The following is a 56284-nucleotide window of genomic DNA, read 5'->3' as shown; positions in this document are numbered from 1 at the left end:
CGCCCTTCACCTTCACGACCATGATGTCGTGACCGTTGAATTTCGAGACGGTCTTCGGCGACCAGTGTTCGCTGAATTTGGAGAGTTTCTCAGCGAGATTGACGGCTTCAGGCATCGCTTTTTCCACTTCCTTGGCTTTCGTCATCCCGACGCACGTCGGGATCCACTGTCTGCCACCTGGTTGGGGCAGTGGATCCCGTTTTTCAACGGGATCACGGGGCGGTTGGCCGTCTGGCCGCGGACTAAAGGTTCTGCGCGCCGTCGACCGCGACGGTTTGGCCGGTGACCCAGCTCGCGGCGGGCGAGAGCAGAAAGGCTGCGACGGTGCCGATCTCCTCCGGCTTGCCGAAGCGGCCGAAGGGGATACGGGCGAGGGTGCTGTTGTAGAGGTCCGGATTCTCCGTCTCGCGCCGCTCCCAGCTGCCGCCGGGAAACAGGATCGAGCCTGGGGCGATGCAGTTCACCCGCACCCCGTCGGCGGCAAATTTCTTGGCGTGACTCTGAGTCAGCTGGATCACTGCGGCCTTCACCGCGCCGTACGGCAGATTGGTGGTTGCGCCGATGCCGGAGACCGAGGAGATCGTCAGGATCGCGCCCTGGCTCTTCGTCAGGTACGGGTAGGCCGCCCAGGTGGCGCGGACGACGCCCATCAGGTCCACGTCGACGCTCTTCTTCCAGCCGTCCTCGTCGTCGGTCGCGCCGAAGCCGGAGGGATTGTTCACCAGCCCGTCGATCCCGCCGAGCGCGTCCGCCGCCGCTTCGATATAGGCCTTCAGCGCGTCGGCATCGGCGACGTCGCAAATCGCGGTATGGACCGTACCACCGTATGTCGCAAGCTTCTCCGCCGCCGAAGCGACGCTGGTTTCGGTGCGGCTGCAGACCGAGATGGCCGCGCCTTCGGCGGCGCAGGCCTCTGCGATCGCGAGGCCGATGCCGCGGGTGCCGCCGGTGACGATGATGTTCTTGCCCTTGAGACCGAGATCCATGTGTGTGCTCCCCAACTGATGAATGAACGTCACCCCGGCGCAGGCCGGGGCCCAAGGGAACACGGGACTGTGAACTCGATCCCTGGGTACCGGCCTTCGCCGGTATGACGGTTATTGAGTGGCGCCGAGAAATCAGCCGCCGGAATTGAGGCCGAGCGCGTGCCCGGCGAGGTAGAGCGAGCCGCAGATCAGGAAGCGCACGGGCGTGCCCTTCTTCTGGCTGTCGCGGAGTGCCTGCTTCACGGTCCGGACCGGGACGGCCGGCATGGCGGCGCGCTTGGCGCCGTCCATCAGCTCGTCCTCGGTCAGGGTGTTAGGTTCGCCCGGGATGGGCATGACGTAGAGCCGTTTCGCCCGGCCCTTCAGATGCTTCAGGAAGGCCGCCGGATCGCGCGTGTTGAGCGAGCTGAAGAGCATATGCACGGGTAATGCGCCCTTTTCCTTCGCCCAGCCGTCGAGGATGGATGCGACCGCCGCCCCGGCGCTTTCATTGTGTCCGCCATCGACCCAGAGCGTCGATCCGGGTGCGAGATACTCGGTCAGCGCGCCTGTTTCCAGGTGCTGCATGCGGGCGGGCCAGCGCGCCTCGGCGATGCCCTTTGCGCGCGCGCCCTCCGTCGTCGGGACCAGCTTTTCCGCGAGATCGGCCGCCATCAGCGCCTGTCCGGCGTTGGTTATCTGGTGCGCGCCGAGCAGGCCCGGTTTCGGATAGCGCCGGGTGGTGCCGCCGGTGCTGAAGAGCATGCCGTCGCCGCCCTCCGCGATGGTCCATTCCCGGCCGTGCCGGTGGAGCGGTGCGCCGACCTCCGACGCCCGCGCCTCGATCACGGCGAGCGCCGCCGGATCCTGCGGGCCGATCACTGCCGGAACGCCCGGCTTCAGGATCCCGGCCTTCTCGAAGGCGATCTTCTCGATCGTGTCGCCGAGGAAGCTCATATGGTCCATGGAGACCGGCGTGATCACGGAGACGGCGGGTTTCTCGACGACGTTGGTCGCGTCGAACCGTCCGCCGAGCCCGACCTCCAGCAGCAGCACGTCGGCCGGGGTGCGGGAGAAGGCGAGAAAGGCCGCCGCCGTGGTGATCTCGAAGAGGGTGATCGGCACGCCTCCGTTCTCGCGTTCGCATTCCTCGAGGATGCCGACCAGCGCCGCATCGTCGATCTCGTGGCCCGCGATGTAGAAACGCTCGTTGTAGCGCACAAGGTGCGGTGAGGTGTCGGCATGGACCCTGCGCCCCGCGGCCTCGTAGATGCCGCGCAGCATGGCGATCGTCGAGCCCTTGCCGTTGGTGCCGGCGACGTGGATCACCGGCGGCAGCTTGCGTTCCGGTTGGCCGAGCTTTTCAAGCAGGCGCTCGAGCCGGTCGAGCGTCAGATCGATCAGTTTCGGGTGCAGGCGCTGCAGCCTCTCCAGGATCGGCTGCGGCGAAGGCTTGGATGCGGAAATCTCGGGATCCTCCGGCGGACGAGCCTCAGCTCTCCTCGTCCTCGTCCACGCTTTCGGCAGATGTCGCCTTTGTTTTCGGCAGCTTCACCACCTCCGCCTCCGGCAGAGGGGAGCGGATCATGGCGAAGACCCGGATCAGGGTGTTCCGGAGATCCTTGCGATGCACGACCATGTCGACCATGCCGTGCTCGAGCAGGTATTCCGAGCGCTGGAAGCCGTCCGGCAGCTGCTCGCGGATGGTCTCCTGGATCACCCGCTGGCCGGCGAAGCCGATGATGGCGCCCGGCTCGGCGATATGGATGTCGCCCAGCATGGCGAAGGAGGCGGTGACGCCGCCCGTGGTCGGGTCGGTCAGCACGACGACGAAGGGCAGGCCCGCTTCCTTGACGATCTCGCGCGCGATCACCGTGCGCGGCATCTGCATCAGCGAGAGGATGCCTTCCTGCATGCGGGCACCGCCCGAGGCCGGAAAGACCACAAGCGGGGCCTTCTGCGCCTTGGCGAGTTCGGCCGCACGGACCAGCGCGTCGCCGACCGCGATGCCCATGGAGCCGCCCATGAAATCGAAGCGGAACAGCGCGAGCACGACCGGCGCGCCGCCCATCTTGCCGTGGGCAACGATGATCGCATCCTCGGCGTCGGTCTTCGACTGGGCTTCCTTCAGCCGGTCGGTGTAGCGCTTGCGGTCGCGGAATTTCAGCGGGTCGAGCACCGGTTTCGGCAGTTCGATCCGGTCGTGCTTCTCGCCGTCGAACAGCATCTCCAGACGCTTTTCCGCGCCGAGACGCATGTGGTGCTCGCAGTTCGGGCAGACCTGCTGATTCTCCTCGAGATTGCGGTGGAAAATCATCTCTCCGCAGCCGCCGCACTTTATCCAGAGATTTTCCGGCACGTCGTGCGGCTGCACGAGCGCCTTGATCTTCGGCAGGACAGAGTTGGTGATCCAGTTCATCTCATCTCACTCCGCAATCCGCGGGTTCAAATCTCAGCCGCGCGCCTCGCGCACGCCCTTGGCAAGCTCCGATACCAGATCGGTCACGGCCTTGACGGTATCCGGTCCGGCCTTGTCGTTCCCGTCGAGCGAGCCGGCGAGGGCATTCACCACCGCCGTGCCGACGATGCAGGCATCGGCGACGGAGCCGATCGCCGCCGCGTGGTCGCGGGTCTTGATCCCGAAACCGACGCCGATCGGCAGGTCGGTGTGGTTCCGCAGCCGGCTGATCGCCGCGCGGACCATGTCGATCGGCACGTCCGCGGTGCCGGTGATCCCGGTGATGGAGACATAATAGATGAAGCCGCTGGTATTGGTCAGCACCTTCGGCAGGCGGGCATCGTCGGTGGTCGGCGTTGCCAGCCGGACGAAGGGCAGGCCGCGTTTCACCGCCGGGACGCAGAGCTCGTCATCCTCTTCAGGCGGCAGGTCGACCACGATCAGCCCGTCCGCGCCGGCGGAAATGGCATCGGTCAGGAAGCGCTCCACCCCGTAGATATAGATCGGGTTGTAGTAGCCCATGAGCACGACCGGCGTGCTCTGGTCCCCTTCGCGGAACTTGCGCACCAGATCGATGGTCTTGGCGAGCGAGGCGCCGGCCTTGAGCGCGCGCTGGCTCGAGGCCTGGATCGACGGGCCGTCGGCCATCGGGTCGGAGAACGGCATGCCGAACTCGATCATGTCGGCGCCGGCGCCGGGCAGGGCCTTCAGGATCGCGAGCGAAGTCTCCTGGTCCGGGTCGCCGGCGGTCACGAAGATACCGAGGCCGGGCCGGTTCTCAGCCTTCAGGGCGGCGAAGCACTTGTCGAGGCGCGAAGCGGTATAGTCCATCAGAGTTTGCCCATCTTTTCGAGCCGCGGAATCACCGCATCCAGATCCTTGTCGCCGCGGCCGCAGAGGTTCATGACCACGATCTTGTCCTTGTCCATGTCGCCGATCATCGTCGAGACGTAGGCCAGCGCATGGCTCGGCTCGAGCGCCGGGATGATCCCCTCAAGCTTCGAGCAAAGGGCGAAGGCTTCAAGGGCTTCGGTGTCGGTGGCGCTGACATAGTTCACCCGGCCGCTCTCGTGCAGCCATGAATGCTCCGGACCGATACCCGGATAGTCGAGACCGGCCGAGATCGAGTGTGCCTCGGTGATCTGCCCGTCGTCGTCCTGCAGCAGGTAGGTTCGGTTGCCATGCAGCACGCCCGGCGCGCCGCCCGTCAGCGAGGCCGCGTGCTCGCCGCTCGGAATGCCGTGCCCGGCCGCCTCGACGCCGAAGATCTGGACGCTCGGATCGTCGAGGAAGGGATGGAACAGGCCGATGGCGTTGGAGCCGCCGCCGATGCAGGCGACCAGCGCGTCGGGCAGCTTGCCCTCGGCTTCCTCGAGCTGCCAGCGCACCTCCTCGCCAATAATGCACTGGAAGTCGCGCACCATGGCCGGGTACGGGTGCGGGCCGGCGGCCGTGCCGATGATGTAGAAATGCGTCTCCGCCTTGGAGACCCAGTAGCGCAGGGCCTCGTTCATGGCGTCTTTCAGGGTCGAGGAGCCGGAGGTGACCGGGACGACCTTGGCGCCGAGCAGGCGCATACGGTCGACGTTCGGCTTCTGCCGCTTCACGTCCTCGGCGCCCATGAAGACCTCGCACTCCATGCCGAAAAGCGCGCAGGCGGTGGCGGTCGCGACGCCGTGCTGGCCGGCGCCGGTCTCGGCAATGATCTTGGTCTTGCCCATGCGCTTGGCGAGCAGGGCCTGGCCCATCACGTTGTTGATCTTGTGTGCGCCGGTATGGTTCAGCTCGTCACGCTTGAAGTAGAGCTTGGCGCCGCCGAAGTGCTCCGTCAGCCGGGGCGCGAAATAGAGCGCGCTCGGGCGGCCGATATAGTGCTTGCGGTAATATTCCATCTCCGCCCAGAAGTCCGGGTCGCCCTTGGCCGTGAGATAGGCTTTCTCGACTTCGAGAATCAGCGGCATCAGGGTTTCGGCGACATAACGGCCGCCGAAGATTCCGAAATGCCCGTCTTCGTCGGGTCCGCTTCGGAACGAGTTCGGGGCTGGCGTGGCGCTGGCCATGGTCAGACTTCCTCATCTTGCGGGGAGGCTTGCGAAAGGCGGCATAATGCGCGGGGCGCCCGGCCAAAGCAAGGCTCCGGGCGGGCAAAAATTGTCACCCTGCGTGGAGTGCCGCAGCGACGAATCTCGCGATCTTTTCCGGGTTCTTGACGCCCGGCGCATCCTCGGCGCCGGAGGCGGTGTCGACGGCCGCGGTACCGGTCACCCGGATCGCCTCGGCGACATTCTCCGCGTCGAGGCCGCCCGCGAGCATCCAGGGCGTGTTGCCGCGATAGGCCTTGAGCGCGCGCCAGTCGAAGGTGAGCCCGTTGCCGCCGGGCAGCTTGTCCTTGTCCTTCGGCGGTTTGGCGTCGAACAGGATGAAGTCCGCCACGCCATCATAGGCTTCGGCCGCCCGCGCGTCCTCCGACTCGGCGACACGCAGCACCTTCATGACCGCAGCGCCGAAGCGCGCCTTGATTTCGCGGACCCGGTCCGGGGTTTCCTTGCCATGCAGCTGGAAGATGTCCGGACGGAGGTTTTCCCAGATCGCGTCGAGTAGCGCGTCGTCGGCATCGACCACGAGGGCGACGGTCTTCACGCCCTTGGGAACATGGCGCGCCAGCTCCTTCGCCTGCTCCGGCGTCACGGAACGCGGAGAGGGCGCGAAGAAATTGAAACCGAGATGGGTGGCGCCCGCCGCCGCCGCCGCCTCGACGGTGGCCGGCGTCTTCAGGCCGCAGATCTTGACGAGCATGTTTCTACCGTGTGTTCGGAGCCGGCAGGGCCTTGCGCAGGTCCTCGACCTCGTGCTTGCGGTCCTCGAGATCATGTTCGAGGCGCCGCGCCTTGCCTTCCGCCATGCGGGCCCGGCGCCGGGAGCTGCCGCCACTGAACCAGGCAGCGACGGTGCCGAGGACGAATCCGAACAGCATGGTGCAGAGGCCGAGAATATAGGCCGGAACCTCGACCGTGATCGGCAGCGGCCAGAAGCCGACCTCGACAGCGTGCCGGTTCGAGACGGCGAAAAGAACGATCACGACTGCGACCGGCAATCCGATCAGCATGCCGAAGGTCTTAGCGATGAATGATCTGCGGGCCATGGCGTTTCCGTTTTGCTAGCGCTCCTAATCTAGTGCGCCGTGCGGAAAATCGAAATGCCCGATGTGATTGATTTTCCGCATTGTCACCCCGGCGAAGGCCGGGCCCCAGAAGATCGAAGGGTTGCGGCCAGTTCCCTGGGTACCGGCCTTTGCCGGTATGACGGTCCATGGAGCTTTGGAAGAGAGATGGAACGCCTTCAGGCGTCTAGCCTTCGTTGATCCGGTCGCGCAGCTGCTTGCCGGTCTTGAAGAAGGGAACGAATTTCTCCTGCACCGGGACGGAGTCACCGGTACGCGGGTTGCGGCCCACGCGGGCATCGCGCTTCTTCACGGAGAACGCGCCGAATCCGCGCAGCTCGACCCGGTCTCCGCGCGCGAGGGCGTCGGAGATTTCGTCGAAGATGGCGGAGACAATCCGCTCCACATCGCGCTGATAGAGGTGGGGGTTCGCCTCGGCAAGACGCATGATCAACTCTGATTTGGTCATGTTTGCCACGCTCCCCCCAATCAACCCGTCGGCCCGTCCAATCGGTAGCCGGTTAGGTCACGGCGACAATAAAACCGAATTTTGACGCCTCTCGTCAAGTTTAAGTCTCTCTATTGCATAATAAAAACGCACTTCACCAAATTGGAAGTGCGTCATAGGCGCCCTGAAATGAGAACGGCGCCGCCCGATGGGGGGCGGCGCCGCTGCTCGCGAGACGGTCGGGTAAGGCGTCAGCCTCAGCCCTGGTTCTCTTCTTCTTTCTGCTTCAGGGCCGCGCCGAGGATGTCGCCCAGGCTGGCGCCGCTGTCGGAGGAACCGTAGTCGGCCATGGCCTTCTTCTCTTCCTCGATTTCGCGGGCCTTGATCGACAGGGTCAGCTTGCGCGTCTTGTTGTCGATCTGGGTGATCTTGGCATCGACCTTCTCGCCCACGGCGAAACGGTCCGGGCGCTGCTCGGAACGGTCGCGGGAAAGATCGGACTTGCGGATGAAGCCGTTCAGGCCGTCGCCGACGGAGACCTCGAGGCCGTTGTCGGTGAGCGTGGTGACCGTGCAGGTGACAACCGCACCCTTGCGCAGGTCGGACGCACCGGACTCGAACGGATCCTCGGAGAGCTGCTTGATGCCGAGGGAGATGCGCTCCTTCTCGGTATCGACGTCAAGGACCTTCGCCTTGACCATGTCGCCCTTCTTGAACTCCTTGATGGCCTCTTCGCCCGACTGCTCCCAGGAGAGGTCGGAGAGGTGCACCATGCCGTCGATCTCGCCGGAAAGGCCGACGAACAGACCGAATTCGGTGATGTTCTTGACCTCGCCTTCGATCTCGGTGCCGACCGGGTAGCTGGTGACGAAATCGTCCCACGGATTGGCCATGCACTGCTTGAGGCCAAGGGAGATACGCCGCTTGCTCGGATCGACGTCGAGGACCATGACCTCGACTTCCTGGCTGGTGGAGACGATCTTGCCCGGATGCACGTTCTTCTTGGTCCAGCTCATTTCGGAGACGTGGACCAGACCTTCGATGCCCGGCTCCAGCTCGACGAACGCACCGTAGTCGGTGATGTTCGTGACGCGGCCGGTGAACTTGGTGCCGACCGGATACTTCAGCTCGACGCCTTCCCACGGATCCGCCTCAAGCTGCTTCATGCCGAGGGAGATGCGCTGGGTTTCCGGGTTGAAGCGGATGACCTGCACCTTGACGGTGGAGCCGATCTGCAGCGCTTCGCTCGGGTGGTTGATGCGGCGCCACGCGATGTCGGTGACGTGCAGCAGGCCGTCGACACCGCCGAGATCCACGAACGCGCCGTAGTCGGTGATGTTCTTGACCACACCCTGCAGGACCTGGCCTTCCTGGAGGTTCGCGACCAGCTCGGAACGGGCTTCGGCGCGGGACTCTTCAAGAACGGCGCGGCGGGAAACGACGATGTTGCCCCGGCGGCGGTCCATTTTCAGGATCTGGAACGGCTGCGGCGTGCCCAGGAGCGGGCCGATGTCGCGCACCGGACGGATGTCGACCTGGCTGCCCGGCAGGAAGGCCACGGCGCCGGACAGGTCGACGGTGAAGCCGCCCTTGACCCGGCCGAAGATGGTGCCGGTGACGCGTTCGGCCTTCTCGAAGGCGCCTTCGAGAACCGCCCAGGCTTCCTCGCGGCGGGCCTTCTCGCGGCTCAGCATGGCTTCGCCGTTACGGTCTTCCATGCGCTCGACATACACTTCGACAATGTCGCCGGGCTTCAGGTCGGCCTTCTGGCCGGGGCCGCCGAATTCCTTCAGCGCCACACGGCCTTCGGACTTGAGGCCGACGTCGATCAGGGCGCTGTCGCCTTCGATCGAGACGACCGTGCCCTTGACAACGCTGCCTTCGATGCTCGTGACGTCGCCGAACGACTCGTCGAGCAGGGCAGCAAAATTCTCAGAAAAATCCGGTTCCTGAACCGCAGCGGCTGAATTAGCCATGTAAGCTCCTCAAAGGGTCTTGCCGGAGAACCGCGGTTCACCGGCAGCAGTGTCTTGGTGGCTGTGCAAATTGAGTATCTGCACCCCGCTCCGCGGGGCCGTTCCACCCGGTCCGTGGGTTGGAACGCGGCTGAGCCTGTCAGCCACCGTTGGGTTGCAAAGCCGGTCAGCGGACCTGATGACCGGCATCTCTCAGTTCGTTTTCCAGGACGCGGCGATCAGTCCGTGCCTTTGATCACCTCGAGGGCGGCCGCGAAGGCCTCATCCGGGGTCATCGACGATGTGTCGATCAGAACCGCGTCGTCCGCCTGCACCATCGGAGCGTCGCTCCGGCCGGCGTCACGGGCATCGCGTTCCCGCATGTCCTGCAAAACGCGCGCATATATAGCGGCCTCGCCCCGCTCCTGCAACTCTTTGAATCGCCGCTCGGCCCGGGCTTCGACGGATGCAGTGACGAAGAGCTTGCGATCGGCGTCCGGGCAGATGACGGTTCCGATGTCCCGCCCGTCCAGGATCGAGCCTTTCGCGCCGCCCGGCGGATTGGTCGCGAAACTGCGCTGGAAGTCCTTCAGCGCGGCGCGGACTTGCGGGACGGCGGCCACTTTCGAGGCGGCCGCACCGGCCTCGCCGGTCCGGAGATCGGGGCTGCCGAGAATGCTCCGGTCGAGATTGCGTGCCGCGGCGGCCGCGGCGGCCTTGTCTTCGGGATCGCCGCCCGCGCGCAGCACCATCACGCCGACCGCGCGGTAGAGCGAACCGGTATCGAGATAGGCGAAACCGAGCTCGTCGGCGAGACGGCGCGCGAGGGTTCCCTTGCCCGCCGCAGCGGGCCCGTCGATGGCGATGATCATGGGTTACGCCCTGTCCTGGATCTTCGCGCCGGCGCCGCGCATCAGATCTGCGAAGCCGGGGAAGCTGGTGTCGATGGTGCGGGCATCGTCGATCGCGACCGGGTTTTCCGCGCCCATGCCGAGGACCAGGAACGACATCGCGATGCGGTGGTCGAGATCGGCCTCGATCAGCGCGTTTCCGGCGACGCCGTTCGAGGAACCGGTGACGGCGAGCGTGTCCTCGCCCTCCTCGACCCGGACGCCGGCCTTGGTGAGGCCGCGTGCCATGGCGCCGAGACGATCGCTTTCCTTGACCCGGAGTTCGCCGACACCGCGCATGACGGTCGCGCCCTCGGCGAAGGCGGCGGCGACGGAAAGGATCGGATATTCGTCGATCATGCTCGGCGCGCGTTCGGCCGGCACTTCGATGCCCTTCAGTTCGCTATGGCGCACCCTGATATCTCCGACCGGTTCGCCCGCCTCGATGCGCCGGTTGGTGATCTCGATATCGGCACCCATCTCGAGCAGCGTCTCGAAGACACCGAAACGCAGCGGGTTGAGGCCGACCGCGGGCAGGGTGATATCGGAGCCCGGCGTGATCAGGGCGGCAACCGCGGGAAAGGCGGCAGAGGAGGGATCGGAGGGGACGACGATGTCGCGGCCATGGAATTCGGGCTGGCCGGTGAGGGTGATGACGCGGCCCTCGGGCACGTCCTCGACGCGGACCTCGGCGCCGAAATGCCGGAACATGGTCTCGGTGTGATCGCGGGTCTTTTCCGGTTCGATCACCGTGGTCTCGCCCGGCGTGTTGAGGCCGGCGAGCAGGATCGCGGACTTCACCTGGGCGGACGCGACAGGCAGCGTATAGCGGATCGGCAGCGGATCGCGCGCGCCTTCGACGCAAAGCGGCAACTTCCCTCCGGCGCGGCCGTGGAAGGCGGCGCCGATCCGGCTCAGCGGCGTGATCACCCGGCCCATGGGACGGCGGCGCAGGGAGGCGTCGCCGGTGAAGATGGCCGAGATCGGGTGTCCGGCCACGAGCCCCATCAGCAGCCGTGCCGCGGTGCCGGAATTGCCGAGATCGAGCACGTCGTCGGGCTCGTCGAGCGTGCCGATGCCGCGTCCGTGGATTTCCCAAGTCGCGTCCTCGTGCCGTTTCACCGTGGCGCCGAGCGCGCGCATGGCGGCGGCGGTCGCGAGCACGTCCTCGCCCTCCAGCAGGCCGGAAACCGTCGTGCGTCCGACCGCGAGGCCGCCAAGGATCAGGGAGCGATGGGAAATCGACTTGTCGCCGGGCACTTTCAGGGTGCCGGTCAGGGCGGTGCTCTTGGATGCGCTAAGGGACGTCATGGGCCTTCTCTGAAGGGCGAATTCGCGTTGACCGCAGGCTCTCTATCACAGAGGCTTGCACACTGTCTGGAGGAAATCCGCGGCGCCCGCCGGAAACCGGCTTCCGCGATACGCATTTTCGCTTTGACAGACGGAAATATGATCGCTATTCGGCGCCGAGTTGGATTGCGATCCGAAGTGAGCTGTTCTCGGAGGAATGACGTGGCAAAGCCGGAATGGGGCATCAAGCGTACCTGCCAATCTTGTGGCACGCGCTTCTACGACCTGATGAAGTCTCCAATCGTTTGTCCGAAGTGCGAGACCGAATTTGATCCGGAAGCTGTGCTGAAGAGCCGGCGCGCTCGGGCTGTGCCTCTGGCGGACGAAAAGAAGAAAAAGCCGAAGGAAGCCGAGGACGCGGACAACGAGATCGAGGACGAGGAAGACGAACTCGACGAGCTCGAGTCCGATGATGATGTCCTCGAAGACGACGACGATGACGACGACGACGCTGACGACGACAGCGACGACGACGATGAGCTGATCCCAGATCTCGACACGGATGACGACGACAGCGACGATGACGACGCGCTGCTCGAGGATGCGTCCGATCTGGATGACGACGACGATGTCGGCGTGATCGGAGACGCTGACGACGAGGATGATCGTTAAGCCGGGAGCGGCATCGTAAAGATGACAAAAAGCTCTTGATCCGCGGCGCTGGGGTCGCTACATAGGCGGCCCACCGCGCCGGAACCCAACCGGTCGGGAGCGTTAAGGGGCCATAGCTCAGCTGGGAGAGCGCTACAATGGCATTGTAGAGGTCAGGAGTTCGATCCTCCTTGGCTCCACCATCGAAGCCCGCAGGGAAACCTGCGGGCTTCGTCCATTTCTGGATGTTTTTCCCAGTTGTTCCACACGGCCGTCTGTCGTCTCGGCGTTATGCGGATGATCTCAGCGTCGCTACATCGATCTTTGGGAAGAAGCCCGCTGCGGGGACCTGCTTCAGGTCGTTCCCATGATCTTGTCGATGCAAGCCAGGGCGAGCGGCCGCGAGGGATTGTCTTCTCCGGGCATCGTGGCCCAGCCGGCGTCCATTACGACATCGTCGCGCCGGTAGGTCGCCGCTTCCTTCAGTGCGGCCATCGTGCTGGCCGCATTCGGATCTGCCACGGACCGGGCAACGCAGACCGGGACGAGAGCCTGCACCACTTCGGCGCGTGCACGCTCGGAAGCGATTACCTCCGCTTTGCTGCCGGTGACCCAGCCCCCCCAGGTGAAGCCGATGATCGTGATCGCGATCGCTCCAAATCCGCAGCCGAGGAGAGCGGGTTTGATCCATTCAGGTAAAGCCATGACAGTCTTGCTCCGTTTGGCGACACGTTGGCCGCGGGTTCGAATTCAGACAGGCCGCTATTGATGTGCGGGTCGTTGCCTGGTGCCGCCTACGCGCGGCGGCGAAGTATTTTTCTGATCCATGATAGTCAAAACCGCACAAGGCGCTTTTAATGCCGGATAAAAGTCAAAATAATCCGAGTTCATGTTCAGTATTTTTTACCAATTTCACGCAAAAAATCTTGTTTACAGTGACGTAATTTTTGATTTTTTGATATAAAAATATTGAAAAGATTTGAGTAATTAGCATTTGAGGGTGCTTTTTATTTTTTTAACCTGTTGAAATAGAGAGCGTAAATCTGATCGTGGAAAAGCAAATTCTCGCTTTGGGGCGGCGGTGTGTCGGGAGTGTTGAGGGGCCCGAATCCAGCGGGTGACTCATGGATCGATTTTTTTTTGATCTTCAACTCGATGATCCTTGGCACCATCATCGAAACCGGCAGGGGACCATGCGAGCTTTGTCCATTTTAGGGCCCCAATCTAACCCTTGAGAACCGCGTCCCGGGATGTCCTGCAGACCCGCCACAGCTTCCGATTGGCGGAAGTTTGGCCTTTGCAACCATAAAAAATTGATTTCAGTCAAAATGACTGTCTACACTCGTGGTGAACAAGGTCGTGTTGGCGCGGTTGTCACCGATACCGCAAGGGTGGAGATAGTCTTCGCATGCCGCCGTTGTCGGAAAACCTGGAGCTGTTTCTCGAGTCGGTCCCCGATGCGATGCTGATCGTGGATTCCGAAGGCCGGATCGTTCTCGCCAACGCCAGGATGGAAGAGCTTTTCGGATATACGCGGGCCGAACTCATGGGCCAGCCGGTCGAGATGCTCATGCCGAACGCGCACCGCAAGCGGCATATCGCGTTTCGCGAAGGATATCTCCGGGCGCCGCGTGCACGCGACATGGCTGCAAATCTGGAACTCAAGGGCGTACGCCGTTCGGGAGAACAGTTTCCCGTCGAGATCAGCCTGAGTCCCATACCGTCCTCGAACGGCATCCTCATATCGAGCGCGATCCGTGACGTGACGGATCGTCTAGAGCGCGAACGCAAGGCCAGGGCCCGGGAAGTCGAGCTGGAAAAGCTGGCGAACATGAACCGGTTCCTGTTCAGTCTGTCGCACGAATTGAGGACGCCCCTGAATGCGATCTGCGGGTTTACCACCGCGCTTCTCATGGAGTTGGCCGGACCGATCAACGAGAAGCAGCGGACCCAGCTCTCGACCGTCGAGGAAAGTGCGGCCCATCTCCTTGCATTGATCAATCAACTCCTCTCCCTGCAGAATCCGGATTTCGGAACCGACAGCGCGAATCTCGAGCGGCTGGACTGTGGCGAGGTTGCGTCTTCCGTCTGCAAGATGATCGAGCCCGAGGCGGCGGCGAAGGGCCTGTCTCTCACTCTCCAGCACATGGAGAGTGCGCCGGTCCTGCGGACCAATCGTCGTATCCTGACCCAGATCCTGATCAATCTGGTCGGCAACGCGGTGAAATATACGGACAAAGGCGGTGTCACGGTTTCTGTGCGACGGGAGGAGTCGCATCAGGGCCCGAAGATCGAGTTCATGGTGAAAGATACGGGCATCGGCATTCCGCAGGGGGCCCAGGCGCACCTTTTCGAGATGTTCTATCGCTCGAACCGGGAACGCGAGGGAACGGGGCTCGGGTTGTTCATAAGCCAGCAGTTGGCCGGGCGTCTCGGCGGAAGAATCACCTTTGTGTCAGAGCCCGGAAAGGGAAGCGTTTTCACTTTCTCTCTGCACCAGAAAGGAGCGGAAAATGTCGGCGCAAATTCTGGTTATCGAGGATCTTCCGGCGAACCTGGAGTTGCTCAGAGCCCTTCTTGAGGCGTTCGGGCACAAGGTCGACGGAGCGCCCGACGGGCTGACCGGGCTAGAGGCGATTCGTCAAAAACGGCCGGACATGGTCCTTTGCGATCTGCAGATGGACGGGCTTGACGGTTTCGGCGTCGCCGAGGCCATCCGTCGGGACGAATCCCTGAGGGACTTGCCGCTCGTCGCAGTCACCGCCCTGGTCGCGGACGGTGTCGCGGAGCGCGTGGAAAACTCGGGATTTGACGGCTATATCACGAAGCCGATCGAGGCACGTCGTTTCGTTCCTCAAATCGAACAGTATCTGCCCGAGAGCCTCAGACTGCTGCCGCCTGATGGCTTGTCGATCTAGGCCGCGCGGAAGCGGTTGTAGCGGCCGCCGGTGCGGAAGCGGTCGAGATAGGTCGGCAGGATCGCTTCGCAGGCCGTCGGCGTGACGCCGAGATCCGCCAGGGTCAACGCGCCTTCGGAGACCACATTGTCGCTCTTCAGCAGGATGACCTGATCGCGGGTGAGCGGCGGCGTCGGCAGCCACTCCAGGAACGCCGCCTCGATCGAGGCGGCCCAGAACGGGATATCTACCAGCCGGCGCGCCCGTCCGGTTTGCGCCACGACAAGTTCCATCAGCTCCTTGAAGGTATAGATCTTCGGGCCACCGAGTTCATAGGTCTTGCCCGCCGCTTCGTCCGAAGCGAGGGCCTTGAGGGCGGCATTGGCGACATCGTCGACATAGACCGGCTGGAACCTGGTGGTGCCGCCGCCGATCAGCGGCAGGAACGGGAAGCTCTCCGCCATCGCGCCGAAACGGTTGAAGAAATCGTCGTCGGGTCCGAACACGATGCTCGGGCGCAGGATGGTCGCGGCAGGAAAAGCGCCACGCACCGCGTCCTCGCCGGCGGCCTTGCTGCGGGCATAGCGCGAGGCCGAACCGGCGTCGGCGCCGATCGCCGACACGTGCAGGAGTCTCGAGGCACCCGCTTTCGCCGCCGCGCCCGCGATGAGTCCGGGCGCCGTGCCCTGCACCGCGTCGAAGCGGTTGCGGCCGCTCTCGTAAAGGATACCGCAGAGATTGATCACCATGTCGGCGCCTTCGACGGCGGGCGCGATCGCGCTCAAGCCCTCGGTGACATCGATATGGACCGGGGTCACCTGGCCGACGACGCCCTGGACCTTGAGAAACTTCGCGGCTTCCACATCCCGGCACGCCACCCGGATACGGGCACCTTTCTGCGCCAGCTCGCGCACGATGTTCCGGCCGATGAAGCCGGAGCCTCCGAAAATGGTGATCTGCTTGCCTTGGAACATGGATATCGTCCTTCCCCAGCGCGCCTTTCCGGGCCCAGAAAACCGGGGGCGCAGTCCTTTGCCTCACGGGCGCTTATAATATAGCGGCGCGGCCGCGGCGATCAAAAATCCCGGGCGGCGGCACGGGAGCGCATATGAACTTCGCGCGGCCGCAAAAAGCCTTTGACAGACGCGTCGCGTGCTGGCATTTACGGCGGCCTCAGCGGCGGACTGGTGCTGCCCGCTGTGCCCAGGTGGCGGAATTGGTAGACGCGCTGGCTTCAGGTGCCAGTGGCCGCAAGGCCGTGGAAGTTCGAGTCTTCTCCTGGGCACCAACCTCCTTTAAAAGAGACCGGAAGTGTTTGTCCGCCCTTGCGAATTCGCGACGGGTCGGCGACGAGGTGCGGCCGTCCGGCTGCCAGAGCAGACGGGGCAGGAGGCTCAGATGACCATTACCTTGCACAAGGGCGATCTGCCCGACGGACTCGATCTCGGACCGGTGGTCGCGATTGACAGCGAGACCATGGGGTTGCGCCCCGAGCGCGACCGGCTTTGCGTGGTGCAGCTCTCTTCCGGCGACGGAACCGCGCATCTCGTGCAGTTTGCCAAGGGAATTCACAACGCGCCGAACCTCGTCCGGCTGCTGACCGATCCGAAAGTGCTGAAGCTGTTCCACTTCGCCCGCTTCGATGTGGCGATCATGCAGGCCTATCTCGGCGTGGTCACGTCCCCGGTCTATTGCACGAAGATCGCCTCGAAGCTGGTACGCACCTATACCGACAAGCATGGTCTGAAGGATCTGTGCCGTGAATTGCTCGGGGTCGAGCTTTCAAAGCAGCAGCAATCCTCGGATTGGGGCGCCGAGACGCTGACCGAGGAGCAGATGCATTACGCGGCATCCGATGTGCTCTACCTGCACCGCCTGAAGGAAGAGCTGGACCGGCGGCTCGTGCGCGAGGGCCGCGACGGCTATGCCGCGGCGAGCTTCGCCTATCTGCCCGTCAGGGCATCGCTCGATCTGATCGGCTATGGCGACCAGGATATTTTTGCCCATTAAGGCCGGAAATATCGGGATTTATTGACCCTTTGGCGCTCCTTCGCCATACTCCGGACAAGATGACAAGCAATTGTCGGGCCAGATTTGGTTCGCAGAACGAGGCCCGCTCCGGATCGAAGCGGTCTGTTTCGTGATTCCGCGTTGATGGCGGACCTTAAGAGGAACGGATGTCCGAACAGACAGCGTCAAACATCGGAGGTGATTTCGGCGGACGCCGGTTCCTGCCGGAGGCTCCCCGCAGGCGCGAGGCGGCGCATTTCCGCGCCAGCCGCATGGTCGTGCTGATGAAGCTGATCCTGCCGGCCCTCGCGCTTGCCATTGTCGCTCTGATCGTGAGCTGGCCGCAGCTTATCCCGGATCACACCAAGTTCCGTCTCGGAGACAAGGCGAAGAACCTGCTTGCCGTTGCGACCGACGGGTTGAGCATGGACCAGCCGCGCTATGTCGGGGTGGACGACGCCCAGCGTCCCTATGAGATCACCGCGCAGCGCGCGAGCCAGGACAGCCATGAGTCGGACCGTCTCGATCTCGTCGCGCCGCAGGCCGACCTTGCGGTCAACGAGGAGGAATGGCTCGCGCTTTCCGCCGCGGCCGGCATCTATGACAGGAAACAGAAGACGATCGACCTCAGCGGCGGCGTCACGGTGTTTCACGATCGCGGCTACACGGTGACCTCGGAAAGCGCTCGCGTCCTGCTCGACGAGGGTATGGCGACCAGCGACGATCCGGTCAGCGCCCACGGCCAGAGCGGCATCGCGACCGGCGAGGGTTTCCGGATCTATGACCGGGGCGAGCGCATCGTTTTCGTTGGCAAAAGCAAGGTGGTGCTTTATCCGGCTCAGCTCGGTGGGCTCGAGACCCGGAGAGCGAAGTGATGCGTATAGACCGACCCGGCCGTCGGACCGTTTGCGGTTGGGCCATTCTGATCGCGGCCCTCTGCTGGACGATGGCGATTCCGGAGACGCGGGCCCAGAGCGTTCCGGGGCAGGCCGGAGACGAAGGTCCGGTGACGGTCGAAGCCGATGACGGTATCGAATGGATCCGCGACCAGCGCATGTATGTGGCGCGCGGAAACGCGAGGGCGGAGCGTGGCGGCGTGACGGTGCGGGCGGACACTCTGACGGCTCTTTACCGAGAGGCCAACGGGGCGACCGACATCTACCGGCTGGAAGCGGTCGGGAAGGTCGTGATTTCCTCCGACAAGCAGACCGGCTATGGCGAACGCGCCGTCTACGATCTGGACGAAGCGGTCGCGGTGCTGCTCGGCAAGCAAGCGCCGCCCCGGCTCGAGACCGGAACCGAGACGATCACCGCCCGGGACAGCCTTGAATACTGGGAGCAGCGCAAGATCGCCGTGGCCCGCGGGAACGCGGTGGCGAAGAAGGACGACCGGACGATCCGCGCCGATACCCTGATCGCCCGCTTCGAGGAGGATCGCGCCGGCAAGCTGGTCGCCACCCGGATGGACGCGGTCGGCAATGTCGTCATCACCACGGCCGAGGATGTCGCGCGCGGCGATGAAGGCATCTACAATGTCGATTCGGAGACCGCGATCCTGCAGGGCAACGTGCGGATCACGCGGGGTGAGAACCAGTTGAACGGCGAGCGCGCCGAAGTGAATCTCAAGACCGGCATCAGCAAGCTGCTGTCGGGACCGGATGGAGCGAAACAACGGGTCAGAGGATTGTTCAATCCGAAGTCGGACAAGAAATGAACCGGCACGGAAACGGCAAACCGCAAAGCGGGGCAAAGGCTAAGGGATGAGCGATACTAGTCTTGGTGCGGCGGGCGCCCCGGTAGCAGGCGCGGAAGGGCCGCGTCTGGTCGCCAGCAATCGCGGGCTGGTCGCGCGCAATCTCGGCAAGCGCTACAAGTCGCGGCCGGTTCTGCGCGACGTCAGCATCTCGGTCCAGCGCGGCGAGGCCGTCGGTCTGCTCGGCCCCAACGGCGCCGGCAAGACGACCTGCTTCTATGTCATCACCGGACTGATCTCGGCCGATTACGGCTCGATCCATCTGGACGGGGCGGACATCACGGAATTGCCGATGTACCGCCGGGCCCGCCTCGGGATCGGCTACCTGCCGCAGGAGGCGTCGATCTTCCGCGGCCTGACGGTCGAGCAGAACATCCGCGCGGTGCTGGAGGTGGTCGAGGACAATCCGGCGCGGCGCGACGCGCTGCTGGAGGACCTGCTGGCGGAATTCTCCATAAGTCATCTGCGCCGCACGCCCTCCATCGCGCTTTCGGGCGGCGAGCGGCGCCGGGTCGAGATCGCCCGGGCGCTGGCCTCGCATCCTGCCTTCATTCTGCTCGACGAACCGCTTGCGGGGATCGATCCGATCGCGGTCGGGGAAATCCGCGATCTGATCTCGCATCTGAAGGACCGCGGCATCGGCGTGCTGATCACGGACCATAATGTTCGCGAGACGCTCGATATCGTCGACCGAGCCTTCATCCTGCATGACGGCATGGTTCTCATGGACGGTGCGCCGGACGAGATCGTCGCCAATACCGATGTGCGGCGGGTTTATCTCGGCGACCGCTTCAGGCTCTAGGGAGACCGGCCTTGGCGCTTTCGGCCAGACTGGACCTCAGACAGTCCCAGAACCTGGTAATGACGCCGCAGCTGCAGCAGGCGATCAAGCTGCTGCAGTTCAATAATCTTGAGCTGACGGAATTCGTCGAGGCCGAACTCGAGCAGAATCCGCTGCTGGAGCGGGACGACGGCGACGGGCCAGCTACCCTGGAGGCGCTCGAGGCGGACAATCTCGCCGCCTATGACAAGGCCGTCGAGGGAGAGGGCGCCGCGCCGGAGGGGGCGGGCGACAGCGGTTGGGACGATGCGCCGGACGGCCCCGATATCGTCGACCGGACGACGTCCGAATCGCTCCCCGCCGGCGGCGAGGATCCGGGCGATTCCGATTACGAGAACAATTGGGGCAGTGCGGGCGTCGAGGAAACCGATCCGTCCGTCACGCCCACTCTCGGAAGCTGGGAGGCGGCTGCGGGTTCCGGTTCCGGCCGCGGCGGCGACGACCTTCCGGGCATCGAGGAGAGCGTCGGCGGGCTGAAGACGCTGCGCGAGCATCTTCTGGAACAGATCACCCTCGATATTAGCCGGCCCGACGAGCGGATCATCGCCGCGGACCTGCTCGACCAGCTGGACGATGCCGGATACCTGACCGGCGACCTGGAAGAGGTTGCCGACCGGCTCGGGGCGGAACTCGAGGCCGTGGAGACGGTCCTGGGCAAGCTCCAGGCTCTCGACCCGCCGGGGATCTTCGCCCGCAGTCTCTCCGAATGCCTTGCCCTGCAACTGAAGGACCGAAACCGGCTCGATCCGGCGATCCAGGCCCTGCTCGACAATCTGCCGCTGCTCGCGAAGCGCGACATGCCGGCGCTGCTGAAGGTCTGCGGCGTGGATGCCGAGGACCTTACCGAGATGGTGGAGGAGATCCGGTCGCTGAACCCGAAGCCGGGACTCACCTTCGAGCCCGACAACAGCGAACCGGTTGTGCCGGACGTCCTCGTACGCGCCGCGCCGGACGGCAGCTGGGTGGTCGAACTCAATCCGGACACCTTGCCGCGTGTGCTGGTGAACAACGCCTATCTCTCGCAGATCAGCCGGACCCCGAAGAACAAGGCGGACCGGGAATATCTCAGCGAATGTCACCAGTCGGCCAACTGGCTGGTCCGCTCGCTGCATCAGCGCGCGACGACGATCCTCAAGGTCTCGGGCGAGATCGTCCGCCAGCAGGACGCGTTTTTCCAGCATGGTATCCAGTATCTGCGCCCGCTCGTGCTGCGCGATATCGCCGAGGCGATCGAGATGCACGAAAGCACGGTCAGCCGCGTCACCTCGAACAAGTTCATGGCGACGCCGCGCGGTATTTACGAGCTTAAATACTTCTTCACGAGTGCCATCGCATCATCGGCGGGTGGTGACGCCCTCTCCGCCGAGGCGGTCCGGTTCAAGATCAAGAAGCTGATCGACGAGGAACCGCCGAACAAGGTGCTGTCGGACGATCGCATCGTTGAAATCCTCCGGGGCGAGGGCGTCGATATTGCACGGCGGACCATCGCGAAATACCGCGAAGCGATGAGAATTCCGTCGTCCGTTCAGAGGAGACGCGAAAAATCGATGGGAATTTGACCTTTATGCCGGGTACTTAGAAAACTCGTAACCGCAGCGCTTGACTCTCCCAAGTGGCGCGCATAAGTTCCGCGCCTTCGTCGCCAAGGCGACGTTGCGGGCAGACTTTCTCCGGATGGTTCAAAGCCGGGTCCCGACGCCGAATGGCCAAATGTCATCGACCGCGAAAGAAGCATGCAGCTAGCAATCAACGGTAAGCAGGTCCAGATCAGCGACGCGCTCAAGGAGCATGTCGAGCGACTCGTGACGGATATTTCCGAGAAGTACTTTGGCGATCCGCTCGAGGGGACCGTGACGGTCTCCAAAGAGGGCAATGATTTTCGCACTGACATCGCGGTTCATGTCGGACGTGACATGTTCGTCCGTGGCCAGGGCAGCGACGGCGATGCCTACAAGTCCGCCGACAAGGCCGGCGAGCATATCGACAAGCGCCTGCGCCGGTTCAAGCGCCGGGTTCGCGACCATCATCGCGGCAACGGTGGCGTGAATATTGCTGCCCAGCAGTACGTGCTCGCGGCCGATCACGCCGAAGCCCAGCCTTCCCCGGAGGAAGAGTGGCAGGCCGTGGTCGTCGCGGAGATGACCACCAACATCGAGGATCTCTCGGTGGAGGAGGCCGTCATGCGTCTCGAGTTGGGCGACCTTCCGGTGGTGATGTTCCGGAACCGGTCGCATGGTGAACTGAATGTGATCTACCGCCGCGGCGACGGGAACATCGGTTGGATCGATCCAAAGGGCCTGGCTCAAGGCTGAGCCGGCCGCAACGGGACCGGCATCGTGAATGGGCTGCTCGCTTGACAGAGATGGCCCGCACGGTGCCTATTTGAAGCGAGAGCAGGGTAGACACGATGGAAATCGCGGAAATCCTAATTCCCGAGGGCGTCATTCCTCATCTGAAAGTCACGTCGAAGAAACAGGCGCTGCAGGAGCTTTCCCGCCGTGCCGCCGACGTGACCGGTCTCGGGCAAAGAGAGATCTTCGACGTGTTGCTGGAGCGGGAGCGTCTCGGTACGACCGGAATGGGCGAAGGCATTGCGATTCCGCATGGCAAACTGCCTGAACTCGACCGGCTGTACGGTATTTTCGCGCGTGCCGACAGGGCCGTCGAGTTCGACGCGATCGACGACAAGCCGGTCGATATCATTTTCCTGCTGCTTGCACCCGAATCCGCCGGAGCGGACCATCTGAAGGCGCTTGCCCGTGTCTCGCGTCTGCTGCGTGACAAGGGGAACTGCGACAAGATCCGCGGCGCCGACAGCGTCGACGCGATCTATGCGCTGCTGACAGAGGCAACGGCCAGCAACGCGGCCTGATTCCCCTGCCGCGCCGACGGCATTCCAGCCTGCGGAGCAGCTGCCCGTTTCAGTGAATCCGGGCAGCCTCCATCTCGTTTTCCCGGATCAGCGAAACGGCCGCGTCCCAACTCGGCGCGTCGGCGACGAGTTGTCCGTCCGCGGTGTGAATTTCGTAGTTCGCCTCTCCGCCGCTCGTCACCGGTTTCACGAAGGCGATGTCAAACAGCCCTAGGGCGGCGAAATCCTTGGCGCTCATGCGGCGCACATCGATTGGCTCTGGCATATCCGTATCCATACGCATCTCCTTTCCGGCTGATGCGTCCGTCTGGTTGAGAGAGTTTTTCCGGCGGTATCAGTCGGCGTGCTCGATATCGAGTTTCTCGGACGTGACCCTTGGGGTCTTCCGGCTGCCGTTGATCTCGATCGTCTGCACCTTCACTTCGGGCAACGGCCTGCGAAGCTCGATGTGAAGCAGGCCGTTATCGAGATCCGCTGAAACGACTTCGATCCCCTCCGCGAGGACAAAGGTCCGCTGGAACTGGCGCGCGGCGATACCGCGGTGGAGATAGATCCGGTCGTCGTCGTCGCTCTGGCGGCCGCGGATCACCAGCTGATTGTCCTCGATCTGAACGCTGAGGTCTTCGGAGGCGAAGCCGGCCACGGCAAGCGTGATCTGCAAGCCGTCTTTGCCGGTCTGCTCGATGTTATACGGCGGATAACCGTCGGAGGTGGTTTTCGAGATCCGGTCCAGCGCCCGTTCGAAATGATCGAATCCGAGCAGGAGCGGAGAGTTGAAAACGGACATGCGTGACATGGGACCAACCCCTCATACATGAGCGAGACGATCTTCGAGCCCGCCTATGCGGCACTCAATACGCGCATCCTCATTGATCGCGCGCCCACTTCATGTAGGTGATCGTGCGCCTCGGATCAAGTCACCGGCGGCGCGCTTCGCAAGTCGACCCGCCGGGGGGGCTTGCCGTGGTATCAGTCGAACAGGGCGTCGATATCGTCCTGGCTGAGCCCGGCGCTGCCGAGCGCGGGGCCGTTCAGCAGATCCTCCTCCTCGGAGACGCCTTCATCGCTCTCGTCTTTCGGGATCGGCAGGTCCTTGAAGGCCTCGAGGCCGCCCCAGATATCGATCATCGCGAGGATGCGGCTCTCGATGAAGCGGAGCGTCTTGACCACCTGGTTGATCCGCTGGCCGGTGAGGTCCTGGAAGCTGCAGGCCTCTATAATGGAGATCAGCTGGTTGGACGCCTGATCGATGAGTTGCTGGACCTCGGGATCGTCGAGCGTAAAGCCGTGAATTTGCTTCAGGGTCCCCTCGATGGAATCGACGGAGGACATGATCTCGTTGGTCGCGGTCTCGGTCGTTTGCACGATCGTGTCGAGCTGCAGGGACGCGGTCTGCATCTGGTCTTCGGCCGACATCGGATGCTTGATCGCCGCGATCTGGCTCTTCGCGCGGCCGATCGAGCGGACCATCTGGGCGATCTCGATCCTGAGATCGTGGTCAATGTCATGTTCGCTGACGTCGACTTCTTCCGGAACCTCGGCCACCGGCGCCGTTACGCCGGTCATTCCAACAGCCTTGCGAATCTCGGAAAGCTCCGTCCTGAGGCTTGAGATTTCCGCCAGCAGCGCTTCCTCGAAGGCGCCGGAGGAGAGGCCGGGAGCAATGGCTTTCGGGGGCGTCGCCCCGCCGGACCCGCTGCGCTGCTGCGCACGGCGCTCGACCGAGAAAATTCTTCCCTTTACATCACCCACGACGCGACCTCGGCAATAGTTACGCTTGCGAGCGGACACGGGCATTGCACCCGGGTCTTGAACACCCGCATATCTCCACTATAAAGCCGCCGTCCTAATTTTCCGTTAATCAATTTTCTCTACAAAGAGTGGCGTGAAGGGGTACCCTCGGATTTCAGGCCGGCGTTAGCTATTCATTCAGTCTCTTGAAGTAAGAAAGCTTGAGACGTTGGGGAGGCAGGTTTTCGAACCTGCGAATGTGGAGCGAGAATGACCGCTGCTGAACAAGAAAAAGACGAGACTCTGGATCCGTCGACGCATTTCGCTTTTGAACACAAGATCTTCAAGGTGAACGGCGCGCATTTCCGGCTGTCCGGGCAGGACCGGACTCCCGCGCTGCGCGTGCGCGTCGGCGATCTTGAAGCCTCGATCCCGCTTGATTCGCTATGCACCGAGTTCGGCATCGATGAAGATTCCCAGGACGGCAAGCTTCTCGACACCGTTCGCAAGGGTCTGAACTACGTCAAGGATATCCGCCCGGGCGACACCATCCCCCGGGAGCTTCTGGACGGCTCTGCAAGCTGGTCGATCGAGGAAAAGCACATGGAGCGGGCGAAGAACCGCCTGATGGTGCAGATCGCCCAGTGGGTGGCGGGCACGTCGATTGCCAATCCGGACGAATCCGAGATCCATGCGGAACTGGCCAAGCCTGAGACCAAGGAACGCATTCAGAAGGGCATATCGGAAATCGCCGAGAAGCTGGGGCTGGGCGAGGAACGCAAGCAGGAAGTGCTCGATCTGGTCGACCGCGTCGCGCGGGAGCTGGCCTATATCGAGGCGCTTCGCGACCGGTTCACTTATGCGAGCGCGATCCAGACCAAACTCGTCCAGGTGATCGCCCTGCATCGTGGCGACCGTCAGTTCACGGCCGAAGTTCAGCGGGTGCGGACCCTCATGGAGCCGCCGATTCGCGATTTCAGCTTCATCTTCGATCAGGTCGACGCGCAGACCGGCGAGATCCTCACGGTCCTGAAGAGCTACGACAAACAGATCAACTTCATTCGCGAGATGCGCGACGAACTGCACAAGAAGATCATGATCTGGGACGAGGTCATCGAGACCTGGAACATCGATCTTTCAACCCGGTCCAAGGGGATTCGCGAGGCGGTGCAGTCAACCTACAGGTTCGTTGCCTACAATTTCCCGCAAGCCCAGGACTGGATGTGAATCCGGCTTCCCCCGAATATTTTTTTGCATTCCGGCGCGGGAACACGATCTACTTAAACGATGGCGGGGTGCACAAAGCGTCCCCGCGCAGAGTTTGGGAAGCAGGCCTAGGACTTGTCCGGACGTAAAGACGACACTGACACTGTCCCCGGCATCCCGGCAGAAGTCGCCTGGGCATCGTCGGAAGCCAGACTGGATCTCGGCACTCCCGCTGCCGACGATATCCCGCTAAGGCAGATTTCGCTCGCCGAGCTCGAGGAAGTCGTCGAGCGGCACGGGATGTTTCTGCGTGGGCAGACCGGTGGCGCCAGAGCCAATCTTCAGGGTTACGACCTCAAGTTCAAGGATCTGAGCGGTCGCGAGCTCGCCGGCGCCGAGCTCTCGGGATCCTCGCTCCGCAATGCCAATCTCGAGAACTGCAATCTGAAGACGGCAAATCTTTTCGCCTGCGATATGCGCGAGGTACGCCTGAAGGGCGCCAATCTTTCCCGCTCCGACCTCCGCGGAGCCTGCATGCGCGGCGCGGATCTCTGCGACGTGACCATGCAGGAGGCCGATCTGCGGGACGGCGTGCTGCTAAAACCGGATGCGCGGGGCAATCTCGTTGCCGTCACTTACAACACGGTCGATGCCGATCTTGCGGTGGCCAACGCGACCCGGGCCGATATGAGCGGCGCCAGGTTGTCCAATGCTTTCATCGTCCAGACCGACCTGACCGATGCGAAGCTCCGCAATACCCGCTTCGTGCGCGCCGATCTCAGCCACTCGAACCTGACCGGCGCCGATCTCGAAGGCGCGGACCTGACCGAGGCCACGCTGACCGGCGCGATCCTGCACGGTACGATCCTCTACAACGTGATCTTCAGCGGCACGGATCTGACCGGCGCCGATCTCGCCGGGGCCGTGTTCTCGAACATGAACCCGGACGATCCGCAATTCCGCCTGGCGCGGATGCCGCGCGCGCTGGACGCGCTCGGGCCGGAGATGCGGGAGATCATGATCCAGCACGACCTCTGGATCAAAAGTAACGGCAAGCAGGGCGTTCGGGCGCCGCTCGCGCGCCGGGACATCAGCAAGCAGAGTCTCAGCCGGCTGAATCTGGCCGCCGCCAACATGGAATGCAGCGTTCTGACCAGTTGCGATCTGTCGGGCATCAACCTGCTGATGGCGGACCTGGCGCTGGCCGACATGCGCTCGGCGGATCTTTCGAACGCCGATTTGCGCGGCGTGACGATGCGGCGCGCCAACCTCATGGAAGCGCGGCTGACGGGGGTCCAGGCGGGACCGGTACAGATCGTCGGGGCCAAGACGCAGCGCTGGCCGGCTCATTTCGACCGGGCGAGATTCGATCGCGCGATCTTGCGCGGTGGCGATTTTCATCAGGCGGAGATGAGCGGCGCGGTCTTCGCCGGCGCCGACCTTCGGGACTGCAACCTCCGCGGCGCGGTCTTGCGCGACGCCGATTTCGCCGGCGCCGACCTGCGCGGAGCGGACCTGTCCGGTGCCGATACGCGGGGCGCAACGAATATGGTCCTCGACGATTAGGGGGGGACCATGGCGGCGCGTCCGGAAATCACGCAGCAGGTGACCCGCGGCGTTTCGCGGCTCTTTACCGAACTGAACTGGAGCCACGTCACCGAGATGCCGCTGCGCTCGGGACGGCGGGTCGATGTCATGGCGCTCGATCCCTCGGGGGGGATCGTCGTGGTTGAGGTGAAGTCCGATATGGCGGACTATCTCGCGGACCGGAAATGGCATGAATATCTGGATTTCTGCGACCGCTTCTATTTTGCGGTGACACCGGATTTTCCGCGCGAGCTTCTGCCCGAAGACCCGCTCTGCGGTCTGATCCTGGCCGACCAGTATGAGGCGGTGGTCGCGCGGGAGGCGTCAGAGTCGCGGCTCAACGCGGCACGCCGGAAATCACTGACTCTGTCACTCGCCCGCACCGCGGCGCGCCGTCTGACCATGGTTCTGGATGAGTCCGGCGGCCTACACGGTTTCCGCGATTAGTATCGAATCGTCAGCAATGGCTCTCTGATTTGGCGTCTCATGACGTTCTTGCAATTGTGCATTGCACTATCTGTGCATGTTGCGCTGCCGTTCGTCCCCTATATGGACGAGTGTAAAGTCGTTACATGCCCTGGAAGGAGCACCGACATGAACCGTATCAGCATCCCGCAGACCATTCTCGCCTGCGCCGGCGTTCTCGGTCTGATCGCCTACGTCGCCTACTACGGTGCGATGAACAACATCTAAGGCGTAAGCCTGCCCGAGGGGGCGCGATCAAGCTTGGAGGATTGCCTCCAACCGTCCTAGACTGGGTGGATCATTTTCCGCCAAGTCTTTGAGAAACCATGAGACGCGCCCCGCCGAATACCCTGCCCGGACTGGTCGAGCCCGGGCAAAAGCCTGTCCGCCCGAAAGATTCCGCGAGCCTGATCGTCCTGCGCCGCAACGGTGACGGGCTGGATGTGCTGATGGGGCGGCGCGGCAAGAAAGCCGTCTTCGGCGGCGTCTATGTCTTCCCCGGCGGAAAAGTCGATGCCGCGGACCGCAAGGTCGGCTTCGCGAGCGATCTCCAGCCACACGATCTCAAACGCATTTCCAAGGACGAAAGCCGTGCCCGCGGGTTCCCGATGGCGGCCGTGCGCGAGGCCTTCGAGGAAACCGGACTGCTGCTGGCCGGCCAGGGCGAGCTCGGTCCGACGACCCATCCCTCATGGTCCGAGATCGGCGGCAAGGGGCTTGCCCCGGAACTCGGTAAGCTCGGCTATGTCGGGCATGCCATCACGCCGTCCAAGCGCAAGTTCCGCTTCAATGCCCGTTTCTTCTTCGCCTGGGAGGAACACATGTCCGGCTCGCTCGGCGGCAGCGGCGAACTCTCCGATCTGGATTTCTTCCCGTTGGACGAAGCCCTCAAGCTGCCGCTCGTCGACGTGACGGAGTTCATGCTGCTCGAAGTGAAGCGCCGGGCGGAGGAAAATCTCGCGCCGCGCGAGACCTATCCGTTCTTCAGCTACCGGACCGAGTCGCCGTATATCCGTTATAGCTGACCGCACAGGAAGGCTATCGGCCTCTTAGTCTGATTTGGGCGCAACGAGAACGTTGACAACGGCCTGCCGCTCGACTTGAGCCAAAGGAGTGAGGCCCAGGAAGGCGAGCTCTTCCAGATCGGCTTCCACGGTGGCTTTGTAGCATTCAAGCAGCACGCGCGTGTTGTCGCGGTGCACGAGGTCAATGACGGATTCGAGAATGCTGACCTCAAGTCCTTCCACATCGATCTTTATGAAGTCGACCCGTTCCGGCCAAAGGCCGCGAAGCGCGCGCATCGGGACAAGAGTGCCGATCTCATTTTCCGTCGACTTGCTGCTCGCGAGGTTGATGCGCTCTAAGATCCGCACCTCTCCGTCTTCCGGGCCGATTGCGCTCCCCAGTCCGGAGATCTCTATATTTGTCAGGCTGTTCAAGGCAACGTTCTGGCGCAGAAATTCGCAACATTTCTGGACCGGTTCGAAAGCGTGAATTCTCGCGCCTGGTACTGCCGCCGCACAGGCGATAGCGTGATTTCCCACGTTGGCGCCGATGTCTAGCAGGGTGTCGCCGTCTCTCAGGAAACGAAGGATCAGGTCAACTTCCTCGGTCTCGTAAAGCAATCCCCGAACATGAAAATGCTCGATTTCGCTATTCTGCCCTGAGACGAGGAAATTGAGCTTGTGTCCGCGAAATGGGACCTCGGCGATCATTTCGCCACTGCGCAGAAAGGCGGCAATTTCGCGGCAGGCTTCCAGGTTGCGATGGAGAAGTGGGAAGCCGTGTATCAGGTCGGGCGAGCCGCTCCGCAGGTTCTGGACCAGCTCAAGTGCCTGGTCATATCGTCCCTGCGCAAGCGTGATCAGCGCCAGCTCACCAAGATAATGAGCGACATGTCCCGCGCTGGTTTGTTGCCGTATGGCCGTGCTCAGAACCGCTTCGGCCCGGTCGAAATCACGCGCGCATTCTGCCGCGTATACGTCTTCCAGAATTTTCTGGTGACGATCAACATCGCGATCGTCGATGTCAGCCGGGCCTTCTGCCTTCGGCAAATCGAACTCCTAAAAGAGGAAGCATGCGCGAATGATCGGCACGCATATTTTGTGAATTCTAGCATTCCTGAGGCGGCAGGGGGCCAAAAGTTCTTATAAGAAATAAGCGCTTTCTTCGTCGGGGAGCCCGTCGGTCTGCACCTGCCCCGTTTCGACCAGATAGATCAGCGCTGCCAGGAGAGAGCGCGCGGCCGCGCCGTGTACCGCCGGCGGCACGTCTGCATAGATCACCGGCACCATGTCCGAAATCGTCTCGATCCCGTCCCGGAGGCAGGCGAGGATTTCCTCCTCGCGGTCCCTCCGGTGGGCGATGAATGCCTCGACGAAGGGCTTCGGATCGCGGATGGGACCGCCATGGGTCGGCCAGTAGGTCTCTTCGTCCCGCCCCAGCACTTTCCGCAGGCTCTCCAGGTAATCCCCCATGTGCCCGTCCGGAGGGGAGATCACGCTGGTCGACCAGCCCATCACCAGGTCGCCCGGAAACAGGATCGAGCGCTCCGGCCAGGCGAAAGCGAGATGGTTCGAGGTATGGCCGGGCGTGTGGAGCGCTTCCAGGCGCCAGTCCTTACCCTCAATCGCGTCACCGTGACCGATCCGCACGTCCGGGATGAAATCCGGATCTCCCCCGGTCTCGATTCCGCCCGGACCGCTGCCATGCGGACCATAGCCGTAGGTTGGCGCTCCGGTCCTCGCCTTCAGTTCCGCGGCGGCCGGGGAATGGTCGAGATGGGTGTGCGTCACCAGGATGTGGCTGACCTTCTCATTCCCTAGGCCGTCCAGCAGCGCCGGGATGTGACCGGCAAGATCCGGTCCCGGATCGATCACCGCGACATCGCCTTCGCCGACGATGAAGGTCGCCGTGCCCCGGAAGGTGAAGGGGCCGGGATTGCGCGCCACGATCCGCCGCAGCCCCGGACCGAGCCGTTCGACCACGCCATAGGGCGGATCGAAGGTCCGGTCGAAGGGGATGACGGTGGCCAAGGCTCAGCTCTCCGCGACCACCGGGTTGACGAGCTTGCCGATCTTGTCGATCTCGACGACGATTTCGTCGCCCGGCTTCATCCAGAGCGGCGGCTGGCGCCGTCCGCCGACGCCGCCCGGCGTGCCGGTGACGATCACGTCGCCCGGAACCAGCTCGGTGAAGGTGCTGATGTAGTTGATCAGGCGCGGGATCGGGAAGATCAGATCGTCGAACTTGGTGTGCTGCACGACCTCGCCGTTGAGGCGGGCTTCCATGACCAGCTCGCCGAGATTGTCGATCTCGTCCGGCGTGACGAGGCAGGGGCCGAAGGCGCCGGTGCCGAGGAAGTTCTTGCCCGGCGTGAACTGCTGGGTGTGGCGCTGCCATTCGCGGACGCTGCCCTCGTTGTAACAGGCATATCCGGCGACATGGGCCATCGCGTCCGCTTCGGAAATGTAGCGTCCGCCCTTGCCGATCACGACCGCGAGCTCGGCCTCGAAATCCAGCGTTTCGGAGACTTTTGGACGGATCATCGGCTGGTTGTGGCCGATCTGCGAGTTGGGCAGGCGGAGGAAGATGGTCGGATGCTCGACCACGGGCCAGCCGCCCTCGATCCGGTGCGCTTCGTAATTGAGGCCGATGCAAAGGATCTTGTCGGGATCGGGAATGAGGGGAAGGTAATCCGCATCGTCGATCGAGACCGCGGCCGAGGTGCCCGCGAGTGCGTTACCCACTTCCGCAAGGGCGTCGGCGGCGATCGCCGACCTCAGGGTCGGAAACCGCGCGGCGAGATCGGCCGTCACCGGGTGCAGCCCCTTTTCGCTTGCCAGACCCCAGGTCGCCTTGCCGTTCAGGGTGAATGATGCGAACCGCATGCGGCCTCTCCTTCGGAATTACACATGATAGGTGGCGGAACTTTAAGAACCCGAATGCTCTCAGTCGATGGCCGATCCGGCACGAGAGCCGTCCGTCAGGCGGCATAAACCAGATAGAGCAGAACTCCGCCGAGCAGAATGCGGTAGACGACGAAAGGCATGAAACCGGCACGGCGCAACCAGGCCATCATCAGTACGATCGCGACCAGCGCCGAGACGAAGGCGAGGCCGGCCGCGGTGAAGGCGTCGCGGGTAAGCTGGACGTCGCCGCTCTGCCAGAGCTCGATACCCGAAAGCGTCCCCGCGCCGGCGATGGCCGGGATCGCGAGCAGCAGCGAGAAGCGCGCTGCATCTGCCCGCTCGAAGCCGAGAAAGCGCGCCATGGTCATGGTGATGCCGGAACGGCTGGTGCCCGGGATGAGCGCGAGCACCTGGGCGAACCCGATGGCGAGCGCGCTGGCATAGCCCATATGTTCGAGCCGGCGGACTGTCATGCCCGCCCGGTCGGCTAGGCCGAGAAGGATGCCGAACCCGAGCGTTGTCCAGCCGATGATCTCGACGCTGCGGAGCATGCCGCCCGCATATTTGGCGATCACGTAGCCGGCGACCACCACGGGGATCGAGCCGAGAATGACCTGCAGCATCAGCCGAGTGCCCTGGTCGATCCGGCCGCGCAGGAGGCGCCAGAGTCCGCCGAGCATCATGACGATCTCGCGCCAGGCGTAGAGCATGACCGCGAGCAGGGTGCCGACATGAACCGCCACGTCGAGCATCAGCCCCTGATCCGTCCAGTTCATGACATAGGGCACGAGAACAAGGTGCCCGCTTGAGGAAATCGGCAGGAATTCGGTGATCCCCTGCACGAGAGCGAGGATGGCCAGATGGAGGATCGGCACGCTTGGACTCCGGTCAGATCTTGTCGGCGGGAATCTGTCTGGGGGCCGCGGCGGGAGCCCCCCGACCTCCCCGACATGGCCGTCGGGACTATAACATCGGCGGTGCGGGGAAAGAATAAGCGTTAAAGGTCCGATATGAGACTATTTATTCATCTCGCATCGTGCGGACTGTTGTGCGGCGCAATGTGAACTGGGTCTCGATAAAAAATTAGTCCTAACTATTGACCTTTTCGCTTCCTTTCCGTAGATAAGCGCTCCCCGATGAGGTAAAGTGCCGTCATAACGAGAAGCCGGGCGGCGACGAAACCCGAAGCGGAACAGGTCCAGAGAGGCCGAGGGAGAGAGTGGAATGACCACCGATCGCATGCTGAAATTCGTCCATACTGCGAAGCGGATGCCCGCGAAACGCAAGGCGGAGGAGCGGCGCCAGGACTTTGGCGAGATCTACAGCGAGTTCGCGACCGAACAGGCTCAGGAGCAGGCCGGGCGGTGCTCGCAGTGCGGTGTGCCCTATTGCCAGGTGCATTGTCCGCTCTCCAACAACATTCCCGACTGGCTCATGCTGACGGCCGAGGGACGCCTGGAGGAGGCTTACGAGATCTCCAGCGCGACCAACAATTTCCCGGAAATCTGTGGCCGTATCTGCCCGCAGGACCGTCTCTGCGAGGGCAATTGCGTGATCGAGAAGGGTTTCGACTCGGTCACCATCGGCTCCGTCGAGAAGTACATCACCGAGACCGCCTTCGAGAACGGCTGGGTCAAGCCGGTCAAGCCGGTGCAGGAGCGCAAGGAAAGCGTCGGCATCATCGGCGGCGGCCCGGGCGGCCTCGCGGCGGCGGAACAGCTCCGCAAGCGCGGCTACCAGGTGCATGTCTACGACCGTTACGACCGCATCGGCGGCCTGATGATCTACGGCATTCCGAACTTCAAGCTGGAGAAGGACGTCGTGCAGCGCCGCTCGAAGGTTTTGGAGGAGAGCGGCATCACTTTCCATACCGGCGTCGATGTCGGCAATGACGTCACCGTTGCCGAGCTCCGCGAGAAGCACGATGCGGTGCTGATCGCGACCGGCGTCTACAAGGCGCGCGACATGAAGTGCCCGGGCATCGGCCTCGGCAACGTCAACGCGGCGCTCGACTATCTGACCGCCTCCAACCGCGTCGGGCTCGGCGACAAGGTTCCCGCCTTCGAGGACGGCAGCCTCGACGCCAAGGACAAGGACGTCGTCGTGATCGGCGGCGGCGATACCGCGATGGACTGCGTGCGGACCGCGATCCGCCAGGGCGCGAAGTCGGTGAAATGCGTCTATCGCCGCGACAAGGCGAACATGCCGGGCTCGCAGCGCGAGGTGCAGAACGCCGAGGAAGAGGGCGTCGAGTTCATCTGGCTGGCCGCCCCCGAGGCCTTCACCGGCGACGGGGTGATCGACGGCGTGCGCTGCCACCGCATCCATCTCGGCGTGCCGGACGCGACCGGACGGCAGGCACCGCAGGTGGTCGAGGACAGCAGCTTCACGATCCCGGCCGACATGGCGATCCTGGCGCTCGGTTTCGATCCGGAGGACCTGCCGGAGATGTTCGGTGAGAAGGACCTCAAGGTCTCCCGCTGGGGCACGCTCTCGGTCGACTTCACCACCATGATGACCAGCATCGACGGCGTCTTCGCCGCCGGCGACATCGTCCGCGGCGCCTCGCTCGTCGTCTGGGCGGTGCGCGACGGCCGCGACGTTGCCGACCAGATCCACGCCTTTATCGAGCGGAAGGCCACGGCCGCGCTCGATCTCGCCTCCTGAAGCCGGGGATGACCGACATGACGCAGGACAAGAGCCTTCCGATGAATGACGGCGAACGTTTCGTTGCCGAGTATCAGGCCAACCTCTCCCGGCTGACCGAGGCGCATGCCTACAACCCGGCGGACGAGCACGAGAATTGCGGCGTTGGCTTCGTCGCCTCGATCGACGGCACGCCGCGGCGCGATGTCGTCGAGGCCGGCATTCAGGCGCTGCAGGCGATCTGGCACCGCGGCGCGGTCGATGCCGACGGCAAGACCGGCGATGGCGCGGGCATCCATCTGCAGATTCCGCAGGACTTCTTCCGCGAACATGTCGAGCGCGCCGGCCAGCCGGTGAATGACGGCCTGATCGCGGTCGGCATGGTGTTCCTGCCGCGTACCGACCTCGCGGCGCAGGAGCGCTGCCGCTGCATCGTCGAGGAGGAGATCCTCTCGCGCGGCTACAAGATCTTCGGCTGGCGCCAGGTGCCGGTGAATGTCGAGGTAATCGGCGAGAAGGCGAACGCGACCCGTCCGGAAATCGAGCAGATCATGGTCTCCGGCGAGCCCGGGGCGGACGAGATCCTGTTCGAGCGCGATCTCTACCTGATCCGCCGCCGGATCGAGCGCGCGGCACTGGCGGAAAACATCACCGACTTCTATATCTGCTCGCTGTCCTGCCGCTCCATCATCTACAAGGGCATGTTCCTTGCCGAGCAGGTGACGGCGTTCTTCCCGGACCTGCTGGACGAGCGGTTCATCTCCAACTTCGCGATCTATCACCAGCGCTACTCGACCAACACCTTCCCAGCCTGGCGCGCGGCGCAGCCGTTCCGGGTGCTGGCCCATAACGGCGAGATCAACACGCTGAAGGGTTGCTGGAACTGGATGCGCAGCCACGAGACGCGGATGGCCGCGGACCGGTTCGGCGACGAGATCGAGGACATCAAGCCGGTGATCCAGGACGGCAGCTCCGACAGCGCCGCGCTGGACGCGGTGTTCGAGCTCATGGTCCGCGCCGGCCGCGCCCTGCCGATGGTCAAGACCATGATGATCCCGGAAGCGGTCGCCGACGGCGGCAGCCTGAGCCAGGAACTGCGCGACCTTTATTCCTATTGCAACGCGGTCATGGAGCCGTGGGACGGTCCGGCGGCGATCGCCGCCTATGGCGGGCACTGGGTGCTCGGCGGCATGGACCGCAACGGCCTGCGCCCGATGCGCTACAGCGTCACCACCAACGGCCTGCTGATCGCCGGCTCCGAGACCGGCATGGTCCGCATCAAGGACAAGAACATCATCGAGAAGGGCCGGCTCGATCCGGGCGAGATGATCGCCGTCGACCTGATCAACGGCAAGCTCTACCACGATACCGAACTGAAGGAGCATCTGGCGAAGTCCAAGCCGTTCGGCAAGTGGATCAAGAAGAGCGTCAAGATTGACGGTCTGATCAAGAGCCACCACGAGGAAAAGGCCGGACTGGAGCGTGATGACCTGCGCCGCCGCCAGGTGGTGTCCGGCTGGTCGCTGGAGGATATGGAGCTGATCCTGCAGCCCATGGCCGAGGGCGGCAAGGAAGCCATCGGCTCGATGGGCGACGACACGCCGCTCGCGGTGCTGTCGGAGAAATATCGCGGCCTGCACCATTTCTTCCGGCAGAATTTCAGCCAGGTCACCAACCCGCCGATCGACAGCCTGCGCGAGCGCCGGGTGATGACCCTGCGCACCCGCCTCGGCAACCTCGGCAACATCCTCGAGGAAACCGAGGAGCAGTGCGAACACCTGCTGCTCGAGTCCCCCGTGCTCTCGAACGCCGAGTTCCAGGCGATGCGCGACTATATGGGCGATACGGCTGAGGAGATCGACTGCACCTTCGACGTCGACGGTGGCGAGTCCGCCCTCGCGGAGGCGATCAGCCGGATCCAGCGCGAGGCCGAGGACGCGGTCCGCGGCGGCTGCACCCACGTCATCCTCTCCGACAAGGAGATTTCGGCGAAGCGCGCGGCGATCCCGATGATCCTCGCGACCGGTGCGGTGCATTCCTATCTCGTGCGCCAGCAGCTCCGGACCTTCACCTCGGTCAACGTCCGTACCGGCGAATGCCTCGACGTGCATTATTTCTGCGTCCTGATCGGCGTCGGCGCGACCACGGTCAACGCCTACCTGGCGCAGGAAGCGATCGCCGACCGCCATGCCCGCGGCCTGTTCGGCGACAAGACGCTGGACGCGTGCGTCGCCTCCTATCGCAAGGCGATCCAGGACGGCATCCTCAAGGTGATGTCCAAGATGGGCATCTCCGTGCTCTCGTCCTATCGCGGCGGCTACAACTTCGAGTCGGTGGGCCTCTCCCGCTCCCTCGTCGCGCGCTTCTTCCCGGGCATGTCCTCGCGGATCTCCGGGCTCGGTCTCGGCGGTATCCAGAAGAAGGCGCTGGAGCAGCACCGCAAGGCCTTTGACGACACCGTCGTCACCCTCCCGGTCGGCGGCCTCTACCGCTTCCGCCGCCAGGGCGAGCGGCACGCGTTCGACGGTCCGATGATGCACACCCTGCAGCACGCGGTCGCGACCGACAGCTATCACCTCTACAAGAAGTACGCGGCGGAGATTTACGCCCAGAAGCCGATCAACCTCCGCGACCTGCTCGGCTTCAAGCCGACGGGCGAGGAAGTGGCGCTGGAGGACGTTTCCTCCATCACCGAGATCCGCAAGCGCCTGGTGGCGCCGGGTATCTCCCTTGGCGCGCTCAGCCCCGAGGCGCACGAGACCCTCTCCATCGCCATGAACCGCATCGGCGCGAAGTCCGACAGCGGCGAGGGCGGGGAGGATCCGGCGCGGTTCAAGCCGCGGGCGAACGGCGACAATCCGAGCTCGGCCATCAAGCAGGTTGCGTCCGGCCGCTTCGGCGTGACGGCGGAATACCTGAACAACTGCCGCGAGATCGAGATCAAGGTCGCCCAGGGCGCGAAGCCGGGCGAGGGCGGGCAGCTTCCGGGGATCAAGGTCAACGCCATGATCGCCAAGCTCCGGCACTCGACCGAGGGCGTGACCCTGATCTCGCCGCCGCCGCACCACGATATCTACTCGATCGAGGATCTGGCCCAGCTGATCTACGACCTGAAGCAGATCAACCCGGAGGCCCGGGTCTGCGTGAAGCTCGTGGCCTCGTCGGGCATCGGCACGATCGCCGCCGGCGTCGCCAAGGCGAAGGCGGACACGATCCTGATCTCCGGCCATGGCGGCGGTACCGGCGCCAGCCCGCAGACCAGCATCAAATATGCCGGCATTCCCTGGGAGATGGGCCTCTCCGAGGTGCATCAGGTGCTGACCCTGAACCGGCTCCGGCACAAGGTGGCGCTCCGCGTCGACGGCGGCTTCCGGACCGGCCGGGACGTGGTCATCGCGGCCATTCTCGGCGCCGAGGAGTTCGGCATCGGCACCGCCTCGCTGGTGGCGATGGGCTGCATCATGGTACGTCAGTGCCACAGCAACACCTGCCCGGTCGGGGTCTGCACCCAGGACCAGAGCCTGCGCGCCAAGTTCGACGGAACGCCGGAAAAGGTGGTGAACCTGTTCTCCTTCATCGCAGAGGAAGTGCGCGAGATCCTGGCGGAACTCGGTGTGCGGAGCCTTGAGGAAGTGATCGGCCGGACCGACCTGCTGCATCAGGTCAGCCGCGGCGATCCCTCGCTCGACGATCTCGACCTCAACCCGATCCTGGTGCGCGCCGATAGCGGCGGGCTGCCGGTGATGAACGCGGTCGAGGGCCGCAACGAGGTGCCGGAGACGCTGGACGCGCAGATGATCAAGGATGCGCAGCCGGCGCTCGAAGGCGGCGAGAAAATGCAGCTGACCTACAATATCGCCAACACGCTGCGCGCCATCGGCACCAAGCTGAGCTCCCGGATCACCCGGAAGTACGGCATGACCGGGCTGCAGCCGGGGCATATCACGGTCCGCCTGCGCGGTTCCGCCGGCCAGTCGCTCGGCGCCTTCGCGGTGCAGGGCCTGAAACTGGAAGTGTTCGGCGATGCCAACGACTATGTCGGCAAGGGTCTCTCCGGCGGCACCATCGTCATCCGCCAGATGACGGCAGCGCAGTTCCCGTCGAACGAGAACACCATCGTCGGCAACACGGTGCTCTACGGCGCGACCGCGGGCCAGCTCTTCGCGGCCGGTCAGGCAGGCGAACGCTTCGCGGTCCGCAACTCCGGCGCCGAGGCGGTGGTCGAGGGCTGCGGCTCGAACGGCTGCGAATACATGACCGGCGGCACCGCCGTCCTGCTCGGCCCGGTCGGCGAGAATTTCGGCGCCGGCATGACCGGGGGTATGGCCTTCGTCTATGACAGCGACGGCAGCTTCGAGCGGAACGTGAACCCCGAGACGGTGCTCTGGCAGCGCATCGAGACCGATTACTGGGAAGCGGCCCTGAAGCGTCTGGTGCAGGAGCATGTAGAGCAGACCCAGTCCCGCTTCGCGGAGCGCCTGCTGATCAACTGGAGCCAGGAGGTCGGCACTTTCTGGCAGGTCGTGCCGAAGGAAATGGTGGCCCGCCTGCAGCAGCCGCTCAGCTATTCGAGCCGGGAGAAGCGTGCTTGAGCGACGGGGCCTTCACGCTCTACGGGGACCGGCGCTCCGGGAACTGCCTGAAGATCGTCTATGCGGCCGATCTTCTGGATCTCGACTATCGCTTCGTCGATGTCGACATCATGAAGGGCGAAAGCCGGACGCCGGAATTTCTCGCAGTCAACGCGGCGGGGCAGGTCCCGGCGGTGGATTTCGGCGGCGGGCGCACGCTCGCCCAGTCGAACGCCGTTCTGGTCTATCTGGCGGAAGGCAGCTCGCTGCTGCCGGCCGACGCGTTCCAGCGCGCAAAGGTGCTTGAGTGGCTGTTCTGGGAACAGTACAGCCACGAGCCCTATGTCGCGGTCTGCCGTTTCCAGATGGTCTATGAGGGCAAGCCTGCGGAAAAGCGCGACGGCTGGCGCGTGACCAGGGCCGAGGCGGCGCTCGATCACATGGAACGCCGGCTTGCCGGGAAGTCCTTCCTGGTCGGCACGCGCCTGACCATCGCGGATATCTCGTTGCTGGCCTATACGCGGCTCGCCGGGGAAGGCGGGTTCGATCTCGCCACCCGTCCGAACCTCACCGCCTGGATCTCCCGCTGCGAGGATGCGCTGGCGATCGCTTCCGCAGGATAGATCGCCACTTCCTAAACCTGAAAACAGTCGTCATCCTCACGCAAGTGGGGACCCAGGGAAGACCGGCTGAGCTCTACGATCCCTAGGTCCCCGCGTACGCGGGAATGACGACCTTTTTTGTTCTAACCGATAGGCATGAAGCAAAACGCCCGGGCCGTGCGGCCCGGGCGTCAGTCGTTTGGAGTTTAGAGCTGCTCAGGCGTTACGCGGCCTTCTTGCCCTCGATCGCGGGAACGCCGGATCGGACTTCGATCTTGCGCGGCTTCGCCTCTTCCGGGATCTCGCGGACGAGGGAGATATGGAGCAGGCCGTTCTCCAGATCCGCGCCGGTCACCTTGATGAAGTCGGCGAGCTCGAAGCGGCGCTCGAAGGCGCGCTCGGCGATGCCGCGATGCAGGAACTGGCGGCCTTCGCTCTCCTCGCTCTTCTCCACCTTGCCGGTGACGATCAGCGAGTTCTGGTTCACCGTGACCTCGATATCCTTCTCGGCGAAACCGGCAACCGCCATGGTGATGCGGTAATCGTCCTCGCTGACCTTCTCGATATTGTAGGGCGGGTAGGCGGGCGCATTGCTGGCCGCCGGACTGCGCAGCGCCGCGTCGGCAAGCTGGGCCATCCGGTCGAAACCGACGGAATTACGGAACATCGGGGAAAAATCGATCGTACGCATCGTGTCCATATCCTTTCAAAGCAACATGGTCGTCATTCTGTCACCCGCCTTTTGCGGCCGGGTGGCGTGTTCAAAGGCCCCGCCCCGAAGGATGGCAACGGCGCCTGACTGAAAAATTGGGAGGCGGGAAAACGGATTCAAGAGGGAAATGCGCAAACAAAAACGGGCGCCCCGAAGGACGCCCGTTCTCGTCTCCACCGGGCCGGAGCCCGCGGGAAACCCGGTATTAGATGCCGAGGTTGGCGAAGCGCTTGTTGAAGCGCGCCACCTGGCCGCCACTGTCGACGATCCGGTGCTGACCGGTCCAGGCCGGATGGGTCTTCGGATCGATTTCGAGCCGCAGCACGTCACCCTCTTTGCCCCAGGTCGACTGGGTCTTGTATTCGGTGCCGTCGGTCATCACGACAGTGATTTCGTGATAATCGGGATGGATATCAGCCTTCATTTCTCGTACTCCTGCCCCCGAGCGTTCATGGGCGCGGGTATAAATCCTGATCAAGAGCGCGACGATATAAAGGAGACAGGGCCGGAGCGCAAGTGCGAAGGGGCCTGTTTTTGCGGGAATCCGGTATGAGTGAACAGAACAGTCGGCGCGATCTCGGCCCCCTGAAGGCCCTGATGCCGTTCGTGCGGCCCTACAAGCTGCAGATCGCGGGCGCAATGGTCGCGCTGGTGGTCGCGGCGGTGACGGTGCTCGCCATGGGCAATGGCTTGCGCCATCTGGTCGATAACGGCTTCTCGGCCGGCGACCCGGACCTGCTCGACCAGGCGGTGATCGTGCTGCTCGGTGTCGTCATCCTGCTGGCGGGGGCGAGCTATGCCCGATTCTATCTCGTCTCCTGGATCGGCGAGCGAGTGGTGGCGGATATCCGCAAGGCCGTGTTCAACCACGTGATCTCGCTCAGCCCCGGCTATTTCGAGACCATGCGCACGGGCGAGCTGCTCTCCCGCATCGCCACCGACACCACGCTGGTGCAGACCGTGGTCGGCTCCTCCGTCTCGATCGCGCTGCGCAACACGCTGCTCTTCCTCGGCGCCATGGTCATGCTGCTGGTCACCAGCGCCAAGCTGACCGGCTATGTGTTCCTCGTCGTGCCCATCGTGGTGGTGCCGATCATCGTCTTCGGCCGCAAGGTCCGGAAGCTGTCCCGCGAGACCCAGGACCGGGTGGCCGATCTCGGCTCCTATGCCGAGGAGACGCTCTACGGCATCCGCGCCGTCCAGGCCTTCGCGCACGAGCCGGTCGACCGGAGCAATTTCGGCGCCCGGGTCGAGGACGCGCTCTTCACCTCGCTGCGCCGCATCCGCGCCCGTGCGGCGCTGACGGCGATCGTCATCACGCTGGTCTTCGGCTCCGTCGCGGTCATTCTCTGGGTCGGTGGACGGGACGTGCTGTCAGGCCGGATCAGTGGCGGCGAGCTCTCAGCCTTCGTCTTCTACGCCGCCGTCGTCGCCGGCTCGACCGGGGCGCTCTCCGAGGTGATCGGCGACCTGCAGCGGGCCGCGGGCGCGATGGAGCGGCTGATGGACCTGCTGAAGGCCGAGAGCGAGGTCTCCGCACCATCAAAGCCCGTCGCGCTGCCGAGCCCGGCCAAGGGCGTCGTCGCTTTCGAGGCGGTCGAGTTCCGCTATCCGGCGCGTCCCGACATTCCCTCCCTCAGCGGCTTCAGCGCGAAGGTCTCGCCGGGCGAACGGGTCGCCATCGTCGGCCCGTCCGGGGCCGGCAAGTCAACCATCTTCCAGCTTCTGCTGCGCTTCTACGACCCTCAGTCCGGCAAGGTGACGGTCGACGGTGTCGATCTGCGCGACGCCGATCCGGCCGCCTTCCGCGCGCTGATCGGCCTGGTTCCGCAGGAGCCGGTGATCTTCTCCGACAATGCGATGGAGAACATCCGCTACGGCCGTCCGGACGCGACGGACGAGGAGGTCCGTGCCGCGGCGGAGGCGGCGAACGCGAAGAGCTTCATCGAGGCCCTGCCGGAGGGTTACGCCACCCATCTCGGCGAGAAGGGCGTCCGCCTTTCCGGCGGTCAGCGCCAGCGCATCGCCATCGCCCGCGCCATCCTCCGCGATCCCGCCATCCTGCTGCTCGACGAGGCGACCAGCGCGCTCGACGCCGAGAGCGAGCGGGCGGTGCAGAAGGCGCTGGAGGCGATCATGCCGGGCCGCACCACGCTCGTGATCGCCCACCGCCTCGCGACCGTGCTGAAAGCCGACCGTATCCTGGTGCTGGAAGAGGGGCGCCTGGTGGCCGAGGGCAAGCATGCCGAGCTGCTGGAAACGAGCCCGCTCTACCGCCACCTCGCGGACCTGCAGTTCGCCGACAGCGCGGCGGCGGGGCTGGCGATTTCGGCGGAGTAGGGATCGCTCCTCCTGGTTCGCACAGTGGATCCCGATTCGCATAGAGACGACGAAGAGGAATTACCTCGCCGCCACCTTTCACCGTCATCCCGACGCAAGTCGGGATCCACTGTTGCCGATTTGCCGTGATATAGCAGCTCTCTCCATCCCATGACCGGCATATGGAGCCTGCCGTCTACATCCTCGCGAATATGCCTCGGGGAACGCTTTACATCGGTGTGACGTCGGACCTGCCGAGGCGGGTTGCGCAACACCAGTCCGGACACATCCCCGGCTTCACAGCGAGATACGGCGTCAAACGGCTGGTCTATTTTGAGCTTCATGACCGTATGGGCGACGCCATACAAAGAGAACGTCAACTCAAGGCTTGGCGCCGAGCCTGGAAGATCGAACTGGTCGAGACGGTCAATCTGGAATGGAGGGACCTTTGCGGAGATCTTTTCTGAAGGGTAGTCGACGCGGAAATAGTGGATCCCGACTTCCGTCGGGATGACGGCAAAGAGCGGTGGAAACCCCGAATTTCGTCATCCCGATGCAAATCGGGATCCACTGCATGCGAAGAGCGCGGCGCCGAAAGGTCCCGGCTCTCCGGCCGGGATGACGCCCAAGAGAAATCTACCGCTGCGTCAGCTTCATCTCGATGCGGCGGTTGCGGCGGTTGCCGATCTCGTCCTTGCGCTCGTCGATCGGCTGGAACTCGCCGTAGCCGGTGGCGGAGAGGCGGCTCGCCGGGATGCCTTCCGCGATCAGGGTCTGCACGACCGAGATCGCGCGGGCGGCGGAGAGGTCCCAGTTGTTCTTGAAGCGCTCGTTGAAGATCGGCACCGGGTCGGTGTGGCCCTCGACTTGCAGGATCCAGTCGATCTCCTTCGGGATCTTCGAGGCGATGTCCTTCAGCTGGTCGGCGAACTGGCGGAGCTGGATCTCGCCCTGCGGGCCGATCTGGTCGGAACCGCTGTCGAACAGCACTTCTGACTGGAAGACGAAGCGGTCGCCGACGATGCGGATGCCCTCGCGGCCGCTCAGGACCTCGCGCAGGCGGCCGAAGAACTCCGAGCGGAACTTCGCCAGCTCCTGCACCTTGGTGGCGAGCGCGCGGTTCAGCTTGGCGCCGAGATCGACGATCTCGACCTTCTGGTCCTTGTTCACCGCTTCAAGCGCGTCCATCGCCTCCTGCAGCGCGAGAAGCTGTTCGCGCAGCGCCCGCATCTGCCGGTTCAGCAGCGCGAGTTCCTCCTGCGCCTTGGCTGAAATCTCCTTCTCTGCGCCGAGCGCGGTGGCGGTCTCGTTGAAATCGGCGGTCAGCTCGGCGAGCCGGATGTCGCGCGCCTCGATTTCCTGCTGCTGCAGGATCGTACGCTCCTCGCTGCTCGAAAGCTGGGCCGTCAGTTCTTTCGACCGGTCGCGGAGCGCGCTCATCTCGGCCCGCAGTTCCTCGATCCGGGCTTGTCGCTCCTCCGCCGTCATCTTCGCGGCCTGGAGCTGGTCCTTGGTCTCGCCGAGATCGCTCTCGAGCGTCTGCTTCAGCGCCGCCAGTTCGGCGACCTCGCCCTCGAGCCGCTCGCGGGCGTCCTTCAGGGCGAGCAGGTCCCGGCGCAGGCTTTCCAGTTCCGCGAGCTGGGTCTTGATCGTCTCGCGGTCGGCGGCGATCACCTTGAAGGCGTCTTCCAGCCCGGCGCTCACCTCGTCCCGCTCGGCCTTCGCCACGGCCATCTCGTTCTCGACGGAGCGCAGCTTGGAAAGCAGGGCGTCGCGCTCGCTCAGCACCTCGGAGAGGCGCTGGTCAAGGCCGGCCCGGCTGTTCTCCGCCTCGGAAAGGCGCTGCTGCATGTTCGAACGGTCGCGCACCGATTCGGCAAGCCTGTCCTCAAGCTGGTCGCGCTGGGAGATCAGCTGGGTGACCTGCTGGCTCAGCGCATCGCGGCGGGCGATGGAGGCCTGCAGCTCGGTGGAGAGCTGGGCGACGTTGAGGCGCAGCTCTGCATTGGTCTCGCGCTCGAGATTGAGCAGGTCGGAAAGCTGGGCGATCTCGGCCTGCAGGTTCTTCAGCGCCTCGTCGCGCCCGGAAAGCGCCTGCGTCAGATAGAATTGCGAGACGATGAAGACCATCAGGACGAAGATGATCACCATCAGAAGCGTGGCGAGCGCGTCGACGAAGCCAGGCCAGATATTGGTGTCGCGCCTCGCGGCGCGGCTGCGGGCGGACATGGCCGCGCTCCCCTAGCGTTCTTCCTCTGCGAGCGCCGCGATGGTCCGCGCGACGAGCCGGATCTCCTGGCGGATTTCCTCCACGGTGCGGTTGCGGCCTTCCGAAGCCTCCTCCACGAGGCGCGCGACATAGGCCTCGATATTGCGGAGATGGGTGCGCATCAGTTCGTCCCGGCCGCCGGTCTGGCCCTCGGCGATCTTTGCCAGCACCGGGCGGATCTCGAGCTGGGCCTCGCCGAGCTTCACCATCAGGTCCTGCTCGGCGCGCATCTGGTCGACCAGGGTCCCGAGCTTCTCGTTGAGCGCCATCAGGTTGGCGTTGGCCTGCCGCCGGTCGTCCTCGCTCCGGAGGATGACCCGCTGCAGCTTGTCGAGACTGTCGGCGGTCTGCTCCCAGAGCGCGGTCTGGTAGGCGCTCGCGGAATGCTCGCCGTCCGCCAGCACGCCGCCGCCGGAGCTGAGCCGGGTCAGGCCGGAGAGCCATTCCTCGAGATCGTTGTAGAAACGGTTCTGCGCCTGGCCGAGCTGCAGCTCCATGAAACCGAGGATGAGCGAGCCGGCGAGGCCGAAGAGCGAGGAGCTGAACGCCGTCGCCATGCCGGCGAGCGGGCTCTCGAGGCCGGTCTTCAGGTCGTCGAAGACGGTGCCGAGATCGCCGCTCCCGACGCTGAGGCTGCTGATCACGTCGCCGACCGCCCCGACGGTCTGCAGCAGTCCCCAGAAGGTGCCGAGCAGGCCGAGGAAGATCAGCAGGCCGATGACATAGCGCGAGATGTCCCGGCTCTCGGCAAGCCGCGCATCGATCGAGTCGAGCAGCGAGCGCAAGGACATGGCCGAGAGGCTGACCCGTTCGTCCCGCCGTTCGCCGAGCATGGTCGCGACCGGAGCGAGCAGGGTCGGCGCCTGCTGCATCGAGAGGCCGGGCTGCGATGTCCGGTAGGATTCGATCCAGGAAACCTCGGGGCCGAGCGAGACGACCTGGCGGACGATGTAGAGAATGCCGATGGCGAGCGTCGCGAGGATCATCCCGTTCAGCGCCGCGTTGGCCATGAAGGCGTCGAACAGGGGGGCGAAGAGCAGCACCGCGACGGCCACGACGAGCAGCAGAAATATCGCCATGCGGACGAGAAAACGCGTTGGTCTGGTCACCTGATCGATCCCCTGAACTCGGGCCGCGCGGGGCGGCCCTGGACATTGTGCTCCGGTTTCGAGTCCGGATGTATGGACGGGAAATGCGGCGATATTCGGTCCGCTTCCCGCGCCGGTCGGCGCTTGATCTCCGTCAGCGTTCGACCAAGGTCAGATCGACCCGGTCGCCCGGCGCTCCGGGCGCCCTGTCGCCGAGCGCCCGCACATCCATGCGCGTGCTGGCAATGCCCTCGCGGATCAGGAAGGACCGCACCTCAAGCGCGCGGGAGAGCGAAAGGCGGCGCGCCTTCGCCTCCGAACGGTCGCCGGAGGTCGCATAGGCCTTGAGCTCGACCCGGAGCTCGCCGTTCGCTTTCATCTTCGCGGCGATCGTGCCGAGTGTGCCGGAGGCGTTGCCCGGCAGGGTCTTGCTGTCCGCCTCGAAGACAACGCTGATGGCGGCACTGTTCGCCGACGCGGCGGGCGCGGGTGCCTTCGGAGCGGCCGGAGCCGAGGCGACCTGCCGCGCCGGCTCGGGAGCCTTGGCGGCCGGTGCGGCCTTCGGCGCTTCTGCGTTGACGGCAGGCGGTGGAGGCGGCGGTGCGATCGCTGCCGTTCGAGTGGAGGTCGCCGCGGGCGGGGCAGGGACCTTGATCGCCGGAATCGTCGTGGCCGTCCGGGTGCCTGTCTGCGGCGCCGACGGGGTCGGAGCCGGGATGGCGACCTTGGCCGGTGCGGCAACGGTCGGCGCCGGTGTCGCGGCTACTTTCGGCGCGCTCGGGACCGGGGCGGTGACGCGGGCGGGGGCCGGAACGGCCGCTGTCCGGGTCGGGGCCGACGGTTGAGGAGCGATGCGCCGCGCGGTCGGCAGAGCAGCTGCAGGCGGTCTCGGCGCCACGGGGGCGATGGCGGTCGCGGGTTGTGCGGCGGTCAGGCGCCGCGTCATTTGCGGCGGGCGGCTCGGCGGCGGCATCGGGGCGCCCCGGGTCACGGAATGCCGGACTTCGCCCGGAAGCGGCAGAGGCATGCCGTCCTGAACCTGGCCGCGCCGGATGTCGGCGCGCAGCAGACCGGCGACGTTCGGCGGGGTGCCGAGCGCCTCGAGCACATCGAGATTGATTTCGACCTGCTCGCCCGTGCCGCCGATATAGACGGTTTCCTGGCCGAGCGCGGCACTGGCCGGCACGGCGAGCAGGCCTGCGAGAAGGAATAGGGCGGGGCGTCGGCCCGGATATCGTGATGCGGCCATGCTGCGCGTCCTCAATGGGAGAATCAGTCTCTGAAAGACCTTATCCCATCACGGCTTTTGGCGACAACAGCCTAAGGGCGGCGAAAGAACTCTTAGGCCTTCGTCGCGTCCCGGAGCGTTTTCAGGAGTTTGCCGTGGACATAATCGTTCGCGGCAACGACTTCACCGGTCTCGATGCACTTGTCCCGGTTCTTGTAGTCGGTGCAGTACCCGCCGGCTTCCTTCACGAGAAGCATGCCCGCCGCGATATCCCAGGCGCTCAGACCGCGCTCCCAGTAGCCGTCGTAGCGGCCGGCGGCGACATAGGCGAGATCCAGCGCGGCGGCGCCGAACCGGCGCACGGACGAGCAGCGGGTCATCACCGCCTCGAGATGTTTCAGGTAGGTGCCGTGATCGTTGCCGCGCAGGGTGGGGATACCGGTCGCGAACACGCTGTCTTCCAAGTTGCGGCGGGCCGAGACGCGCAGACGGCGGTCGTTCAGATAAGCGCCCTTGCCTTTTTCCGCCCAGAACATCTCGTCCCGGGTCGGCTCGTAGACGATCCCGGAGACGATCTCGCCGTCCTCCTCCAGCCCGATCGAGATCGCGAAATGGGGGATGCCGTGCAGGAAGTTGGTGGTGCCGTCGAGCGGGTCGATGATCCAGCGCCGGCCCTGCGGATCCCTGCTCTCGACCGCGTTGCCTTCCTCGAGCAGGAAGCCGTATTCCGGCCGCGCGCGTTTCAGCTCGCTCGTGATGGTGTTCTCGGCCGCGGTGTCGGCGGTCGACACGAAATCCGCCGGCCCCTTCTTCGAGACCTGGAGCTGTTCGACCTCGTTGAAGTCGTGCAGCAGCTGCCGGGCCGCTTTCATGGCGGCTTTCACCATAACGTTGATCGCGGGCGAGCGGGTCGCCATGGTTTCTCCAGTTCGATTTGAGGCTTGGCAGAAGCCGGCCCGGAGGCCGGCGTCTTCAATCAGTCCTTGGCGCGCTCGACATAGGTGCTGTCTTCGGTCCGCACCACGACGCGGGTGCCGGACTCGACATGCGGCGGCACGAGGATTTTCACGCCGTTCTCGAGCACGGCCGGCTTGTAGGAGGAGGAGGCGGTCTGACCCTTCACCACCGCGTCGGCCTCGACGATTTCCAGAACCACGGTTTCCGGCAGCTGCACAGAGAGCGGCTCGCCCTCGTAGCTTTCGATCTGCACTTCCATGCCGTCCTGCAGGAAGACCGCGTTCTCGCCGATCAGGTCGGCGGAGATCTGGGTCTGCTCGTAGGTCTCGTTGTCCATGAAGGTCAGCAGATTTTCCTCGGCGAAGAGGAACTGCGCCGGGCGCTGCTCGAGCCGCACGCGCTCCACCTGCTCGTCGGCGCGGAAGCGCTCGTTCAGCTTGGTGCCGGAGCGGATATCCTTCAGTTCCACCTGGTTGAAGGCGCCGCCCTTGCCGGGTTTCACGGCCTGGGTCTTCACGGCGACCCAGAGGCGGTCCTTATGTTCGATGACGTTTCCGATGCGGATGGCGTTGCCGTTGATTTTCATGTCTTTGTCCGTCGAGCGATCGAAGTGGCCGACGTCGCGCGGAAGGCGCGCGAACGTACGCAATATCGGGTGCGGCGCGCTTTTATCAGGTTGCGCGGGCGGAGTCTATTGGGGGCAGGATGTCCTGCGCACATAGCAGTTCCTCGCTGTCCGGCACGCCCGGCTTGCGCTGTGTCGCTGACCTCACCCCAAATCGATGCAGACTATCGCAACCGGTTGAGGTGGCGCTTCTAACATTCATCGATTGCTTCATGAGGCGGCGCATATTATCCGATGAATGCTTCCAGGAAATTTCTGACAGTGTTTTTTTTGGGGTCTTTATGCATTTCTTCAAAATGATTCTCTGCGCGCTCGCGATGGTTACCCTTGCTGGATGCGTGAGCACGGGCGGGCGTATTCCCTTCAGCCAGGCGCAGCCGGATCAGCAGGTCATTATCTTGCGCGTCATGGCCATGGAGGATTTCCGCAAGGGCGATACCCCTGCGGGGATCAAGAAGCTGGATGAGGCGATGACCATTGCCGAAACCGCCCAGGACATCGACAACCTCGTGCATGTCCACATTGATCTGGCCAATGAATTCGTAAAACTTGGCCGCCTGGCAGAGGCGGAAGGTGAGGCACGTGCCGCGCTGCGTAAGTCGAGAGCCAGTGCGCATCACGCCGGGGAAGGCAAGGCCCTGCACTCTCTTGGCAGGCTGAAGCTCAAGGACTCTCCGGACGAGGCCCGCGAATTCTACCGGATGGCCGCCGAAGCTTATGGCAAGGCACCGAATATCCATAGCTATGCGGTGACAACGCGTCTCGAATACGCCGAATTCCTGATGCACCAAGATCTCGTTGCCGCCGGACTCTGGATCGATGAAGCGGGTGCTGTCGCCCGGAGGAAAAAGGATCAGGCTCTCGAAGCGGACGTGCTTACGGCTCGCGCCGAGTTGCTGGGGCGGCAAGGCCGTTATGACGACGCGCTGGCGGCACTCTCGGATGCCGGCCGTCTGATCCTCCCCAGCCAGAAAAGGTATTTTGAGCGGCATGCCGGGATCGAGACTCTCAAGGTCACTGTTTTGGCCCTGAGCGACCGGCACGCCCTGACCGACGATGTTGTCCGGAATTTCTCGGCTTTCTGGACGGCGCTTGCCGGCGAGGAGAGCATGCGGGCCAGGACGGTCCTGGAGTTTGCGGCGAATCTCCACCGCCTCGGCTACACGTCTGCGGCGGCCGGAATGGGCGAGGCGCTTTCCGTTGCGGCCGAGCGCTGGCGCACAGAGGATGTCGAGAAAACCAAGCGGGAAAAGAACGTCAAGAACGTCATTATCAAGAACCGCTATTTCGCCGACGCTCACGCCTTCTGGGCCCGTCTTCAAATGAAATCCGGCCGGACCGCGGCGGCTCTCAAGTCCAGTGAACTCGCGCTCGACAATGTGCCCCGGCCGTTCAAACCCGAACATATCGGATCGGACATCCCCATCGACTACACGCTCAGTCCGGCCGGGACGGAGCTCTTGCGCGGTTATTCGGAAGCTCTTGCGGCTTCGGGTGACATCTCCGGAGCGCTCGATGTGCTCGATCTCACGCAGAAAACCGCCCGTGCCGATCTGTCGAATGGCAGCCGTTTGGCAATCCGCGCATCGATCGCTTTGTTGAGGGCGGATGCGGCCGGGGCCTCGGCGGTGGCTCGTGAAATCCTCTCGGAGGCGGAAACCGCGAGAGCAGGCGATTGGTATCCGATTGCCGGGATCATGCTCGACCTGGCGGAGAGCGAGCTTTCCCGGGATCCGGAACTGGCGGCGGCCCTCGCGCGGAAAGTGGCTGAGATCCCGCTCTACGACGCCGATCTCGCCCGGTCGGTCAGGGCATACGGGCTTCTTGCAGGTGTCACCGCCGGCAGCGCGTCGGAAACCGCGAAGGGCTATCGCCAGATGCATGCACAGCTTTCGGATCAGCTCGCGCGCCGGCAGGCAAGGCGTCCGGAATCGTCCTAATGGCGATCGTCGGTCGAGCCCGATGACGAAACCTCCCGCGCTTCCACTGTGCGGCTGAAGTGAGATGATCGAGACCGAGCGCTTGAAACTGGTCGCGTGGCAGGACCGCCACCTGGATGCCTTCGCCGAGATGCACGCCGATGCGCAGGTCATGGCCGATCTCGGCGGACCGATCGACATGTGTGAGAGCCGCCGGAAACTCGACCGCTACAGGGAGGCTTTCCGCGAATACGGTGTGGCGCGATGGGCCGTGGAGGATCGCGACGGTGCTTTCCTCGGCTATGCGGGCGTTATGCCGCGCATGTCTCCCGGCCATCCCCTGGGCGAACATTTTGAGATTGGCTGGCGGTTCGTCAGGTCCGCATGGGGAAACGGCTACGCGACCGAGAGCGCCAGGGCCTCGCTCGATCACGCGGTCGATACTCTGGGGTTGGCCGATATTCTGGCCTATACGAGCGCGGAAAATCTGCGCTCCCAGTCTGTGATGAAGAAACTCGGGATGGTCCGTTGTCCGAAGCGTGATTTCGTTCAGGAGATAGCTCATGGTGCGCAGTGGCACGGGCTGGTCTGGCGGGTCGTTTCTTGAGCTTCGCGGGGCCTAGGCCGCCGCTTCGAACAACGCGTTGAACGCCTTCACCGCCGCCGCCGGCCCGGCCGGATGTTTCCAGACCGCGGTGATCACGCAGATGAAATCCGCCCCCGCCTCGATCAGCGGTTTCGCGTTCTCCAGGTTGATCCCGCCGATGGCGACGCAGGGCACGGTCGAGAAGGACGCCCAGGTCTCCAGTGTCTCGATCTCGGCGTGGTGGATGATTTCCTTGGTCTCGGTCGGGTAGAAGGCGCCGAAGGCGACGTAGTCGGCGCCGGCCTCGGCCGCTTCCATCGCGAGATGGATCGAGTTGTGGCAGGTGACGCCGATCATCGCCTCGTCGCCGAGGATGCGGCGCGCCTCGTCGTAGGGCGTGTCGTTCTGGCCGACATGGGCGCCGTCGCACCCCGTCAGCAGCGCGAGGTCAGGGCGGTCGTTCATCAGCAGCGGCACGCCGCGCGCGTGGCACACGGGCAGCAGGGTCTCCGCGGCACGCTTGATCTCGTCGTCGGAGACATCCTTCAGGCGGAGCTGCAGGCAGGCGACCGGGCCCGCGTCGAGCGCGGATGCAAGATCCCCGGCGAAGGCATCGATATCGATCTTCGGCGGGGTGATCAGGTAAAGCTCGCAGCTTGGATCGGGCATGTTCCGGCTCTTCAGACGAAAACGGCGCCCGCGTCAGGCGGGCGCCGCGAAACGCAGGATCAAGGCGTCAGGTTTACGCCTTGCCCTTGTAGATGTCGATGATGGTGTTGAGCATCGCCATGGCCTCCTCGCGCGGACGCTGGAAGGTGTTGCGGCCGATGATGGAGCCGTTGGCTCCGCCGTCGCGCAGGCCCCGGATCTCGTTGTAGAGACCGTCGAGATCCTTCGCCTCGCCGCCGGAGAAGACGACGATGCGGCGGCCGTTGAAACAGGACTTCACGACATGCTCGATGCGCTCGGCGAGAGTGCCGATGGCGATCTTGTTGGCCTCGTAGGACTTCTTCGCGGCCTCGAGCTCGAGATGCTCGGTCGGCGGCTTCACCTTGATGATGTGGGCGCCGAGCAGCGCGGCCATGTGGGCGGCATAGGCGCAGATATCCACCGCGGTCTCGCCCTTCTTGGTGAGGTCGCCGCCGCGCGGATAGGACCAGACCACGACCGCGAGGCCGTAGGCCTTGGCTTCCTCGGTCATCTCGCGGATCTGCCCCATCATCTCGAAGGCGTTGTCCGAGCCCGGATAGATCGTGAAGCCGATGGCGGAGCAGCCGAGCCGGACCGCTTCCTGCACCGAACCGGTCAGCGCCTGGCTCGGGCCGTCCTTGTCGCGGGCGAGGCTGTTCGAGCTGTTCACCTTCAGGATCGTCGGGATTTGGCCCGCGAAGGTGTCGGCGCCGGCCTCGATCATGCCGAGCGGAGCGGCATAGGCCGAGAGCCCGGCATCGATCGCCAGCTTGAAGTGGTAGTGCGGATCGTAGGCGTCCGGATTCGGCGCGAAGCTGCGGGCCGGACCGTGCTCGAAGCCCTGGTCGACCGGCAGGATCACGAGCTTGCCGGTGCCGCCGAGCTTGCCCTGCATCAGGATGCGGGCGAGGTTCGCCTTGGTGCCCGGGCAGTCGCTCTCATAACCGTCGAGGATACGCTTGACGCGCTGGGTGATTTTCATCGCCGTTGTCCTTCCCTTCTGATTCTCAAAGCGTCGCCGCGACCGCTGCGGTGGTGTCCAGCATGCGGTTGGAGAAGCCCCATTCGTTGTCGTACCAGCTCATCACGCGGACCAGCTTGCCCTCGACCACCTGGGTCTGGAGCAAATCGAAGGTGGAGCTGTTCTGGTTGTGGTTGAAGTCGATCGAGACCAGCGGCTCGTCATTGACGCCGAGGATGCCCTTCAGCTTTCCGTTGGCGGCCTTGACGATGGCGGCGTTGACTTCCTCGACGGTGGTCTCGCGCTTCGGCACGAACTTCAGGTCGATCAGGCTGACATTGGCCATCGGGACGCGCACCGAGGTGCCGTCCAGCTTGCCGGCCAGTTCCGGCAGCACGAGGCCGACGGCCTTGGCCGCGCCGGTGGTGGTCGGGATCATCGAGGAGGCCGCGGCGCGGGCCCGGTAGAGATCCTTATGCATGGTGTCCAGCGTCGGCTGGTCGCCGGTATAGGCATGGATCGTGGTCATGTAGCCGCGCTCGATGCCGATGGCCTCGTTCAGCACGTAGGCGACCGGGGCGAGGCAGTTCGTGGTGCAGGAGGCGTTCGAGATCACGGTATGCTCTGCGGTGATCTGGTCGTGGTTCACGCCGTAGACGACGGTGAGGTCCACGCCGGTGCCCGGAGCGGAGATGATGACGCGCTTGGCGCCGGCCGTGATGTGCTTCGCCGCGTCTTCCTTCTTGGTGAAGATGCCGGTGCATTCGAGCACGATGTCGACGCCCAGCGCCTTGTGCGGCAGGTTCGCCGGATCGCGTTCGGCGGTCACCTTGATCGGGCCCTTGCCGTAATCGATTGTGTCACCGTCGACCTTGACGTCGAACGGGAAGCGGCCGTGATTGCTGTCCCATTTCAGCAGATGTGCGTTCGTCGCGACCGGTCCAAGATCGTTGATGGCGACGACCTTGATATCGTCGCGGCCGCTCTCGGCGAGTGCCCTCAGAACCAGACGGCCGATCCGCCCGAACCCGTTGATGGCAACATTAACGCTCATCAGATTTCCTCCTGACTTTCACGCTCGTACAAAAACGCCGCCCCGGCGGGGGGCGGCGATGGTGGGATTATCCCAGACGCTTCTTGACCTCGGCCACAATGGCATCGCTGGTGATGCCGAAATGCTTGTAGAGGTCGTCGTAAGGCGCGGACGCGCCGAATGAGTTCATGCCGACGAAGATGCCGTCGAGCCCGATCAGCCCGTCCCAGCTCTGCCGGATCCCGGCCTCGACAGCGACCATGACGCTGCCCGAGCCGAGCACCTGCTTGCGGTAGGCTGCATCCTGAGCGGTGAAGCGCTCGATGGACGGCATGGAGACGACCGCGGTGGCGATGCCGTCGGCGTCGAGCGCGGCCTTCGCGGCGAGCGCGATCTCGACCTCGGAGCCGGTGGCGAGGATCGTCACCTTGCGCTCGCCGGAGGCGTCGGCAAGCACATAGCCGCCCTTGGCGGAAAGGTTCTCGGAACTGTCGCCGTCCCGCACCGTCGGCAGACCCTGGCGGGTCAGTGCGAGAATTGACGGGCGATGCTCGTCCTGAAGTGCCGCGAGCCAGCATTCCGCGGTCTCGATGGCATCCGCCGGGCGGAACACATTGAGGTTCGGGATCGCGCGCAGGGCGGCGACATGCTCGACCGGCTGGTGCGTCGGGCCGTCCTCGCCGAGACCGATGGAATCGTGCGTCATGACGTAGATGACGCGGAGCCCCATCAGGGCCGAGAGGCGGATCGACGGGCGGCAATAGTCGGTGAAGACGAGGAAGGTGCCGCCGTAGGGGATCAGACCGCCATGCAGCGCCATGCCGTTCATCGCGGCGGCCATCGCATGCTCGCGCACGCCGTAATAGATGTAGTGGCCGCTGTAGTCGCCGGCCCGGACCGCGTCCTGGCCGCCGACCTTGGTGTTGTTCGAGCCGGTGAGGTCGGCCGAGCCGCCGACCAGTTCCGGGATCTCCGGCTGCAATGCCTCGAGCGCCTTCTGCGAGGCCACGCGGGTGGCGAGCTTCGGCTTCTCCGCGCCGTGCTTGGCGATCAGCTCCTTGATCGCCTTTTCGGCGCCGGCCGGAAGCTTGCCGGACATCGCCGCGTCGAAGGCCTTGCGGGTCGCCGCGTCGGCGCCGTCATAGCGCGCGGTCCAGGCGACATGCGCGCCGGCACGGTCGGCGCCGATGGCACGCCAGGCGTCCAGAACTTCGGCCGGGATCTCGAACGGGCCTGCGCTCCAGCCGAGATTCTCGCGGGCGCCGGCAATCTCGTCCGCGCCGAGCGGGGCGCCGTGGGAGGAGGATTTGCCTTCCTTCGTCGGCGCGCCGAAACCGATCTTGGTGCGGCAGGCGATCAGGGACGGGCGATCGTCGGACCGAGCGGCCTCGATGGCGGCGGAAATCGCCTCGGCATCGTGGCCGTCGACCCGGCTGGTGTCCCAGCCATAGGCCTCGAAACGCATCAGCTGGTCGTCGGAGACCGAAAGATCGGTCGAACCGTCGATCGAGATGCCGTTATCGTCGAACAGCACGATCAGCTTGCCGAGCTTCAGATGGCCCGCCATGGAGGCGGCCTCGTGGCTGATGCCTTCCATCAGGCAGCCGTCGCCGGCGATCACGTAGGTGTAGTGATCGACCAGATCGTCGCCGAAGCGGGCATTGGTCATGCGCTCGGCGAGCGCCATGCCGACGCCATTGGCGAAGCCCTGTCCGAGCGGGCCGGTGGTGGTCTCGATCCCGGCGGTGTGGCCGTATTCCGGGTGGCCCGGGGTCTTCGAGCCGAGCTGGCGGAAATTCTTGATCTCGTCCAGCGTGACATCGTCGTAGCCGGTCAGATGCAGCAGCGAGTAGATCAGCATCGAGCCGTGGCCGGCGGAGAGGATGAAGCGGTCGCGGTCCGCCCAGTCCGGTGCCTTCGGATCGTAGTTCAGGAATTCCGAGAACAGCACGGTGGCGACATCGGCCATGCCCATCGGCATGCCGGGATGGCCGGACTTGGCCTTCTCCACCGCGTCCATCGAGAGCGCGCGGATCGCGTTCGCGAGCATGTCGTGCGAAACGGCGCTTCCCGAACCGTCGCTTGCAACAGGAGATGTCGTGTTCATGGGCATCAATCGTGTTCGGCGGCGCCCTTCCCCGGACGGTCCGGACGGGAGGCCGCATCTGATGAACGGGGCGGGCGCACAAGGTGGTCTCTGCCCCGGAAAAGGCGGGGTGAAAATGCCGTCCTGCCCCCGTACAGTCAACTCCGGAGTTCGGGGGGGATGACGTGGTCCCCCAAGGCCGCGCGTTGACGCCTTGATATTGCAGTTTGTATGCTTCCGCCGCCGGGCGCGGGATGCCCGAAAATCAAGCGTTGTTAAGGACAGGACCGGATGTCCCGACTCGATTCCGCCGCCGCACGCCTCGAAGCCGCAATCGAACGGCTCGACGGTGCCGCGCACAAGGCCCTCGAACTCAGCTCGCGCTCTGCCGAATTGCAGGCGGAACTCGACGCGGCCAAGAAGGAATATGCCGAACTCTCCAAGGTCACCGATGAGGTCAGCGAGAAGCTGGACAAGACCATCGGCCGCCTGAAATTCGTGCTGGAAGGATAAGGCGGTGGCCCAGGTCGAGATTACCATCAACGGCAAGAACTACCGCATCGCCTGCGAGGACGGGCAGGAGAGCCGGATCGCCAGCCTTGCGGCGATGGTTGATTCGCACGTGAAAGACCTGGTCGAGCAGATCGGCCAGATCGGCGACACGCGTCTCCTCGTTATGGCCTCGCTGCTGATCGCGGACGAGCTTGTCGATCTGCGCGAGATCGAGGCGGAGATGGCGGCGGAGAACGGGACGAGCCCGGTCGGCGAGAGCGAGGAGAAGATCGCCGCCGCGCTGAATGCGATGGCCGGACGAATCGAGAGCATTGCAGACCAGCTTGAACGCGCCTAGATATGTCCCCGGACGGTAGCTGCGCGATGCGTCAGGCCTCACAATCCCTGGG

Annotated in this window: 55 protein-coding genes, 2 tRNA genes and 1 other RNA gene (2 of these 58 cut by a window edge); 26 read left to right on the top strand and 32 right to left on the bottom strand. The window is 64.2% G+C overall.

Translation table 11 applies throughout. The features are described from left to right. The 12 genes from IG122_RS12795 to aroA form a co-directional block, all read right to left on the bottom strand. Positions 1-115, bottom strand: partial view of a cupin domain-containing protein gene (locus IG122_RS12795; RefSeq protein ID WP_193184083.1) — the 5' end (the start) only. It extends 239 nt beyond the left edge of the window; the window shows 115 of its 354 coding nt (coding positions 1-115); its start codon is at positions 113-115; its stop codon lies off the left edge, out of view. Between the two features lie 127 nt (positions 116-242). Then, on the bottom strand, positions 243-986 hold the full coding sequence (locus tag IG122_RS12790) for an SDR family NAD(P)-dependent oxidoreductase (protein ID WP_193184082.1): 744 nt from the start codon (positions 984-986) through the stop codon (positions 243-245). 132 nt (positions 987-1118) lie between these two features. Further along, the gene (locus tag IG122_RS12785; protein ID WP_319024875.1) at positions 1119-2294 is read right to left on the bottom strand and encodes a bifunctional folylpolyglutamate synthase/dihydrofolate synthase; all 1176 of its coding nucleotides are present in this window, start codon (positions 2292-2294) and stop codon (positions 1119-1121) included. 163 nt (positions 2295-2457) lie between these two features. Continuing rightward, entirely contained in the window at positions 2458-3384 is a 927-nt protein-coding gene (gene accD / locus IG122_RS12780; protein ID WP_193184080.1) for an acetyl-CoA carboxylase, carboxyltransferase subunit beta, read from the bottom strand. Positions 3385-3417: 33 nt separating this feature from the next. Next, complete coding sequence (gene trpA, locus IG122_RS12775; RefSeq protein ID WP_193184078.1) at positions 3418-4254, bottom strand: tryptophan synthase subunit alpha; 837 nt, start codon at positions 4252-4254, stop codon at positions 3418-3420. Further along, entirely contained in the window at positions 4254-5483 is a 1230-nt protein-coding gene (gene trpB, locus IG122_RS12770; RefSeq protein WP_193184076.1) for a tryptophan synthase subunit beta, read from the bottom strand. Before trpB ends, trpA begins: the two co-directional genes overlap by 1 nt. A 94-nt stretch (positions 5484-5577) precedes the next feature. After that, on the bottom strand, positions 5578-6219 hold the full coding sequence (locus IG122_RS12765; protein ID WP_193184074.1) for a phosphoribosylanthranilate isomerase: 642 nt from the start codon (positions 6217-6219) through the stop codon (positions 5578-5580). 4 nt (positions 6220-6223) lie between these two features. Continuing rightward, positions 6224-6565 carry a lipopolysaccharide assembly protein LapA domain-containing protein gene (locus IG122_RS12760; protein WP_193184072.1) on the bottom strand — a complete coding sequence of 114 codons (342 nt, stop codon included), beginning with the start codon at positions 6563-6565 and terminating at the stop codon, positions 6224-6226. A 205-nt stretch (positions 6566-6770) separates the two neighbouring features. Next, entirely contained in the window at positions 6771-7052 is a 282-nt protein-coding gene (ihfB, locus tag IG122_RS12755; RefSeq protein WP_193184070.1) for an integration host factor subunit beta, read from the bottom strand. Between the two features lie 236 nt (positions 7053-7288). Continuing rightward, positions 7289-9007 carry a 30S ribosomal protein S1 gene (rpsA, locus tag IG122_RS12750; RefSeq protein ID WP_193184068.1) on the bottom strand — a complete coding sequence of 573 codons (1719 nt, stop codon included), beginning with the start codon at positions 9005-9007 and terminating at the stop codon, positions 7289-7291. A 218-nt stretch (positions 9008-9225) separates the two neighbouring features. Then, positions 9226-9858 carry a (d)CMP kinase gene (gene cmk / locus IG122_RS12745; protein ID WP_193184066.1) on the bottom strand — a complete coding sequence of 211 codons (633 nt, stop codon included), beginning with the start codon at positions 9856-9858 and terminating at the stop codon, positions 9226-9228. Between the two features lie 3 nt (positions 9859-9861). Beyond that, on the bottom strand, positions 9862-11187 hold the full coding sequence (aroA, locus tag IG122_RS12740) for a 3-phosphoshikimate 1-carboxyvinyltransferase (protein WP_193184064.1): 1326 nt from the start codon (positions 11185-11187) through the stop codon (positions 9862-9864). A gap of 201 nt (positions 11188-11388) precedes the next feature. On the opposite strand from aroA, the gene IG122_RS12735 reads away from it, so the two are divergent. Both IG122_RS12735 and IG122_RS12730 read left to right on the top strand, forming a co-directional pair. Continuing rightward, positions 11389-11838 (top strand): TIGR02300 family protein, encoded by a 450-nt coding sequence (locus tag IG122_RS12735; protein WP_193184062.1) that lies wholly within the window; start codon positions 11389-11391, stop codon positions 11836-11838. Between the two features lie 106 nt (positions 11839-11944). After that, positions 11945-12020, top strand: a tRNA-Ala gene (locus IG122_RS12730). 151 nt (positions 12021-12171) lie between these two features. On the opposite strand, the gene IG122_RS12725 is transcribed toward IG122_RS12730, so the two are convergent. After that, complete coding sequence (locus IG122_RS12725) at positions 12172-12522, bottom strand: hypothetical protein (RefSeq protein ID WP_193184060.1); 351 nt, start codon at positions 12520-12522, stop codon at positions 12172-12174. 703 nt (positions 12523-13225) lie between these two features. On the opposite strand from IG122_RS12725, the gene IG122_RS12720 reads away from it, so the two are divergent. Together IG122_RS12720 and IG122_RS12715 are read left to right on the top strand one after the other, a co-directional pair. After that, positions 13226-14398 carry a two-component system sensor histidine kinase NtrB gene (locus tag IG122_RS12720; protein WP_193184058.1) on the top strand — a complete coding sequence of 391 codons (1173 nt, stop codon included), beginning with the start codon at positions 13226-13228 and terminating at the stop codon, positions 14396-14398. Next, the gene (locus IG122_RS12715) at positions 14331-14735 is read left to right on the top strand and encodes a response regulator (protein ID WP_193184056.1); all 405 of its coding nucleotides are present in this window, start codon (positions 14331-14333) and stop codon (positions 14733-14735) included. Before IG122_RS12720 ends, IG122_RS12715 begins: the two co-directional genes overlap by 68 nt. On the opposite strand, the gene IG122_RS12710 is transcribed toward IG122_RS12715, so the two are convergent. Beyond that, complete coding sequence (locus tag IG122_RS12710) at positions 14732-15688, bottom strand: complex I NDUFA9 subunit family protein (protein ID WP_193184054.1); 957 nt, start codon at positions 15686-15688, stop codon at positions 14732-14734. The genes IG122_RS12715 and IG122_RS12710 overlap by 4 nt on opposite strands. Before the next feature lie 227 nt (positions 15689-15915). Between IG122_RS12710 and IG122_RS12705 the strand changes: the two genes are divergently transcribed. The 8 genes from IG122_RS12705 (at position 15916) to ptsN (ending at position 22190) form a co-directional block, all read left to right on the top strand. Continuing rightward, positions 15916-16002 (top strand) — tRNA-Leu (locus tag IG122_RS12705). A 110-nt stretch (positions 16003-16112) separates the two neighbouring features. Further along, positions 16113-16724, top strand: a complete 612-nt coding sequence (locus tag IG122_RS12700; RefSeq protein WP_193184052.1) for a ribonuclease D — start codon at positions 16113-16115, stop codon at positions 16722-16724. A 167-nt stretch (positions 16725-16891) separates the two neighbouring features. Next, the gene (gene lptC, locus IG122_RS12695; RefSeq protein WP_193184050.1) at positions 16892-17599 is read left to right on the top strand and encodes an LPS export ABC transporter periplasmic protein LptC; all 708 of its coding nucleotides are present in this window, start codon (positions 16892-16894) and stop codon (positions 17597-17599) included. Next, positions 17599-18438, top strand: a complete 840-nt coding sequence (locus tag IG122_RS12690) for an LptA/OstA family protein (RefSeq protein WP_193184048.1) — start codon at positions 17599-17601, stop codon at positions 18436-18438. The genes lptC and IG122_RS12690 overlap by 1 nt, the downstream gene beginning before the upstream one ends. Before the next feature lie 46 nt (positions 18439-18484). Next, complete coding sequence (gene lptB, locus IG122_RS12685) at positions 18485-19279, top strand: LPS export ABC transporter ATP-binding protein (RefSeq protein ID WP_193184046.1); 795 nt, start codon at positions 18485-18487, stop codon at positions 19277-19279. Positions 19280-19290: 11 nt separating this feature from the next. Further along, the gene (gene rpoN, locus IG122_RS12680) at positions 19291-20877 is read left to right on the top strand and encodes an RNA polymerase factor sigma-54 (protein ID WP_193184044.1); all 1587 of its coding nucleotides are present in this window, start codon (positions 19291-19293) and stop codon (positions 20875-20877) included. A gap of 174 nt (positions 20878-21051) precedes the next feature. Further along, positions 21052-21630, top strand: a complete 579-nt coding sequence (gene hpf, locus IG122_RS12675) for a ribosome hibernation-promoting factor, HPF/YfiA family (RefSeq protein ID WP_193184042.1) — start codon at positions 21052-21054, stop codon at positions 21628-21630. Between the two features lie 95 nt (positions 21631-21725). Beyond that, positions 21726-22190: a PTS IIA-like nitrogen regulatory protein PtsN gene (gene ptsN, locus IG122_RS12670; protein WP_193184040.1), complete on the top strand. Its 465-nt coding sequence runs from the start codon at positions 21726-21728 to the stop codon at positions 22188-22190. 49 nt (positions 22191-22239) lie between these two features. On the opposite strand, the gene IG122_RS12665 is transcribed toward ptsN, so the two are convergent. The 3 genes from IG122_RS12665 to IG122_RS24475 all read right to left on the bottom strand — a co-directional run bounded on the left by IG122_RS12665 (position 22240) and on the right by IG122_RS24475 (position 23942). Further along, positions 22240-22455 carry a hypothetical protein gene (locus IG122_RS12665; RefSeq protein WP_193184038.1) on the bottom strand — a complete coding sequence of 72 codons (216 nt, stop codon included), beginning with the start codon at positions 22453-22455 and terminating at the stop codon, positions 22240-22242. A gap of 69 nt (positions 22456-22524) precedes the next feature. Continuing rightward, positions 22525-22986 carry an Hsp20 family protein gene (locus tag IG122_RS12660; RefSeq protein WP_226893549.1) on the bottom strand — a complete coding sequence of 154 codons (462 nt, stop codon included), beginning with the start codon at positions 22984-22986 and terminating at the stop codon, positions 22525-22527. A 173-nt stretch (positions 22987-23159) separates the two neighbouring features. Beyond that, positions 23160-23942, bottom strand: a complete 783-nt coding sequence (locus IG122_RS24475) for a protein phosphatase CheZ (protein ID WP_193184037.1) — start codon at positions 23940-23942, stop codon at positions 23160-23162. A gap of 249 nt (positions 23943-24191) precedes the next feature. On the opposite strand from IG122_RS24475, the gene IG122_RS12650 reads away from it, so the two are divergent. The 4 genes from IG122_RS12650 to IG122_RS12635 all read left to right on the top strand — a co-directional run bounded on the left by IG122_RS12650 (position 24192) and on the right by IG122_RS12635 (position 28204). Continuing rightward, a complete protein-coding gene (locus IG122_RS12650) occupies positions 24192-25148 on the top strand; it encodes a hypothetical protein (protein ID WP_193184035.1) in 957 nt (318 codons plus the stop codon). Between the two features lie 114 nt (positions 25149-25262). Continuing rightward, on the top strand, positions 25263-26693 hold the full coding sequence (locus IG122_RS12645; protein WP_193184032.1) for a pentapeptide repeat-containing protein: 1431 nt from the start codon (positions 25263-25265) through the stop codon (positions 26691-26693). Between the two features lie 9 nt (positions 26694-26702). Continuing rightward, positions 26703-27161, top strand: a complete 459-nt coding sequence (locus IG122_RS12640; protein ID WP_193184031.1) for an MmcB family DNA repair protein — start codon at positions 26703-26705, stop codon at positions 27159-27161. Between the two features lie 344 nt (positions 27162-27505). Next, complete coding sequence (locus tag IG122_RS12635) at positions 27506-28204, top strand: NUDIX hydrolase (protein ID WP_193184029.1); 699 nt, start codon at positions 27506-27508, stop codon at positions 28202-28204. Between the two features lie 24 nt (positions 28205-28228). On the opposite strand, the gene IG122_RS12630 is transcribed toward IG122_RS12635, so the two are convergent. From IG122_RS12630 to IG122_RS12615, 4 genes are all read right to left on the bottom strand, one after another. Continuing rightward, a complete protein-coding gene (locus IG122_RS12630) occupies positions 28229-29233 on the bottom strand; it encodes an FkbM family methyltransferase (protein WP_193184027.1) in 1005 nt (334 codons plus the stop codon). Positions 29234-29326: 93 nt separating this feature from the next. Next, complete coding sequence (locus IG122_RS12625; protein WP_193184025.1) at positions 29327-30214, bottom strand: MBL fold metallo-hydrolase; 888 nt, start codon at positions 30212-30214, stop codon at positions 29327-29329. Positions 30215-30217: 3 nt separating this feature from the next. Continuing rightward, on the bottom strand, positions 30218-31069 hold the full coding sequence (locus IG122_RS12620) for a fumarylacetoacetate hydrolase family protein (RefSeq protein ID WP_193184023.1): 852 nt from the start codon (positions 31067-31069) through the stop codon (positions 30218-30220). 95 nt (positions 31070-31164) lie between these two features. Continuing rightward, entirely contained in the window at positions 31165-31965 is an 801-nt protein-coding gene (locus IG122_RS12615; RefSeq protein ID WP_193184021.1) for an undecaprenyl-diphosphate phosphatase, read from the bottom strand. 349 nt (positions 31966-32314) lie between these two features. Here IG122_RS12615 and IG122_RS12610 point away from each other — a divergent pair, with 349 nt between their 5' ends. The 3 genes from IG122_RS12610 to IG122_RS12600 are packed head-to-tail and all read left to right on the top strand — an operon-like array spanning position 32315 to position 38930. Continuing rightward, the gene (locus IG122_RS12610; protein ID WP_193184019.1) at positions 32315-33757 is read left to right on the top strand and encodes an NAD(P)-dependent oxidoreductase; all 1443 of its coding nucleotides are present in this window, start codon (positions 32315-32317) and stop codon (positions 33755-33757) included. A gap of 8 nt (positions 33758-33765) precedes the next feature. Further along, positions 33766-38328: a glutamate synthase large subunit gene (gene gltB, locus IG122_RS12605; protein WP_193184017.1), complete on the top strand. Its 4563-nt coding sequence runs from the start codon at positions 33766-33768 to the stop codon at positions 38326-38328. Beyond that, a complete protein-coding gene (locus tag IG122_RS12600; RefSeq protein ID WP_193184015.1) occupies positions 38325-38930 on the top strand; it encodes a glutathione S-transferase family protein in 606 nt (201 codons plus the stop codon). The genes gltB and IG122_RS12600 overlap by 4 nt, the downstream gene beginning before the upstream one ends. 202 nt (positions 38931-39132) lie before the next feature. Here the strand turns inward: IG122_RS12600 and IG122_RS12595 are convergent, their stop codons facing one another. After that, a complete protein-coding gene (locus tag IG122_RS12595; RefSeq protein WP_193184013.1) occupies positions 39133-39600 on the bottom strand; it encodes an Hsp20 family protein in 468 nt (155 codons plus the stop codon). A 226-nt stretch (positions 39601-39826) separates the two neighbouring features. After that, positions 39827-40045 carry a 50S ribosomal protein L31 gene (rpmE, locus tag IG122_RS12590; RefSeq protein WP_193184011.1) on the bottom strand — a complete coding sequence of 73 codons (219 nt, stop codon included), beginning with the start codon at positions 40043-40045 and terminating at the stop codon, positions 39827-39829. Positions 40046-40170: 125 nt separating this feature from the next. Between rpmE and IG122_RS12585 the strand changes: the two genes are divergently transcribed. Both IG122_RS12585 and IG122_RS12580 read left to right on the top strand, forming a co-directional pair. Continuing rightward, on the top strand, positions 40171-41961 hold the full coding sequence (locus tag IG122_RS12585) for an ABC transporter transmembrane domain-containing protein (RefSeq protein ID WP_193184009.1): 1791 nt from the start codon (positions 40171-40173) through the stop codon (positions 41959-41961). Between the two features lie 161 nt (positions 41962-42122). Further along, positions 42123-42407: a GIY-YIG nuclease family protein gene (locus IG122_RS12580; RefSeq protein ID WP_193184007.1), complete on the top strand. Its 285-nt coding sequence runs from the start codon at positions 42123-42125 to the stop codon at positions 42405-42407. 169 nt (positions 42408-42576) lie between these two features. Here IG122_RS12580 and IG122_RS12575 read toward each other — a convergent pair whose 3' ends face one another. The 5 genes from IG122_RS12575 to efp all read right to left on the bottom strand — a co-directional run bounded on the left by IG122_RS12575 (position 42577) and on the right by efp (position 48068). Then, positions 42577-44169, bottom strand: a complete 1593-nt coding sequence (locus IG122_RS12575; RefSeq protein ID WP_193184004.1) for an OmpA family protein — start codon at positions 44167-44169, stop codon at positions 42577-42579. Positions 44170-44181: 12 nt separating this feature from the next. Further along, positions 44182-45318, bottom strand: coding sequence for a flagellar motor protein MotA (locus IG122_RS12570; protein WP_193184002.1), 1137 nt, complete (start codon positions 45316-45318; stop codon positions 44182-44184). 133 nt (positions 45319-45451) lie between these two features. Next, positions 45452-46546, bottom strand: coding sequence for an OmpA family protein (locus IG122_RS12565; RefSeq protein ID WP_193184000.1), 1095 nt, complete (start codon positions 46544-46546; stop codon positions 45452-45454). A 92-nt stretch (positions 46547-46638) separates the two neighbouring features. Then, positions 46639-47442 carry an inositol monophosphatase family protein gene (locus tag IG122_RS12560; RefSeq protein ID WP_193183998.1) on the bottom strand — a complete coding sequence of 268 codons (804 nt, stop codon included), beginning with the start codon at positions 47440-47442 and terminating at the stop codon, positions 46639-46641. Between the two features lie 59 nt (positions 47443-47501). Beyond that, positions 47502-48068 carry an elongation factor P gene (efp, locus tag IG122_RS12555; protein WP_193183996.1) on the bottom strand — a complete coding sequence of 189 codons (567 nt, stop codon included), beginning with the start codon at positions 48066-48068 and terminating at the stop codon, positions 47502-47504. Positions 48069-48388: 320 nt separating this feature from the next. Between efp and IG122_RS12550 the strand changes: the two genes are divergently transcribed. Together IG122_RS12550 and IG122_RS12545 are read left to right on the top strand one after the other, a co-directional pair. Beyond that, positions 48389-50047, top strand: a complete 1659-nt coding sequence (locus IG122_RS12550; protein ID WP_226893548.1) for a hypothetical protein — start codon at positions 48389-48391, stop codon at positions 50045-50047. Between the two features lie 64 nt (positions 50048-50111). Then, positions 50112-50633: a GNAT family N-acetyltransferase gene (locus tag IG122_RS12545; protein ID WP_193183992.1), complete on the top strand. Its 522-nt coding sequence runs from the start codon at positions 50112-50114 to the stop codon at positions 50631-50633. Between the two features lie 12 nt (positions 50634-50645). On the opposite strand, the gene thiE is transcribed toward IG122_RS12545, so the two are convergent. From thiE to tkt, 4 genes are all read right to left on the bottom strand, one after another. Next, positions 50646-51281: a thiamine phosphate synthase gene (thiE, locus tag IG122_RS12540; RefSeq protein ID WP_193183990.1), complete on the bottom strand. Its 636-nt coding sequence runs from the start codon at positions 51279-51281 to the stop codon at positions 50646-50648. Between the two features lie 73 nt (positions 51282-51354). Beyond that, positions 51355-52284 carry a class I fructose-bisphosphate aldolase gene (locus IG122_RS12535; RefSeq protein WP_193183988.1) on the bottom strand — a complete coding sequence of 310 codons (930 nt, stop codon included), beginning with the start codon at positions 52282-52284 and terminating at the stop codon, positions 51355-51357. Positions 52285-52309: 25 nt separating this feature from the next. Next, positions 52310-53317, bottom strand: a complete 1008-nt coding sequence (gene gap, locus IG122_RS12530; RefSeq protein WP_193183986.1) for a type I glyceraldehyde-3-phosphate dehydrogenase — start codon at positions 53315-53317, stop codon at positions 52310-52312. Positions 53318-53384: 67 nt separating this feature from the next. Next, positions 53385-55403 (bottom strand): transketolase, encoded by a 2019-nt coding sequence (gene tkt / locus IG122_RS12525; protein ID WP_193183984.1) that lies wholly within the window; start codon positions 55401-55403, stop codon positions 53385-53387. 270 nt (positions 55404-55673) lie between these two features. Between tkt and IG122_RS12520 the strand changes: the two genes are divergently transcribed. The 3 genes from IG122_RS12520 to ssrS all read left to right on the top strand — a co-directional run. Beyond that, positions 55674-55895 carry a hypothetical protein gene (locus IG122_RS12520; protein WP_193183982.1) on the top strand — a complete coding sequence of 74 codons (222 nt, stop codon included), beginning with the start codon at positions 55674-55676 and terminating at the stop codon, positions 55893-55895. Positions 55896-55899: 4 nt separating this feature from the next. After that, entirely contained in the window at positions 55900-56232 is a 333-nt protein-coding gene (locus tag IG122_RS12515) for a cell division protein ZapA (protein WP_193183980.1), read from the top strand. Positions 56233-56245: 13 nt separating this feature from the next. After that, positions 56246-56284: non-coding RNA, 6S RNA (gene ssrS, locus IG122_RS12510), on the top strand (it continues 117 nt past the right edge of the window).

Source organism: Nisaea sediminum, from assembly GCF_014904705.1.
Classification (GTDB): Bacteria; Pseudomonadota; Alphaproteobacteria; order Thalassobaculales; family Thalassobaculaceae; genus Nisaea; species Nisaea sediminum.
This window is presented reverse-complemented; position numbering and strand designations above follow the sequence as displayed.

What these genes read in the sequence shown, in the direction of transcription:
- IG122_RS12535 (WP_193183988.1), bottom strand. Translation starts at nt 52,284, where the DNA reads ATGAAAATCACCCAGCGCGTCAAGCGTATCCTCGACGGTTATGAGAGC.
- IG122_RS12550 (WP_226893548.1), top strand. Translation starts at nt 48,389, where the DNA reads ATGCATTTCTTCAAAATGATTCTCTGCGCGCTCGCGATGGTTACCCTT.
- IG122_RS12575 (WP_193184004.1), bottom strand. Translation starts at nt 44,169, where the DNA reads ATGTCCGCCCGCAGCCGCGCCGCGAGGCGCGACACCAATATCTGGCCT.
- IG122_RS12720 (WP_193184058.1), top strand. Translation starts at nt 13,226, where the DNA reads ATGCCGCCGTTGTCGGAAAACCTGGAGCTGTTTCTCGAGTCGGTCCCC.
- IG122_RS12760 (WP_193184072.1), bottom strand. Translation starts at nt 6,565, where the DNA reads ATGGCCCGCAGATCATTCATCGCTAAGACCTTCGGCATGCTGATCGGA.
- ihfB (WP_193184070.1), bottom strand. Translation starts at nt 7,052, where the DNA reads ATGACCAAATCAGAGTTGATCATGCGTCTTGCCGAGGCGAACCCCCAC.
- tkt (WP_193183984.1), bottom strand. Translation starts at nt 55,403, where the DNA reads ATGAACACGACATCTCCTGTTGCAAGCGACGGTTCGGGAAGCGCCGTT.
- IG122_RS12790 (WP_193184082.1), bottom strand. Translation starts at nt 986, where the DNA reads ATGGATCTCGGTCTCAAGGGCAAGAACATCATCGTCACCGGCGGCACC.
- IG122_RS12710 (WP_193184054.1), bottom strand. Translation starts at nt 15,688, where the DNA reads ATGTTCCAAGGCAAGCAGATCACCATTTTCGGAGGCTCCGGCTTCATC.
- IG122_RS12610 (WP_193184019.1), top strand. Translation starts at nt 32,315, where the DNA reads ATGACCACCGATCGCATGCTGAAATTCGTCCATACTGCGAAGCGGATG.
- IG122_RS12545 (WP_193183992.1), top strand. Translation starts at nt 50,112, where the DNA reads ATGATCGAGACCGAGCGCTTGAAACTGGTCGCGTGGCAGGACCGCCAC.
- lptC (WP_193184050.1), top strand. Translation starts at nt 16,892, where the DNA reads ATGTCCGAACAGACAGCGTCAAACATCGGAGGTGATTTCGGCGGACGC.
- IG122_RS12765 (WP_193184074.1), bottom strand. Translation starts at nt 6,219, where the DNA reads ATGCTCGTCAAGATCTGCGGCCTGAAGACGCCGGCCACCGTCGAGGCG.
- trpA (WP_193184078.1), bottom strand. Translation starts at nt 4,254, where the DNA reads ATGGACTATACCGCTTCGCGCCTCGACAAGTGCTTCGCCGCCCTGAAG.
- IG122_RS12700 (WP_193184052.1), top strand. Translation starts at nt 16,113, where the DNA reads ATGACCATTACCTTGCACAAGGGCGATCTGCCCGACGGACTCGATCTC.
- IG122_RS12565 (WP_193184000.1), bottom strand. Translation starts at nt 46,546, where the DNA reads ATGGCCGCATCACGATATCCGGGCCGACGCCCCGCCCTATTCCTTCTC.
- IG122_RS12690 (WP_193184048.1), top strand. Translation starts at nt 17,599, where the DNA reads ATGCGTATAGACCGACCCGGCCGTCGGACCGTTTGCGGTTGGGCCATT.
- IG122_RS12650 (WP_193184035.1), top strand. Translation starts at nt 24,192, where the DNA reads ATGACCGCTGCTGAACAAGAAAAAGACGAGACTCTGGATCCGTCGACG.
- IG122_RS12725 (WP_193184060.1), bottom strand. Translation starts at nt 12,522, where the DNA reads ATGGCTTTACCTGAATGGATCAAACCCGCTCTCCTCGGCTGCGGATTT.
- gap (WP_193183986.1), bottom strand. Translation starts at nt 53,317, where the DNA reads ATGAGCGTTAATGTTGCCATCAACGGGTTCGGGCGGATCGGCCGTCTG.
- IG122_RS12640 (WP_193184031.1), top strand. Translation starts at nt 26,703, where the DNA reads ATGGCGGCGCGTCCGGAAATCACGCAGCAGGTGACCCGCGGCGTTTCG.
- IG122_RS12660 (WP_226893549.1), bottom strand. Translation starts at nt 22,986, where the DNA reads ATGTCACGCATGTCCGTTTTCAACTCTCCGCTCCTGCTCGGATTCGAT.
- IG122_RS12715 (WP_193184056.1), top strand. Translation starts at nt 14,331, where the DNA reads ATGTCGGCGCAAATTCTGGTTATCGAGGATCTTCCGGCGAACCTGGAG.
- trpB (WP_193184076.1), bottom strand. Translation starts at nt 5,483, where the DNA reads ATGGCCAGCGCCACGCCAGCCCCGAACTCGTTCCGAAGCGGACCCGAC.
- accD (WP_193184080.1), bottom strand. Translation starts at nt 3,384, where the DNA reads ATGAACTGGATCACCAACTCTGTCCTGCCGAAGATCAAGGCGCTCGTG.
- aroA (WP_193184064.1), bottom strand. Translation starts at nt 11,187, where the DNA reads ATGACGTCCCTTAGCGCATCCAAGAGCACCGCCCTGACCGGCACCCTG.
- gltB (WP_193184017.1), top strand. Translation starts at nt 33,766, where the DNA reads ATGACCGACATGACGCAGGACAAGAGCCTTCCGATGAATGACGGCGAA.
- IG122_RS12580 (WP_193184007.1), top strand. Translation starts at nt 42,123, where the DNA reads ATGGAGCCTGCCGTCTACATCCTCGCGAATATGCCTCGGGGAACGCTT.
- IG122_RS12520 (WP_193183982.1), top strand. Translation starts at nt 55,674, where the DNA reads ATGTCCCGACTCGATTCCGCCGCCGCACGCCTCGAAGCCGCAATCGAA.
- cmk (WP_193184066.1), bottom strand. Translation starts at nt 9,858, where the DNA reads ATGATCATCGCCATCGACGGGCCCGCTGCGGCGGGCAAGGGAACCCTC.
- lptB (WP_193184046.1), top strand. Translation starts at nt 18,485, where the DNA reads ATGAGCGATACTAGTCTTGGTGCGGCGGGCGCCCCGGTAGCAGGCGCG.
- IG122_RS12665 (WP_193184038.1), bottom strand. Translation starts at nt 22,455, where the DNA reads ATGCCAGAGCCAATCGATGTGCGCCGCATGAGCGCCAAGGATTTCGCC.
- ptsN (WP_193184040.1), top strand. Translation starts at nt 21,726, where the DNA reads ATGGAAATCGCGGAAATCCTAATTCCCGAGGGCGTCATTCCTCATCTG.
- efp (WP_193183996.1), bottom strand. Translation starts at nt 48,068, where the DNA reads ATGAAAATCAACGGCAACGCCATCCGCATCGGAAACGTCATCGAACAT.
- IG122_RS12560 (WP_193183998.1), bottom strand. Translation starts at nt 47,442, where the DNA reads ATGGCGACCCGCTCGCCCGCGATCAACGTTATGGTGAAAGCCGCCATG.
- rpmE (WP_193184011.1), bottom strand. Translation starts at nt 40,045, where the DNA reads ATGAAGGCTGATATCCATCCCGATTATCACGAAATCACTGTCGTGATG.
- rpsA (WP_193184068.1), bottom strand. Translation starts at nt 9,007, where the DNA reads ATGGCTAATTCAGCCGCTGCGGTTCAGGAACCGGATTTTTCTGAGAAT.
- IG122_RS12620 (WP_193184023.1), bottom strand. Translation starts at nt 31,069, where the DNA reads ATGCGGTTCGCATCATTCACCCTGAACGGCAAGGCGACCTGGGGTCTG.
- thiE (WP_193183990.1), bottom strand. Translation starts at nt 51,281, where the DNA reads ATGCCCGATCCAAGCTGCGAGCTTTACCTGATCACCCCGCCGAAGATC.
- IG122_RS12585 (WP_193184009.1), top strand. Translation starts at nt 40,171, where the DNA reads ATGAGTGAACAGAACAGTCGGCGCGATCTCGGCCCCCTGAAGGCCCTG.
- IG122_RS12635 (WP_193184029.1), top strand. Translation starts at nt 27,506, where the DNA reads ATGAGACGCGCCCCGCCGAATACCCTGCCCGGACTGGTCGAGCCCGGG.
- hpf (WP_193184042.1), top strand. Translation starts at nt 21,052, where the DNA reads ATGCAGCTAGCAATCAACGGTAAGCAGGTCCAGATCAGCGACGCGCTC.
- IG122_RS12595 (WP_193184013.1), bottom strand. Translation starts at nt 39,600, where the DNA reads ATGCGTACGATCGATTTTTCCCCGATGTTCCGTAATTCCGTCGGTTTC.